This is a genomic window from Halogranum rubrum, from assembly GCF_900114455.1.
Taxonomy (GTDB): Archaea; Halobacteriota; Halobacteria; order Halobacteriales; family Haloferacaceae; genus Halogranum; species Halogranum rubrum.
Genome location: NZ_FOTC01000005.1, coordinates 56782 through 112739, shown reverse-complemented (window position 1 = coordinate 112739; position 55958 = coordinate 56782). Strand labels below are relative to the sequence as shown.

The window sequence follows — 55958 nt, the reverse complement described above, 5'->3', positions numbered from 1 at the left end:
GACTACATCCACGTGACGGGGACGGACGCTACGACGCCCGCCTTCGGCGACACGGGACCGACGCTCGCGGACCTCGCCGTCGAGCACAGCGGCGACGGGACGGCCGTCGTCGACAACGGTGGACTCGGTGACCCCGACGCCGCCCGGCAGGCCATCGAGGCCGGGTCGGACCTCGTGACGCTCGGGACGAGCGCACTCTCGAACCCCGACTGGCCGAAGCAGGTCGCCGCGGGCGAGGACCCTGACCCGTTCGACTTCGAAGAGATTCTCCTGCCGAAAGCGACCATCGGCGACCACGAGGTGCCGGACGCCGACGTCGCGTCGCTCGACGACTGACGACGGTCGATTACGTATCCGGCGAGAGACGGTATCGAACCGTCCGCTCACCCTCGAACATCGGCCCGCTTCCACGTTTTTCGAACCCCACCGCTTCCACTGCAGTTCGCATCGAGTCGTCGCTCGCGGTGACGACTATCTCTACCTCCATCCCTTCGTTCTCGGCGAACCGAACCGGTTCCTCGAGGAGTCGCTCGCAGGCCTCCGGCGACCCGCCGAACTGGGTGACGTGGACGACGTCGTCGCGGGCATCGAAACTTACGAACCCCGCTAACTCGCTGTCTCTGCCGTTCTCGGCTTCTTCGCCCTCGGGGGGTCGCTCGGCGACGCTGACCGCTCGGTCGTGGATACTGTCGCGAACGACGTCCGCCGGGAGGTTTGCGAGCGTGGCGAGCCCGTCGGCGTCACTCTCGACGGCGTCTCGGACGTGCAAGCTACTCATGTCCCATATCCACGGGAAACAGGCGTAAAACTCCACGGGAACCGAGGGTCTCCCGACGACCGTGTCACTATCTGTCCAATCGGCAACCGTTGAGTAAGTGGACACAGTTATGCGGCTCCCCACGCTACGCTGTCGCATGTTTACGCACCAGTCCGCAGTGTCGACCGTCTTGGAGGGAGTCGCATGCGCGTAGTCGCGAAGTTCGGCGGGACGTCTCTCGGAAGCGGGAACCGAATCAACCGCGCGGCCGACTCTATCGCTGCTGCCGTCGAACACGGCCACGAGATCGCCGTCGTCGCGAGCGCGATGGGCAGTACGACCGACGACCTGCTCGACGACATCAAGTTCGACGCCTCGGATTCCGACCGCGCCGAAATCGTCAGTATGGGCGAACGGACGAGCGTCCGGATGCTCAAGGCCGCCCTCTCTGCTCGGGGCGTCAACGCACTCTTTCTCGAACCCGGTAGTGAACAGTGGCCGGTCATCACCAACGACCTCGGCGAAGTCGACGTTGAGGAGACGTCGAAGCGCGCCGCCAAGTTGGCCGAAGAACTCGACGGGGTCGTCCCCGTCATCACTGGCTTCCTCGCCCAGAATCTCGAAGGCGAAGTGACGACGCTCGGCCGCGGTGGCTCAGACACGAGTGCCGTGATGCTCGGCAAGTACATGGACGCCGACGAAGTCGTCATCGTCACCGACGTCGAAGGCGTCATGACCGGCGACCCACACGTCGTCGAAGGCGCGCGAAACGTCGGGCGTATCACCGTCGACGAACTCCGAAACCTCTCGTTCCGCGGCGCGGAAGTGGTCGCACCCTCTGCGCTCTCGTACAAGGACGACACCCTCGACGTCCGCGTCGTCCACTACCAGCACGGTGACCTCCTGACCGGCGGTACTCGCATCGAGGGGAAGTTCACGAACCTCATCGACATGCAGGAGAACAAACTCGCCTGCCTCACCGTCGCCGGGCGAGCGATTCGGAACCGACCGGGTATCCTCGCGGACCTCTCGCAGGCACTCCGCGGGTCGGAGATAAACGTCGAAGCCGTCGCGAGCGGGATGGACTCTATCACCTTCTACGTCGACATCGACCTCGCCGAAGAGGCCGAGAACGTCCTCCACGGCGAAGTCGTCAAAGACGACCTGCTCTCCTCGGTCACCGTCGACGACGAAATCGCCGTCGTCCGTGTGACGGGTGGCGAACTCCCGAACCGACCAGGCGTACTCCAGAACATCGTCACGCCGCTGGCCGAGGCCGGAATCAACCTCCACGACGTCATCACGAGCGCCACCTCAGTCGCCATCTTCGTCGCGTGGGACGACCGCGAAGAGACGCTCAAAATCGTCCAAGACAAGTTCTGAGCTAGCTCTTCTTTTCGCTGCCTCACTTCCCGTCTAACAACCGCGTCCCGATTCGTTCTGGCAACCCGGCCTCCCGAACCGCGTCGACGACGGACCGAATCGAGTAGTCGACGCGGCGTTCTTCGACTTCCATCGCATCGAGGTCGAGAACCGCGTAGGCGGCGCGCTCGTCGCCATCACGTGGTTGGCCGACGCTACCGGGGTTCAGTACGATTCCTTCGTCGTACACTTCGTGATGTTGGACGTGGGTGTGGCCCATGACCAGGACGTCCTCCTCACCCAGTAAGTCGGGGGCGAACTCGTGTGGGCGGGTGTAGTGGTCCGGGTCGTCGGGGTGGCCGTGCACGACTTTGACTCGGCCGTCGGCGACGGTTCGTTCCGTCGGTAACGTCCCGAGCCACTCGATGCTCTCGGCGTCGAGTTGCTCGCGGGTGTAGTCGACGCCGGCGCGAGCCATGCTGTTGAAGCCGAACGCCGACCCCGTCGAGGCGGCCCGGTCGTGGTTTCCCTGCACCGTCGGTATCGCTCGCTCGCGGACTTCGGCGACGCACTCTGCGGGCCACGGGTTGTAGCCGACGACGTCGCCGGCACAGACGAGTCCGTCGACTCGTGGCATATCCTCGAAGACGGCGTCGAGTGCGACGCGGTTCGCGTGGATGTCGGAGAGTACGCCTAGTCGCATAGCTACCTGTGCGTGAGCGAACGTGTTAGAACTCGTGGCCGGGTGCGACGCTACTCGCCGTTCTCGATGGCCGTCTCGACACCCGAGTCGGTCACGCGGACGCCGGCGGCGCAGACGGCGTGCTCGAACTCTTGGTCGTAGGCCTCAGTTGCCGCTGTACTCGCCGTCTCGGCGTCGAACTGGAACGACCGCGGGGTGTCCTCTTCGTAGGTCGCGACGAGTGTCGGTTCGTCGACTTCCTTCACGAGTAGAGCGTCCTTACGGACGATGCCGATGTAGGCTTCGTCGGCACCGACGACGCCGGCGATGCGCGGCGTGTCGTAGTCGTCTTTCTCGTAGTCGAGTGCCAACAGCGTCTCGGCGAGAGCGTCGCGAGCGGGGTAGCCGAGACCGAGTTTCTCCGTGATGGGGTCGACCTGTGACCCGTTGCCGACGACAGCCTTTCCGTCGACTTCACGGACGCAGTTGTAGGAGATGTACGGGTTGTCCGTCTCCGGTGCGTCCGGCGTCGGCGCGACCGTGAGCGTGCCGTCTCGGTCGACGACCTGCCGGTTCGGGAACGAGCGCGACGAGACGCGATACGCGCCGACTTCGGGACCGATGACGATGAAACGTCCGATATACATACATGACTCTGCACAACTAGACCCAAAAAACGTGGCGGTTTATGCACAGTCGGCCAGTCTGACAGGAATCCGCACAGTCCAACAATCACGCAATACTTAAGAAGGATGCAGCAGTAGATGTGGGTGCGAACGAAGTTCCATGGGGTAGTGGCCAATCCTGTTGCCTTCTGGGGGCAACGACCCAGGTTCGAATCCTGGTGGAACTATTCTCTCACATTCGTCTTCTCCAGCGACGTCGTTCGCCGACGAGGCGGTAACACCGTCGACCACTCCAAATATACACTGGTGCTATCACTCGTTCCGTGGCTTTTAGTGAGCTATGTCGACGCAGTCTGTCGGTCTCCAGTCGAAACAAAGGGGTTAGACGAAACCGAAACTTACTTCTCTACGTCGAGGAGCGCGATCCGCTCTAAGACGAGATCTTCGACGCTCCCGGCCGTCGCTGTGAGTTCTGTCTCTTGTATCTCGAAGTAGTCACGAACCAGTTCGTCGTCGTAGTCGCCGAGCGTCTCCGCAGGGTCGAGTAACTCACGGAGTGCTGTCTCGGCGTCGGCCTCGTCGCTCTCGTCGTCGCCATCGACTAGGGCCACCACTGGTGTCCGTCCCTCGTCGACACCGAGCGTCAGCGCCCGGTCGATTTGGCGACGTCCCGCGACGTAGCAGAGAATCTCGACGGCTCTGTCGCGAGCGACGTTCTCGCCCCGTTCGATGGCTCTGTCGGCCAACTCGACGGCCCGTTCGAGGTGGCGTCGGGAGACGACGTACCGGGCGTCGAACACCTGTACCGTCACACCTGCTTCGTCGGCGATGTCGCCGATACGGGCGACGAACGCGCCGACGTCGTCGACTTCGACCACTCCTTCGACGAGTCTCATCCGAAATCACCCAGACTGGCCTGTCCGTCGTCGTCTTCGCTCGCCCCCGCGGCGACGCGAGTCGAGGTGTCTTCTTCGATTTCGTCCATCGAGGGGTCGCGCCGCCCGACGGCTTCGAGTATGTTCTCGGCCGTCTTCTGACGGCCGCGGAGGGCGGCGAGCACGACCGACTTGTCCGCGTCGCGGAGGTCCGCGCGGGAGACGATACCGGCTTCGTAGAGTCTCCGGGCGCGCTTCCGACCGACGCCGCGGACACCGGCGAGGTTGAGTAGTTCCTCGCGAACGCCGTACTCGACGCGCTTTTTCGCCTCGCGGACGGCGACGTTGTTGCCCAAATCGAGGTCGCCCGCGAGTTGTTCGGCCGCGCCGAGCAACCACTGGGCGGTGTCGACCTTCCCGCGGATGTCGCCGGGGCCGACGCCGTAGCGGTCGGTGATGCGGTCCTCGTCCGTCTCGCTGGCCCAGTCTTCGAGGAGTCTCGCCGTCTTCAACGCCGCGAGCCAGTCCTCGAAGGCGACGTCCTCGTACTCCGACGGTGTCCGCCCGAGGAACTCCGCCTCGCGCTCGTAGCAGAGTTCGGTGTACGTCTCTCGGTCGCCGGATTTGAGGTAGAGTTCGTACATGTCCGGCGTGCGTGAGACGAGGTGGTAGAGGCCGAGCGGCGTCGGATAGGTCGTCTCGAAGTCGTCGGCGTCGAGATTCTCGTCGTCTCCGTCCTCCACGTCGTCGTCTTCACCGTCCCGTTCGGCCTGCAATTCACTCGCCGTCGTGAACCCGGCAGTCTCGTCCGGTTCGTTCTTCGATTTCGACGGCCTCGACGATTTCGACGACTTCGACGCCGACCCGCCTCCTTCGATGACTCGGAGTTTCTCGACGCGTTTGTCGGCCGCGTAGCGCAGGCCGTCGATTATCTCGGCGGCGCTCATCGGGTCCAGATAGAGCCGCGAGACGGTGTGGCCGATGTTGGTCGCGCGGATGGTTCCCTCCTCTCTCTCGATGAACTCGTTCGCTTCCAGATACGCGAGGACGGTGTCGGTCACCGTTTCGAGTCGACCCGACTCCGTCGTCTGCGTCGCGTAGAGCGTCTGGTCGAGGAAGTCCAAGAGCCCCTGTCGCGTGTTGGCGAACCCGGAGGCGACGGTGGCGAGCAGATGCGTTCGGAGGGCGGGTTCGGCGGCGAGTTTCGAGCGCACGTCTTCGGCCTCGGCCCACACGTAGCGCTCGAACAGTTCGTCCATCGTCTCCGAATCTTTCGCGAGCAAGACGGCTTCGCCGTAGGGGTCGAGTCCCGGCCGACCCGCACGGCCACACATCTGGTGGACTTCGAGCACGTCGAGCGGTTTCATGCCGCCGAACTCGCCGTCGTAGCGCCGCCAGTCGCGGACGATGACGCGCCGACTCGGTGTGTTGACTCCGGCGGCCAGCGTCGGCGTCGCGCAGACGACTTTGATGAGTCGGTCGCGGAACGCCTCCTCGACGAGTGCGCGGTGTTCGCTGGCGAGACCGGCGTGGTGGAACGCCGCGCCCTTGGCGACGGCGTCGGCCAAGTCGTCGCTCGTGTCGGTGTCGGAGACGTCTCGGAGTTCCTTCGCCAACTCGCGGAGGTCGTCTCGCTCCTGTCCGGTGAGTCGCGCCTTCGTCACGTCGGCTAGTCGTCGCGCCTCGGATTCGGCGTTTCGACGGGAGTTGACGAAGACGAGCGAGGAGCCACCCTCTTTCAGCGTGTCGTCGACGAGTGCGGCCGTCTTCTTTTGGCCGCGTTCGACCGGCACCTCGCGTTGGCTCCCGTCGTCGAAATTTATCGCACTTCCGTAGTGGACGCCCATCTTCAGGTCGATTGGTCGCCAGTCGGACTGGACGAGCGTGGCGTCGAGCCAGTCGGCCACTTCGTCGGCGTTGCCGACGGTTGCGGAGAGGGCGACGGTCTGGAGTCCGGGGTTGATCTTGCGCAACTTCGCGAGCGTCACTTCGAGTGTCGGCCCGCGGTGTCTGTCGTCGACGAGGTGGACTTCGTCGGCGACGACACAAGAGAGGTCGTCGACCCACGGCGCGCCGTTGCGGACGAGCGAGTCGACCTTCTCCGACGTCGCGACGATGATGTCACGCGAACCGAGCCACTCACCCGACGACTGATAGTTGCCGGTGGAGACGCCGACGGTGACGCCGTACTCGGCCCACCGCTCGAACTCGGCTTTCTTCTCGCTGGCGAGCGCACGGAGGGGGACGATGTAGAGCGCCTTCCCGCCGCGCTGGACTGCAGAGAGCATGGCGAGTTCGGCGATGAGCGTCTTCCCACTCGCCGTCGGAATACTGGCGACGACGCTCTCGCCGTCTAAGATACCGGCGTCGACGGCGTCGCCCTGCGGGGGGTAGAGCTCCTCGATTCCCTCCGACTGGAGGTGCTCGGGGACCCCCGGCGGGAGGCCGTGTAGGTCCGCTGTGTTCATTGCACCGAGGTTGGACCGTGCTTCGGTTTAAACTGTCGGACGGGGAGTCACCAGCCCATCTTCGTCTCCGTCTCTTCTTTCGACTCGTACGGATACCGGAGCGTCACTTCCCATTCGCTCCCGTCGAGTGTCTCGACAGTGTGCTCTTCGACGTGGATTCTCCCGCTGGGTCGAGGGCGTCTCCGGCCGCCGTCCTGCACCGGCCGTGTCCGTTTCGTCGGTCGCATTCCCACGTAGCGGCCGGTGACGTCCTCACGGAGCACTGCGAGGTACGGGGCGGCGTCGTCGGTTGTGAGGTCCCGTTCTGTCTCGGCCGTCGACGACATCCCTGTGCGTCGGTCGACGAGGTTGCCAGCGTTCCCCGTCAGCACGGCGTTGACGATGGCACCGAGAAGCAGGACGATGCCACTGAAGTAGAGCCACGTGACGACGAGAATGAGCGTTCCGAGGAGTGCGGCGTCGGACCCGCCTTTGACGATGGTGTACACCTGAAAGACCCCTTGGAGAATCGCCCACCCGACCGCCGCGACGACGACGCCCGGCAGCACCTCGTGCGGTTCGAGGTCGACGTCGGGAAAGACGTAGAACAAGGGGAAGAACGCGACGCAGAGTCCCACGAAGAGAGATACGGGACTGAGGAGACCGACGTACGGAACCCACTCGAAGTACGAGAAGGCGGCAGTCGCGAACACCATCCCGACGACACCGACGAGCAGCGCGAACAGCACGACGAGACCGTCTCGAAGTTGGTCGGTGAACGAGTTCTGTACGTCGGACTCGAAGATTTCAGAGAACGCCGTGTCGAGATTGCGGAATATCTTGAGCGACCCCCACAACGACACGACGAGACCGATGACCGAGGCGCTCGTCGTACTGCTGTCGCCGTCGACCACTCGTTCGACGAGTCTGCTGACGCTCGGCGTCAGATACTGGTTCGCGAGCGTGAGGACTTGACTCTCCAGGTCACTGTTCAGAACGTTCACCGCGAGGAGGAGCACGACGAGTAACGGGGCGAGTGAGACGAACGCGTTGTACGCGATACTGCCGGCCATGAACGTGACGTTCTTCTCGCTGAACTCCGCCCCGATTGCTCTCACTGCGGCGACGACCCGAGACCCGGTTAGCATGTGTAACACTGTTCGCTTCGCCCCACAATCAACGCGGTGGCCCTTTTAGACCTCTTTGGCCCGATCGAATCCCGAAATCGTCGCCACGAGCGAACCGTTCGTCATCGCTTTGTAACCCACGACCGAACGGAGTGACATGAAAATCGAGTACGACCGCGAGACCTGTATCGGCATCTTCCAGTGCGTCGACGAGTGGGACGCCTTCGAGAAGAACCTCGACGCGGGGAAAGCCGATTTGGTAGACGCCGAAGAAGTCGACGAACAGGTGTTCGTCCGTGAAGTCCCCGAAGATGCGGAGTTCGATGCGGAGTTCGCCGCCCGCGTCTGTCCCGTCGACGCCATCACCCTCTACGACGACGACGGCGAACAGCTCGTCCCCTGATAATGACTGCTGTAACTGTGTACCGATCCGACCGCACGACGGCATGCGGTCGGATCGGTACCGACTTACAGCAGTCATTATGAGTCGCCTCCGCTCGCCGCGTCAGCCGCCTGTCGGACACAGCGGGTTCGAGACGAACAGTTTGTTTCTTCGCCGACACAACCGTTATATATCTTGATTGAGATACACCTTTCGAGGGCGAGAGCATGAGTCAACAGACACGCAACCGAATCGCGGAGTGGGCGGACCTCGTCGGCGCGGAGGTCCCCGAGGGCCTCGACGACGGCGCCGTCCTCACCCGCGACCGACGGCTGAACCGACCCAACTGACCCCCTATCCCGCCGCCGCGCTGACACCCCGGGGCGACGGCACGATGACACGACGGTGTCGTCGACCAGTTCGACTCCGTCCCCTCTCTTTACTTTCACTGCGGTTCACCAACGCTTATTCACGACGACGACGAACGAGGCCCAATGGCCGCTACGGACGACGTCGCGTACGTCGAGCATCCTCTCCTCGCCCCGACGTTCATCGAGCGACGACTGTACCAGATTCGCTTGGCCGGGGCCGCCCGCGACGACCACACGCTCGTCTGTCTCCCGACTGGTCTCGGTAAGACCACCGTGAGTCTCCTCTTGACCGCCGAACGCCTCCACGAAGTCGGCGGCAAGTCGCTCTTTCTCGCGCCGACGAAACCCCTCGTCCAGCAGCACGCCGACTTCTACCGCGAAGCCCTCCAACTTCCCGACGAGGACATCGTCGTCTTCACCGGCGAGGTTCGCCCCGACGACCGCGCCGAACTCTGGGAGAGCGCGAAGATCGTCATCGCCACGCCCCAAGTCGTCGAGAACGACCTCGTCGGCAACCGCATCAGCCTGCGGGACGTCACGCATCTCACCTTCGACGAGTGCCACCGCGGCACCGGCGACTACGCGTACGTCTACATCGCCGAACGCTACCACGCCGACGCCGCCGACCCGCTCGTCACCGGGATGAGTGCCTCGCCCGGCGGCGACGAGGAGTCCATCCTCGAAGTGTGTGAGAACCTCGGACTCACCGAAGTCGCGGTGATGACCGAGGACGACGCCGACGTGGGCGAACACACCTACGACACCGAGGTCCGGTGGGAGAAGATTCAGCTTCCCGAGGAGATTCTGGCGATTCGCGACGCGCTCAACGAGGTCATCGTCGACCGCCTGGAGCAGTTGAAGGAACTCGGCGTCAGCGGCACGACGAGTCCGGACCTCTCACAGAAGAAACTCAACGCGATGCGCGGGCAGTTGCGAAAAATGATGGACAACGACCAGTCGAAAGGCTACAAGGGAATGTCCGTCCACGCCGAGGTGATGAAACTTCGGCGTGCCGTCGAACTGGTCGAGACGCAGAGCGTCGAATCCGTCCGGAGATACTTCGAACGCCAGCGCAACGCCGCCCGCTCGTCGGGTGCCTCGAAGGCCAGTCAGCGACTCGTCTCCGAACCGAAGGTCAGAGAGGCGATGCGGAAAGCCGAGTCGTTCGATGCGCTCCACCCGAAGTTCTCGAAGACGCGCATCCTGCTCGCCGAGACGCTCGGCATCAACGACGGCGAACGCGTCATCGTCTTCACCGAATCCCGTGACACCGCCGAAGCCCTCACCGACTTCCTCTCGCAGTCGTTCTCGACGCGGCGGTTCGTCGGGCAGGGGAACAAAGAGGGTTCCGACGGGATGAGTCAGAAGGAGCAACAGGAGACGCTCGACGCCTTCCGCAACGGCGAGTTCGAGGTGCTCGTTTCGACGTCTGTCGCCGAGGAGGGACTGGACGTTCCCGAAGTCGACCTCGTGCTGTTCTACGAACCGGTCCCCACCGCGATTCGCTCTATCCAGCGAAAGGGTCGAACCGGCCGCCAGACAGAGGGGAAGGTCATCGTGCTGATGGCCGAGGACACCCGCGACGAGGTGTACTTCTGGATCTCTCGCCGCCGCGAGTCGAAGATGGAGAACGAACTCCAGAAGCTGAAGACGGCCGCCGACGAGCTAGAGCAGCAACTCGACAAGAGCCAGCGGTCGCTCGGCGAGTTCAGTAGCGAAAACGGCGAGAGTCGCGAGAACCGTCTCGGACCCGGACTAGCAGACTTCGACGAGAGTGAGGTCGACGAAGACCACGCAGACGACGCTGAACAGACGACGGCGCAGGCGACGACGGCCGACTCGACCGAGCCAGCCGACTCGGGAGCCACGAGAGAAGACGAAGATGCCGAGGCAGACGAAAACGTCGAAACAGACGAGGCGGAAGACGAGAGCGTCGTCGCCACCGCCGAGAGCGACCCCGAAGCGGAGGTGGTCGAAATCGTCGTCGACCAGCGAGAACTCGACTCGAACATCGCCCGCACCCTCTCACAGCGCGACGGCGTCCACACGCGCCTCGAAACCCTCGCCGTCGGTGACTACATCCTCTCGGACCGCGTCGCCGTCGAACGCAAGTCCGTCTCTGACTTCCTCGACACGCTGACCGGCGGCGACCGCTCGATGTTCGAGCAGGTCCGAGACATGTCGCGACACTACTCGCGGCCCGTGGTCATCGTCGAAGGTGAGAACCTCTACGGCGAGCGCAACGTCCACCCGAACGCCATCCGCGGTGCACTCGCCTCCTTGGCTGTGGACTACGGGGCGAGTGTCCTCAGAACCGAAGACGAGGGCGACACGGCCGACTTGCTCGAAGTCATCGCCTCGCGCGAACAGACGAAGCGTAAGCGCACCGTGAGCGCTCACGGCGAGAAGAGCGCGAAGACGCTCTCGGAGCAACAGGAGTACGTCGTCGAGTCCATCGCCGACATCGGTCCGGTGACGGCACAGGCGCTCCTCGACCACTTCGGGAGCGTCGAAGCCGTGATGATTGCGCCGAAAGACGACCTGCTGGAAGTGTCGGGCGTCGGCGAGGTCACGGCCGAGCGGATTCGCGAGATTATCGGCAGCGACTACTGACCCAGTGCCGGAGTCGGGGAACGCCTGTCACCGGCACTACCTCCACCTGTGGGGCTTTCACCAACTGCGAGCGAGCGATAAGGAGTCGGATCAGCGGCGAAGCGCGGCGAGCGTCTCGGCGGCCTCGTGGGCGGCAGCGAGCAGTTCGCGGGCGCGCCGAGGGTCGTCGGTTCGCTCGGCCTCCTCGGCGTAGCGTGTCACCGTCCGGCGGAGGGCGGCGCGGGCGGTGTCGAGGTTCGCGTCGTCGCCGGTCGAACTCGTCTTCGTCTCTGCCGCCCCTCTCGTCTCCGGCGACGTCGCCGCCGTCTTCGATTCGTCGGCCGCTTCGCTCGTCGGCACCGGCGGTTGCGTCGGTTCGACAGCGGGGCCTGCTGTCTCGCCGTCACGGGCCTGCGGGGTCTCTTGTGCTTGTTGCGCCTGTTGCGCTTGCTGTGCTTGTTTCGTCTGCTGCGCTTGCTGTGTCTCGGACGCTACCGTCGCCTCACGCTCCGACGAGTCGGTCTGCGTCTGTGCCGCCTGCTGTCCGCTCGGGTTCCGAAGTCGAATCTGCCCGCCGGACACTTCTGCATCTTGGCACGACGGACAGAACTCCTGTCCGTCGAAGCGGAAGACGGGGTCACCGCAGGTGTTGCAGTGACTGTTCGTCATCGTCGCACCCTTCAACAGGAGTTCGCTCATTCGTTTCGTACTCTGTCGTTTCTCGTCGTCCTTCGCGAACTTCTCGCGGAGTTTCTCTCGTTCGGCCTCTTTGTCGAACTCGCTCATGGCTCTACTCTCGTTCCTCGCATCGAAAAAGACAACGGGACGCCGTCGTCTTCGACGATTGTCGTATGTCAACAACGTCGGAACCGTGGGTTTCCGCCCGTTCCGAAGCGTTTAATCGGAATCCGCGGGCAGGTTTACGTGGTATGACGAAAGTTAGCGTGGTCGGCGCCGCAGGGACGGTCGGTGCCGCCGCAGGATACAATCTCGCACTCCGTGACGTGGTCGACGAACTCGTCTTCGTGGACATCCCGGACATGGAGGACAAGACGATCGGACAGGCGGCCGATACGAACCACGGCATCGCCTACGACTCGAACACGACGGTTCGACAGGGCGACTACTCGGCCACCGAGGGGTCGGACGTCGTCGTCGTCACGGCCGGCATTCCGCGGAAGGAAGGCCAGACGCGTATCGACCTCGCGGGCGACAACGCGCCCATCATGGCCGACATCGGGTCGTCCATCGCCGAGTACAACGACGACTTCGTCTCCGTGACGACGTCGAACCCGGTCGACCTGCTCAACCGCCACCTCTACGAGGCGGGCGACCGCGACCGACACAAGGTCGTCGGCTTCGGTGGCCGACTCGACTCCGCGCGCTTCCGCTACGTCCTCTCGGAGCGCTTCGACGTCCCCGTCAAGAACGTCGAGGCGACGATTCTCGGCGAACACGGCGACGCACAGGTGCCCGTGTTCTCGAAGGTCCGCGTCGACGGCAAGGACCCCGAGTTCAGCGAGAGTGAGAGAGAGGAGATTCTCGGCGACCTGCAGGAGTCGGCGATGGACGTCATCAGCCGAAAAGGTGCGACGCAGTGGGGCCCGGCGACGGGCGTCGCCCACATGGTCGAAGCCATCCTGCGCGACACCGGCGAGGTGCTGCCCGGGTCGCTCGTCCTCGACGGCGAGTACGGCTACGAGGACACTGCTTTCGGCGTCCCCGTCAAACTCGGCTCGAACGGTATCGAGGAAGTCGTCGAGTGGGACCTCGACGACTACGAGCAGAATCTGATGGACGAGGCCGCCGAGAAACTGAGCGACCAGTACGACAAGATTTCGTAAGCGGCGTCGCCGCAGAAACCCGTCTTCTTCACCATTTTGGCAGTCCGCTCAACTCCTTCAGTTACTTCTGTCACTGCTATCACCTCCGTTACTCCCGTCAGCCCGAAACGAGGGTGACCTGGCGAATTCTACCAGACCCGACGCTTTTTGCTCGCTGCCAGCATCTGTAGCCGCATGTCCCTCCAGCAATCAGACAGTCATTCCATCGAGACACGTCGTGTCGCCATCTTCCTGGTCGTCGCCTACGGCGTCGCGTGGGCGACGGCGGCGGCGCTCTTTCTGACCGGTGGACTCACCGACAGTCCCGAACTCCTCCCCGGTCTCGGTATCACGCTCGCGACGGTACTTCTCCCGACGGCGTACATGTTCGCTCCCGCTCTCGGCAACGTCGCTGCCCGACTCCTCACTGGCGAAGGGCGAAAGGACCTCCAGATTCGCCCGCACCTCAGGGGCTCACTCCGTGTCTACGCCGTGGCGTGGTTCGCTCCGGTCTTGTTGACGCTCGTCGGTGCAGGCGTCTACTTCGCCGTCTTCTCGGCCTCGTTCGACCCGGAACTCACGACGTACACCGAGGCGCTTCGGCAGGCCGCAGGCGGCGACATCGGTATCGACCCGTGGACGCTCGTCGCCATCCAACTCGTCGCAGCGGTCACCATCGCACCACTCATCAACATGCTGTTCGCCTTCGGCGAGGAGTTCGGGTGGCGCGCCTACCTGCTCCCGAAACTGCTCCCACTCGGAACGCGACAGGCGACGCTCCTTGTTGGACTCGTCTGGGGGGCGTGGCACTGGCCGCTCATCGCGATGGGCTACAACTACGGCTTCGAGTATCCCGGTGTGCCGTGGACCGGTTTCCTCGCGATGTGTTGGTTCACCCTCACGACAGGTGTCTTCCTCGCGTGGGTGACGCTCCGAAGCGAGAGCGTCTGGCCCGCCGCCATCGGCCACGGCGCCATCAACGCCGTCGCCGGTCTCAGCGTGCTGTTCGTCGCCGGGCAGCCGAACCCACTGGTCGGCCCGACGCCGCTCGGACTGGTCGGTGGTCTCGGATGGACCGTCGCGGCGGCGTGGTTACTGTGGCGCAGCGAGGTGTTCACCGGGACGCCGCCGGTAGACGACGCCTCGTCGAGTGACACCGCCGACGCTACCACAGCAGAAGCGCGGTGAACCCGACGAGCGCGACGACGACTACCGCGACGACAGCGAGATTTCCCGAAGACGCCGCCATGAAGAGCAGTGGGAGGCCGAGAAAGCCTACCACGAGACCGACCACGCCGTAAGCGTACCCTCTCAGTTCCGACCGAATTGCCTTTCTCGTCTCTTCACGGGCGATTTCGCGGACTTCGTCGGCGGAGAGCTCTGTGGAGGGCATCAGCTTCGACGACGGAACCGCCCGTCAAAAATGTCACTGTCGAGCAGGGTCGCCCCACGCCGTCACTCTCTGTTAGTGCCAAAGAGACTCGTCGCCCCCAAACCGGCGACGAGGAGTAGGAGTACGCCGACGACGACGAGGATAGCGGTCAAGATACCGCCCGCCTCTATCGACTGCCCGAGAATAACGAAGCCGAACAATCCAGCGATGATGCTCCCGAAGAGGCTCCGCGTCCGTCGTATCTCCTCGCGGACGACGTCGCGTGCCTCCGTTCGTATCAGCTCTCTGAGTTCGTCGTGTGAGAGTTCGACCGGGTCGTCGTCGGCCCCCGCTGACTCGTCATCGGCCATCGCACGGTAGTCGTTCGGTGTCTAAGAAGAAAGTTCGGAATCGCGATACGTATGTCGGAGAGTCGACGCTCTCCTGTCGAGTTCTGAGAGCAGAGACGAATCAGTTACACCAGTTACTCACCTTACAGCCGCGACTGGAGGGCGTTCGCCGTCTTCTCACCGACACCGTCGACGTCCAACAAGTCGTCGATGGAGGCGTTTCTAATCCCTTCGACGCTCCCGAACCGCCGCAGGAGTCGCTTCCGCGTCTCGGGGCCGATACCGGGAACGTCGTCGAGCACCGTCTTCACGTCGTCGCGGAGGGTCTGGTGGTACTGGACGGCGAAGCGGTGGGCCTCGTCACGGACGCGCTGGAGCACGTGGAGATGCGCCGCGTCCTTCGGCCAGTCGTAAACCTGCGTGTCGGTGATGACCAACTCTCGGTCCTTCGCGAGGGCGACGACGGGAACGTCCCACCCGACTTCCTGCAGTGCGTCCTGTGCCGCCCCGAGTTGGCCGTCGCCGCCGTCGATGAGCAGCAGGTCGGGGTCCGGTCTGTCGTCGCGGCCCGAGACGGCCCGCTCGGCCCGCCACTTCACGAGTTCGCGCATGTTGGCGTAGTCGTCGTTGCGGTCGGTGAGTTTCTTTCTTCGATAATCCGCTTTCTCTGCTGACCCCCCCACGAAACAGACGTCGCTGCCGACGACAGACCGCCCCTGCGCGTGACTCACGTCGAACCCTTCGATGCGCTCGATTCGCGGGAGGCCGAGCGCCTCGGAGAGTGCGCCCAACTCGTCGCCCTGTCCGGGGCCGCGCCGGGCGTTCTTGAGCGCGAGTTCGACCAACTTGGCTTCGCGGCCTGCGCCCGGAACGCGGACGGCGACACCCTCCGCGTCCAGCCACGCCAGCAACTCCTCGTCGTCGGGTCGCTCCGAGAGCAAGAGCGCGTCCGGCAACTCGCGTTCGGCGTAGTACTGCGCGACGAACGCGGCGAGCACCTCGGCGACGCCCTCCTCGCTGTCCTCGGGTGCGTCGAGGCGGTGTCGCGACCGGTCGACGAGTTGGCCGCGTTCGCTGTGGAGACGGGCTACGATGGCGCGTTCGCCTTCGAGGGCCGCCCCGAGGACGTCGACGGCGCGCTCTCCGGACTGGGAGGCGACTGCCTCGCCGCCGCCGCCGTGGAACGACTCGACGACGTCGAGCCTATCTCGCAGGTTCGCGGCGCGTTCGAACTCCTGGTCTTGCGACGCCTGCTCCATCTCTCGGCGGAGCGGGTCGGCGAGCACACCCGTCTCGCCCTCGAAGAACCGAACCGCGCTCTCGACGTCCTCCCGATACCTCGCCTCGCTAATCTCACCCGTACAGGGGGCGGTGCAGAGCCCCATCTCGTAGTCGAGACAGGGTCGTTCGCGGTTCGAGTACTTGTGGTCCGAACAGCCCCGAATTCCGTACGTCTCGCGAATCGCCTTGACGACGACGTCGACCCGTCCCTTGTCGGTGAAGGGGCCGAACACCGTCGCGGCCTCGTCGGGGTCGCGCGTGACCTCGATTCGCGGAACCGGATGAGCCGTCAACTGGACCAGCGGGTAGGACTTGTCGTCTTTCAACCGGACGTTGTACCGTGGTTGGTGGCGTTTGATGAGGTTAGCTTCGAGCAGCAGCGCCTGCGTCTCCGTGTCCGTGACGGCGAACTCGAGTCGGTTCGCGCGAGCGACCATCCGTCGAATGCGGTCGCTGCGCGGGTCGGCGTAGGACCGGACTCGACTCCGGAGGTCGACCGCTTTGCCGACGTAGAGCACCGTCTCTCCGTCGTGGAACTGGTAGACGCCGGGGTCCCGTGGGAGGTCGTTCGCGCGCTCGCGGACCTCGGTCACATCCATCTCTCCACGCTTGCATCCGAACGGGCTTGAGACTGACGTCCTCGCTACATCGGTTCCAATTATCAACCTTGAAATTTACTGGGGAAGATTAAGGAACCGGACGTGAGGATACGGCAGTATGCTCCGCAATTCGGTCCGAACACTACTCTCTCGACTCGCGGGCGACGAGTCGAGCAAGACGTCGATGACTGACGGTGGTGTCACCGTCACCGACCAGAGCGAGGGGTCTCCGGGAACCGACTCGTCGCTCCCCGACGCCTCCGGCGGCGAGTTCGAGTTTCAAGACGAAACCGACCTCGCCGCCGACGAGTTGAACATCGACGACGACGTGCTGCTCGACGGTGTGGGGATGCCCGTCTTCATGCTCCGTACCGACGGCGAAGTCGTCGCGTGGAACCACAGTTTCGAACAACTCACCGGCGTCTCGGCCGACCAAGCACTCGGCAGTCGGGCCGTGAGTACGGTCTTCTACTCCGACGCGCAGCGCCGACAGACGCTCGCGGAGAAAGTGCTCGACGCCCCCGAGACGGCGGACCGAACCTACGGTCTCGCACTCGAAGACGAGACGCTCTCACTCTACGCGGAGGAGGAGACGCTGACCGACCGCTACGGCGACGAGCGCCACTTCCGATACACGTCGATGCCGATCTACGAAGACGGCGACCTCGTCGCCGTCGTCCAGACCGTCCGCGACCGAACGGACGAAGTTCGACGCCACAGCGACATCGAGGACCTCGTCGACGAGGTCCAACAGACGCTCCACGCGCTCGTCGACGGCCATCTCGAAGCACGGGCCTCTTTCGACCGAGAGGGGCGCGTCGTCGAAGACAGACTCCTCACGGTCGTCGACGAACTCAACGGGATGGCGGAAGGGTTCGAAGACGTCGCGATGCGCGTCGACACCGAGACACAGTCGTTGGCGCACGCGGTCGAACGGACGGCGACGGCGGCGAATCAAATCGCTCGGAACGTCGAAGAGCAGAACGACCTGCTCTCGGAAGGGGCGAGCGAGATGCAGCGGTTCAGTGCGAGCATGGAGGAGGTCGCCGCCACCGCAGACCAAGTCGACGTCGCGGCGACGCAGGCCCGTGACGCGGCAGCGCAGGGTCTCGACGCCAGCGAAGACGCCCGGACGGCGACGAACGAAGTCGTCGACATCGGCGACGACGTGGTTCGGAGCGTCACCGACCTCGGCGAACGGATGGACGACATCGAGGCGGTCGTCGAGGTCATCTCCGACGTGGCCGACCAGACGAACCTCCTCGCGCTCAACGCCAACATCGAGGCGGCCCGCGCGGGCGAAGACGGCGACGGGTTCGCCGTCGTCGCCGAGGAGGTCAAGACGCTCGCCGACGAGACGCGGACCCACACCGAGCAGATTACGACGAGCATCGAAGAGATTCAAGCGCAGACGGACTCCACCGTGGACGCCGCCGAGGAGTCACACGAACGCATCAACCACGCGGGCGAGCAGATTTCGGACGTGCTGGAGGCGTTCGAGGAGATTGCCGACGCTATCGACGAGGCCGCCGACGGCATCACCGAGGTGTCGCGAGCGACGGACGACCAGGCGACGACGGTCGAAGAACTCACGGCGACCATCGAGAACGTCCAAGAACGCGCCGAGGAGACCGAAGAAGCCGCCGCACACATCGTCGACGCCACCGACGAAGGGACCGACGCCATCGACGAACTCGCGGGCGCGGTCGGCGAACTGCGCGGCGAACGGTCGCACTGAATCACCGCACGAACTCGTTCGCTTCGGCTTCGGCGCTGTAGCGTCTCTGACCGACCAACGGAGCACTTTTCGGACCCGATTCGACACTCGACATTCGAAACGTCAGCGTCCCGAACAGTTATTCGGTCCCCGCTCTTCGTCGTCGCACGATGCTCAGACCCCGAGCGACCGCACGGAAGACGCCGACGTGGCCGACACCGACGCCCGAACAGGTCGACGTCGTCCTCCTCGGTACGTACCACATGAACGAACCCGGTCTCGACACGGTGAACATCAGTACCGACGACGTTCTCGTCGACACCCGACAGCGAGAACTGGAGACACTCGTCTCGAACCTCGAACGTGCGGACCCCGACCACGTCGCTGTCGAACATCCCGCTTCGCAGACTGACGACGTGAACGAGGTGTATGCACGCTACCGAGACGGCGACGTCGCTTACGACGAGGAGCGGACGTTCGACCCGCAGCATGTCCACCACGACGCCGACCTGCTCTCTTGTCGGGGAGAGTCCGTCCAAGTCGGCTTCCGTCTCGCCGACCGACTCAAGCACGAACGCGTCGTCCCCGTCGACGTCCCCGAGAGACTCGGTTCCGGGCCGGACTTCGACGCGCTGGAAGAGAGAGACGTAGACACGACGCCGAAACTCGACGTGCCTCGAATCGACCACGACGAACTCCAGACTTCACTCGACGAACGCCTCGCCGCGTCGTCGATTCCGGCGTATCACCGTTTTCTGAACGAGGAGGCCGCTCTCCACTACAACGACGGCATGTTCGACAGATTCCTGCGGCACGGGGAGGGCGACAACTACGCCGGGCCGGACGCCCTCGCCAACTGGTACCGGCGAAACCTCCGGATGGTTCACAACCTCTGGCGGGTCGTCGACGACGACACCGACCGCGTCCTCTTCGTCGTCGGTGCCGGCCACGTTCACGTGCTCCGACACCTACTCACTCAGTTTTCGCAGTTCTGCCCCCTCAGCGCGCTTCCGTACCTCCCGGACGACGAGTGAGCGGCGACGACGCTCGGTCACAGAGTACAAGGACCGCTCGTGCGAACACAGCCTAATGACCGACAGTTCGGAGTCCACTGACGCCACAGAGACCGTCCAACTCTGGTTAGTCGAACGGACCTACGACGACCGAAATCTCATTACGCTCGTCTACGCGACGCCCGACGGCGAGCAGATGCTCCAGAAGGAGATTGCGGCGACCCTGATGCAACAGCGTGGCACCGGTGCTACCGCCGCCATCGACGTCGAACCCGACCGACTGAACGACACGCCCGACGAAGAGACGCGCGAACGCTACGCGACGGAGGCCGAGCGGACGGCCGAGCAGTACGACCCCGACGAGGAACTGTAACCCCGTCGGTCGAGTCGTCGCGAGACCGGCCGACGACGGCGTCTCGGACGCTGTTCGTCGCTGCGACGATTGTCAATCTGTCGGCTCTGGAGAGACCTAAACCCTTTATGCGGTGGTCGTACAAGCCGCAACCATGGCCGCTATCGAACTGACCGGCGTGACGAAACGCTACGACGACGTCACCGCCGTCGACGGTCTCGACCTCACGGTCCCCGAGGGCGAGGTGTTCGGCTTTCTCGGCCCGAACGGTGCGGGAAAGTCGACGACCATCAACATGATTCTCGACTTCGTCCGACCGACGACGGGCGACGTCAGCGTTCTCGGCTACGACGCCCAACGTGACAGCGTGGCCGTCCGACAACGCACCGGTGTCCTCCCCGAGGGGTTCGACATCTACGACCGCCTCACCGGTCGTAAACACGTCGAGTTCGCCATCCGCTCGAAGGACGCGACCGACCACCCCGACGAGATTCTCGAACGGGTCGGCATCGCCGACGCCGCCGACCGAAAGGCTGGTGGCTACTCCAAAGGGATGCGTCAGCGTCTCGCACTCGGAATGGCGCTCGTCGGGCAACCGGACCTCCTCATCCTCGACGAACCCTCCTCCGGACTCGACCCCGCTGGAGCGAAAGAGATGCGCGAAATCGTCCGCACGGAGGCCGACCGCGGCGCGACGGTGTTCTTCTCGTCGCACGTGCTCGGCCAGGTCGAGGCGGTCTGTGACCGCGTCGGCATCATGCGCGAAGGAACCCTCGTCGCCGAGGACAGCATCGAAGGCCTGCGCGACGCCGCTGGCGGCGAAGAACGCCTCGAACTCACCGTCGACAGCGCGTCGAGCGACGACCTCGACGCCGTTCGCGCCCTCGACGGCGTGGAGTCCGTGTCGGGCGACGGCGGCACCGTCGTCGTCTCCTGTGAGAGCAGCGTGAAGACGAAGGTGCTCTCGACGCTCGAAGCGCGCGGCGTGACGGTGAAGGACTTCGAGACGACCGAAGCGTCGCTGGAAGACCTCTTTCTCTCGTACACCGAAGGGCAGAAACAGGAGGTGTCGGCATGAGTTGGGAAGCAATCGCCCGCAAGGACTTCGAGGACGCCGTCCGCTCGTGGTGGCTCATCGGCCTGACGGCGCTGTTCGTCCTGCTCACGTCGGGTATCGCCTACTTCGTCCGTCCGCCCGCGGGGCAGACGGCGAGTTCGAACGACATCCTCAACATCCTGAGCGGGACGCTCGTCACGACGCTCATCCCGCTCATCGCGCTCATCATGGCCTACAGCGCAATCGTCGGCGAGCGTGAGACGGGTAGTCTGAAACTGCTGCTCTCGTTGCCGCACTCCCGCGCCGACGTGGTGTTCGGGAAGGTGCTCGGCCGCTCGGCGGCCATCGCCACACCCATCGTCGTCGGGTTTATTCTACCGGCGCTCGCGCTCGCCATCGGCCCCTTCACCTTCGACGCCGGGTCGTACATCGGCTACATCCTCCTGACGGCGCTCCTCGGCACCGTCTTCGTCGCCATCGCCGTCGGCTTCTCGGCGGCAGTGCGCTCACAGCAACTCGCCACCGCGGGCGCGATGGGACTGTATCTCGTCTTCGTCCCGCTGTGGGGTGCCGCGCAGTTCCCGCTGCAGATTTACCTGCAACTCAGCGGCGGCGTCCCCGGATGGGTACCGCTGACGGGTCAGCAACTCTTCCGGATGATTCGACTCCTCAACCCGACGGGGTCGTTCAAAATCGTCTCGGGTGCGTTCCTCAACGGTGAACTGTTCTCCGGCGGTGACGTGACCCTCCAGGTGGCCGCGATTGCGATGCTGCTCGGCTGGTTGTCGCTACCGCCACTCTTGGGTCTGTGGCGGTTCGAACAGGCCGACCTCTGAACGGTTGTGCGTTCTCGTCGATGTGATTTTCCAATCGCATCGCTCGGCAGTGTCGGCGTCTGACAAGAAAATCATTCGAACTGGCGACAATCTATAATTATTGACTAACTGGTAAGCAGAGCATTACCATCTCCTCTCTTCGCTATCGCTCGGATAATGAACCGTCGGAATGCAACGGAGAGCGAGCACGTCATTCTCCAGAAACTCCCTTGCCGACTCGACTCTTCGTTCGGTGGAAGAACTCTTCGGACGAGCCTCACACTATGTCTGCTGTTGCTCGTTCTGTCGTCGGCAGTCGTCACCCCAGTGGGTGCAGTATCGCAGTCAGAAGCACAACCCAGTTCGGACGGAGAGTGGAAGCACCATCAGTCGATTGTTATTTTCAGAAACGACGACATTCAGCCATACTATCGCCAACCGGAGATGCGTGCGGTCGACCAGGTGTTCGTCGATGAAGGTGTTCCAGTCACTCAGGGAGTAATTCCGACGACTGCAGATGGCGCAATCCTGTCTGAGGGACAACTGTGCCAGTACATCCGAACACAATCGACCACCCATCCCGACACCTTCGAGTACGTACTCCACGGCTACACGCACAACGCGACGACGACGTTCTATGGTGGGAGCGAGTTCGGAGACGTTGCCTACGCGACTCAGTATCAACAAATCAGTGATGGCACTGACATACTCGAGTCGTGTACGGGTGAGCGCTCGACGACGTTCATCCCTCCGTTCGATACGTACGACAACAACACGGTTCGTGCCCTTACTCGACAGAATTATACAGCCATTTCCGGTGGCGGTTGGTTTACTATTCAGTACTACAACGAGTCAGAACCGTTCGAAACCGGAGGTATGCTCCACGTGCCGAACTCACATTCTTTCGTCAAGGACTGGTCGGCAGACGAACTCTACACCGAGGAAGAACTCGAAGAAGCGTTCGACGCCACGCATCAGAACAACGGCGTCTACGTGCAGATGCTCCACTACCCGACGTTTACCGACGAATCGCGACTCCAGACGCTTCGCGGACTCATTCACCACATGAAGTCCAGAGAGGGGGTACGGTTCATGACGCTCGGCGAGTTCGCCGAACGGTCGCAGCAGGGTAAACTCGAGCGAGTCGACGACGGCTGGCTCGTCTGGGAGTCGAACACACTGACGGAGACGAGCGAACCGGAACTGGCCGAGGACTCGCCCGCGGAGCGACCCGAACAGGAACAAGTTACCGAACCGCTCGCCGAGACGAGCGAAGAGGCCCCACCGAAGTCGGGCTTCGAGCGACTCTACGCTGTCGTCCTCGACTTCGTCAAGCAGTTCGTCGGATAACCCACTCTGCCAGTTGGTACGTCACTCTTCCTCGCTCGGCGGATAGTCGATACCCTTTTCGGCCAACAACGCCGCGAACGCTTCCTCGTCCAGAACCGGCACGTCGTTTGCTTCCGCGTCGTCGCGTTTCGACTGCCCAGGGTCGTCGCCAGCGACGAGGTAGTTCGTGTTGCCCGAGACGCTCCCCGTCGCGTTCGCGCCGTAGCGTTGGACGAGTGCCTGCGCGTCGCCGCGCGTGACCGACAGCGACCCGGTGAAGACGAAGGTCAGGCCGTCGAGTGCGTCGAGGTCTTCTTTCTCCATCTCGACTTCCTGGGGCGTCACGAACTGGAGTAAGTCGTCGATGACGGCGGCGTTCTCCTCGTTTTCGAAGAACTCCCGAATCTTCTCGGCGACTTTCGGTCCGACGTCCGGCACGTCCTGTAGGTCTTCTTCGCCCGCTTTCCTGACTCTCTCGAACGTCCCGAACGCACGGGCGAGGTTGCGCGCCGTCGCGCCGCCGACGTCCGGGATGCCGAGTGCGGCGAGGAAGTTCGCTAACTCGGGTTCGCGGGCCGCCTCGATTTCGTTCACGAGATTGTCCGCGCTCGTCTCGCCCCAGCCTTCTAACTCGGCTACTTCCTCTCGGTCGAGACGGTAGAGGTCCGGCAGCGTCTCGACCAGTCCGGCCTCCCGCAACTGTTCGACGCGTTCGCCGCCGAGACCCTCGATGTCCAGTCCGCCGCGACTGGCGTAGTGGTCGATGGCGCGTTCGAGTTGGGCTTCGCAGGCCAGTCCGCCGGTACAGAACGCGATGGGCCCGTCGCGTTCGACGTCGCTGCCGCAGACGGGACACGTCTCGGGGAACTGGTAGTGACCTTCGCTGTTCTTCTCGACGACCTCTGCAACCTGCGGGATGACGTCGCCCGCGCGTTTCACGCGGACGGTGTCGCCGACGTTCACGCCCAGACTCTCGATCTCGTCGGGGTTGTGGAGCGTCGCCCGCGAGACGGTCACGCCGCCCACGTCGACGGGGTCGAGCAGGGCGACCGGTGTGAGTCGGCCGGTTCGGCCGACCTGCACGACGACGTCCTGTATCGTCGTCACCTCCGCGCGGGCCGGGAACTTGTAGGCGAACGCCCAACGAATCGCCCGCGACGTCTCTCCGAGTGCATCGCACTGCTCGCGGTCGTTCACCTTGATGACCGTCCCGTCTATCTCGTAGTTCAGGTCTTCTCGGCGCTCTTGCATCCCGTCGCGGTAGTCGATTGCGTCCTCAATGTCGTCGACGAGTTCGACGTCGTCGGTGGTTCGTAACCCCCAGTCCGCCAACTTCTCGTACTCGACCCAGTTGGTGTCGGGGCGCTCTGTCGCATCCATCACGTCGTAGAAGAAGCACTCTAAGGGCCTGTCGGCGACGACGGCGGGGTCGAGTTGGCGCAGACTCCCCGCCGCGGCGTTTCGCGGGTTGGCGAAGGGGTCCTCGCCCGCCTCGACGCGCTCACGGTTGTACTGGGTAAACTCGTCGCGCGGCATGTATATCTCGCCGCGGACGGCGAGAGAGTCGGGGTAGTCGCCGCGAAGCCTCTGCGGAATCGAGCGAATCGTCCGGACTTGGGCGGTCACGTCGTCGCCCTCCTCGCCGTTCCCTCGCGTGGCGGCACGGGTGTACTCTCCCTCCTCGTAGACGACTTCGACCGAGAGGCCGTCGAACTTCGGTTCGCAGACGTACTCGATATCTCCCATCTCACCGACTTCCTTTCGGACCCGTTCGTCGAACGCGCGGACGTCTTCGGCTTCGCCGCTCTGCTCGATAGAGAGCATCCGGATGACGTGTTCGACAGTGTCGAGTTCGTCGATAGGTTCGCCGCCGACCCGTCGAGTGGGACTGTCTTCGGTCTGGAGGCCGAAGACGTCCTCTATCTCTTGGAGTCGGGAGAACAGCGCGTCGTAGGTCCGGTCGGCGACGAGCGGCTCGCCCTCCACGTAGTACCGGTGGTCGTGTTCGCGAATGGCCTCGCGGAGCGACTCGGCTTGGTCTCGCGCCGCGTCTTTGTCTAGTGCTTCGACCGGGTCGAACTCGGTCGGCGGGTCGCGCAGGTAGGGGTTCTCACTCGACGCCTGCTCGGTCATTGGTGGAGGTTCGAAGACGGACGACAAAAAACACAGCCAGACAGGTGTACAGGAGACATGTTTCGACCACGTAGTCCGGAGTAGTTCTCTGGAGAGAACAGCGCTGCAACCGAGCGGGACAGTACGGCACTCCTCGTCGCGGCCACGACGAGCAGTACCGCTGGAGAGACGCACGCTCACGGCTGACGAGCGTTCCTCGTCTTAAACGAAAACCGACATTAATGCGCATCTAATAATCTCTCTTCGCTGTGAACCCTCTACCGGGGTATGAAGGGAGTCAACTCGCGGCACCGTCTCGTCTGGGCCGGCATCTGCTGTTACCTACTTGTCACACTGGCACTCGTCGGGCCCGCTCACGTTGCCTCGGCGACGCAGACCGAAGAGCAGATAGACGCGACACCGAACGTCAAATTCGTCAACGTCTACATCAACGGTACTACGAAGCTCTGGCCTTACACCAGCAGAGAGAAGGATTTCAGTACACTGACGCTCCCTATCAACGTCGTGTTTCACGAAGACGCGGACACCGTCCGCCGACTCTTCGTAGCCAGTAACGAGGACTCGGACTCTCAGTGGACGACCAAGACTCCCTCGAACGAGACGGTCATCCTCAACGGGACGAGCACGCGGTGGAGCGAATCGGACGGCGCGACGCGCTACACCTACGTCGAGACGGAGTCGGGCGGCGTCTGGAAAGACGAGACGTACCAACTACACGACGGGTCGTACTTCGGGACGCGGTATCATCTCCGACTGTACGAAGGCGGAACGCCGACCAAGCGGTGGACGGCCGTCCAGGCACACCACGAACACTGGGACTGGTTCAGACTCAGACACACAGTCAACAGCCTCGCAGAGGCCCAGCGTCACGTCGAACGGGATTTCTACGGGACGCGCTACCTCGGCGCTATCGAGCGGCAACGCTACGGAAACGGCGGTATCATGGACACCGACGGCTGGGTGACGGTCATCGACCTAGTCGACTGGACGGTCGGTGGTCCACAGTTCTTCGTCCTCCCCGTACTCGGACTCCTCGCGGCCGTCACCGACCGTTTGGGTAGCGTCAGAGACGTCCTCGAAGACTCGGAACTCTCGCACCGTCTCTCCAGCAGCCACGTTACGCTGTTTCTAACGATGGCTAGTCTCCCGTTCACCGTTCGTCTGGTCAGTATCGCCCTCGAACAACAGACGCCGCTCGGGGACTCGCCGAAGGTCATCGCAGCTATCTGCTTTCCCATCCTCGCGTTCGGATTGCCGATTCTCGCCTCGTATCTCGGCTACACGCTCCGGGCCGACGACGGGTTCGTCGTCGCCGCCATCGGCCTGGGAGTCGGATTCCTCCTCGACTACTCGGCGCTCCAGATTACGACGCTCCCTATCGCGGTAGTCGTCCACCGGGTCACGCTCCTCCTCGCCATCGGTCTCATCGCCGCTGGCGGTGTCCGCTGGAGCGACGACGTGGTCACTCGCCACGGGTACACCCTCGCCGGCGCGACGCTCTGGGTCGGTGCCCTCTGCTGGTCGTTGCTTGGATTCTGAGACCCCCACCGGCCGTACCGCTCCTCGTCGCAGGACGGAGATGCTTGCCGTAACTTAGGGTTATAAGTTGGTGGGGAAATATGCGCCACATACATGACTCGTGGTTTCCACACCCGGAGCCTCCACGCCGGACAGGAACCGGACCCCGCGACAGGGGCGCGCGCCCCACCAATCTACCAGACGACGTCGTACGTCTTCGACGACGCCGACCACGCCGCGGCGCTGTACGCGTTGGACGAGGAGGGCGACGTCTACTCGCGCATCTCGAATCCAACTGTCAGGATGCTCGAAAAGCGCCTCGCTTCGCTGGAAGGCGGCGTCGACGCCGTCGCCACTGCCGCCGGGATGGGCGCGTTCGACGCCGCGACGAGCATTCTCGCCTCCGTCGGCGACAACGTCGTCGCCTCCGCCGACATGTACGGCGGTACCTCTACCTACCTCACGAAGATGGCCTCCCGACGAGGTATCGAGACGCGCGTCGTGGAGACGCTCGACTACGACGCCTACGAGGACGCTATCGACGACGACACCGCGTTCGTCCACGTCGAGACTATCGCCAACCCGTCGCTCGTGACGCCGGACTTCGAACGTGTCGCGGAGATTGCGCACGACCACGCCGTCCCCCTCGTCGTCGACAACACCTTCGCGACGCCGTACCTCTGCAACCCGCTGGAACACGGCGCGGACATCGTCTGGGAGTCGACGACGAAGTGGATTCACGGGTCGGGAACCACACTCGGCGGCATCCTCGTCGACGGCGGTACCTTCCCGTGGGACCACCCCGACGCCGACTATCCTGAAATCTCGGGCGAGAACCCGGCGTTCGGTATCGACTTCACCGAACGGTTCGGCAAGCGTGCCTTCGCGATGGCCGCCCGTCAGCGGGCGGTTCGCTCGCTCGGCAACCAACAGTCGCCGTTCGACGCCTGGGTCACCCTCCAGGGCCTCGAAACCCTCCCGCTTCGCATGAAGCAACACTGTGCGAACGCGAGAGCGGTCGCCGAGTTCCTCCGCGACCACGACGAGGTCGGGTGGGTGCTCTACCCCGGATTCGAGGACCATCAGACCCACGACAACGCGACTAAGTATCTGGCAGGTGGTGCCGCGAGCGACGCGAGTGGCACCTCGACGGGCGGCACGTCCGTCGGTGGGTACGGCGGCATGATTACGTTCGGTCTCGCCGACGGGTTCGAGGCGTCGAAGACGCTCTGCGAGGAGGTCGAACTCGCCTCTTTCCTCGCCAACATCGGCGACTCGAAGACGCTCATCATCCACCCGGCGTCCACGACGCACGCCCAGTTGTCCGAGGAGGAACAGCGCGCCGGCGGCGTCCGACCGGACATGCTTCGTCTCTCGGTCGGTATCGAAGACGCCGACGACATCGTCGCCGACCTGCAACAGGGTATCGAACGGGCGACGTCGGGGCGCTGACCATGCCGGTCGAAACTGACGCCGACGTCGCCGAGTTGGGGGAGTTCCGCTTCGAGTGCGGCGAGTCAATCGAGAACCTCGAAATCGCCTACGAAGCCTACGGCGAGTTCACCGGCGACAACGCGGTGCTCGTCTGTCACGCGCTCACCGGGAGCCAGAACGTCGCGAGCCACCGCACGCAGGGTACTGCGGGCCAGGCCCGCGCGTGGTGGTCCGACATCGTCGGCCCCGGGAAGGCCATCGACACCACCGAGTACTACGTCGTCTGTGCGAACGTTCCCGGGTCGTGCTACGGGAGTTCCGGCCCGGCCAGCGACGCGCCCGACGGCGAACCCTACGGGACGCGCTTCCCGCCCGTCTCTATCGGCGACTGGACGCGCGCCCAGCGAGCGCTGCTCGACCACCTCGGTGTGGGTCGTCTCCACGCCGTCGTCGGCGGCAGCGTCGGCGGGATGAACGCCCTCGACTGGGCCGTCCGCTACCCCGACGACGTCCAGCGAGTCGTCGCCGTCGCCGCCGCGGCCCGCCTCGACCCGCAGTGTCTCGCGCTCGACGGCATCGCTCGCCGCGCCATCACCACCGACCCGAACTGGAACGGTGGTGACTACTACGACGCGGCGGAGAAGCCGAAAGACGGTCTGGCGCTCGCCCGCCAAATCGGTCACGTGATGTATCTCTCGAAGGCGTCGATGGACCAGAAGTTCGGCCGCCGCGCCGCCGGACGCGACATGGTCCGCGACACCTTCCCGAGCGACCCCGCGGCGGACTTCTTCCCCTACCGCGACGTGGAGTCGTACCTCGACTACCAAGCCGAGAAGTTCGTCGACCGCTTCGACGCCAACTCGTATCTCTACTTGACGCGAGCGATGGACGACTTCGACCTCTCGGAGGGGTACGAGTCCGACGCCGCCGCACTCGCCGCGTTCGAGGGTGAGGCGTTACTCATGTCCTTTACCGGCGACTGGCACTTCACGACGGCCCAATCGGAGTCCGTCGCCGAAGCGTTCCGTGCCGACGACGTCCCCGTCGCCCACCACGTCGTCGACTCCGACCACGGCCACGACGCCTTCCTCGTCGAACCCGAGAACGTCGGCCCGCCGCTGCGAGACTTCTTCCACGACGGCGTTCGCGGGCGAGCGGTCACAGACACCGTCGACGACGACGACGGCGGCGAACCCGAGTTCGCGCCCGTCCATACGAGTCTGTTCTCGGGGTAGCGCGAGCCGCTCGAACGTCGCCGTGGCGTCGCGTCACAGACGGTGGCAGCACCTGTGACTGTCGTACGGTTTTACGCATCTGCACCTCTACTCGTGGACCACCATGTCACAGGACGACCCCACAGAGAACCGTGGCTTTGCGACGCGGAGTCTCCACGCCGGTCAAGAGACGCCCGACCCGGCCACGAACGCCCGCGCCCCACCCATCTACCAGACGACGTCGTACGTGTTCGACGACGCCGACCACGCCGCGCGACTGTTCGCGCTCGAAGAACCGGGTAACATCTACTCGCGGCTGATGAACCCCACGTCGTCGATGCTGCAGGAACGACTCGCGTCGCTCGAAGGCGGTGTCGGGGCGCTCACCACCGCCTCGGGGATGGCGTCGCTGGACCTCCTCACCTTCCTCCTCGCCTCTGTCGGCGACAACATCGTCTCGGCATCCTCACTGTACGGCGGGACGTACACCTACCTCACCCACACCGTCGAACGCCGGGGCGTCCACACGCGCTTCGTCGACACACTCGACTACGACGCCTACGAGGAGGCCATCGACGACGACACCGCGTACGTCCACCTCGAAACCATCGGCAACCCGGCGCTCGTGACGCCGGACATCCAGCGCATCGCCGACATCGCCCACGACCACGGGACGCCGCTCGTCGTCGACAACACCTTCGCGACGCCGTACCTCTGCAAGCCGCTGGAGCACGGCGCGGACCTCGTCTGGGAGTCGACGACGAAGTGGATTCACGGGTCGGGGACGACGGTGGGCGGCGTCGTCGTCGACGGCGGCGAGTTCCCGTGGGACGAGTACGCCGACGACTACCCCGAAATCGCGAAACCGAACCCCGCCTACCACGGCGTCAACTTCTCGGAACGCTTCGGCGACGCGGCGTTCACCTACGCCGCCCTCGCCCGCGGCCTGCGTGACCTCGGCAACCAGCAGTCGCCGTTCGACGCGTGGCTGACGATGCAGAAACTGGAGACGTTGCCGATGCGGATGCGCCAGCACTGCGAGAACGCCCAGACCGTCGCGGAGTTCCTCGACGACCACGAGGCCGTCTCGTGGGTCAACTACCCCGGCCTCGACTCCCACGAGACGCACGAGGAGGCCAGCGAGTATCTCGACGGCGGCTACGGCGGGATGATTACCTTCGGCCTCGCTGACGGTTACGAGGCGGCGAAGGGGACGGTGAACAACGTCGAACTCGCCTCGCTGCTCGCCAACGTCGGCGACGCGAAGACGCTCGTCATCCACCCGGCGTCGACGACCCACCAGCAACTCTCAGACGAGGAACTGGCCGCCGCGGGCGTCACGAGCGACATGGTCCGACTCTCCGTCGGCGTCGAGGACGCCGACGACATCGTCGCCGACTTAGAACAGGCCATCGACGCCGCGACCCAGTAGGCCGACGCTGCCACGACTCGACGGCGGTGCCGCCGAACCTCGGTGACGGCGACGCTGCCGCAACCGGTTTCCTTTACTCGCGCTCGTACACAGTCGTAGCCATGACCCGAAGTCACTTCCCCGAGTTCGAAGTCGTCCCCGCCGTCGACATGCAGGACGGCGAAGTCGTCCAACTCGTCCAAGGCGAGCGTGGCACCGAGAAGACGTATGGCGACCCCGTCGAAGCGGCCGAGCGGTGGGTCGACGAGGGTGCGGAGACGCTCCATCTCGTCGATCTCGACGGCGCGTTCGAGGGCGAACGGGAGAACGCCCCGGCCGTCGACGCCATCCTCGACGCCGTCGACGTGGACGTCCAGTTGGGCGGCGGAATTCGCACGGCCGAGGACGCCGTCGACCTGCTGGACCGCGGCGTCGACCGCGTGATTCTGGGCACGGCGGCCATCGAGAACCCCGAAATCGTCGAAGAGATTTCGGACGAACACCCCGACAGTGTGATGGTGAGTCTCGACGCGAAGGATGGCGAAGTACTCGTCTCGGGGTGGACCGAGGGGACCGGTCTCGACCCAGCAGAGGCCGCAGTGCGCTACGAAAAATTGGGTGCAGGTGCGATTCTGTTCACCGACGTCGACGTGGAGGGCCAGTTAGACGGCGTTCAGACCGACGTGGTACAGGGCGTCGTCGACGCCGTCGATATCCCCGTCGTCGCCTCGGGTGGGGTCGCGACGCTCGACGATATCGAGACACTTCGGGAGGCAGGAGCGGCGGCAGTCGTCGTCGGGACGGCGCTCTACGAGGGGCGCTTCACGCTCCGTGAGGCGATGGACGTCTGAACTTCACGCCGTCCGCCACACGACGTCCCAGAGCGTCTGTGAGAGGCTCTTGACGCTCACGACGACCGACAGCAAGACGAGCGGCAGGCCGAACACGACGCCTTCGGCCGTCAGCGAACTCACGAGGAGAACGCCGATGCAGAACGTCACTGCGGTCAGTACGAGCCGTTTCATTGCACGCGTTTCGAACTCTTGATATATCAATTGAAGGCAGACGCGCGTCAGACGACGGGCACACGAGGGCTGCACACGCCGAGCGCAACCGTATTAGGCCTCCCACCCCGAGGTTCCGATATGTCAGAGACGACCGACCGAACCGCCTCGGTGACTCGCGAGACGGCCGAGACGACCATCGAGGTCACGCTCGCCGTCGACGGATCCGGCGACGCCGACGTCGACACCGGCGTCGGCTTCTTCGACCACATGCTGGAAGCGTTCGCCAAACACGGCCTGTTCGACCTCGCCGTCTCCTGCGACGGTGACCTCCACATCGACGACCACCACACCGTCGAAGACGTCGCCATCGTCCTCGGCGAAGCTTTCGAGCAAGCACTCGGCGAGAAGAAGGGCATCGTCCGCTACGCCGACCGGAAAGTTCCCCTCGACGAGGCTGTCGCCTCGGTCGTCGTCGACATCTCCGGCCGTCCGTTCTTCGACTTCGAGGGCGACTTCTCCCAGGAGTCTATCGGCGACTTCACCAGCCACATGGCCGAACACTTCGCGATGTCGCTTTCGATGAACGCCGGTCTGACGCTCCACGTCGGCGTCGAGGGCGACAACGCCCACCACGAGGTGGAGGCGATGTTCAAGGCACTCGCCCGGAGTCTCGACGACGCGACCAGAATCGACGAGCGACGTGCAGGGGATACGCCGAGTACGAAAGGCGCGCTCTGAACGCGTCCGTACTGGTCGTTCTCGAATCGCGGAAAATCACTGCTATCACGGTCCCTACTATCTTTATGACTCTTTCTCGCCTTCTGAGAGAGTGATTCACATGGCATCGACAAGTCGGTTGGCGGTCGAACCGGAGACTCGAGCCCGGACCTTCGGCGTGGGTGGATTACACCGAGCAGGCGGTATCGCGGCACTCGTCGAAGCGGCACTGTATCTCACCGCAATCGTGTACTTCCTCGTGGTGTTGGACTTCGCGAGCGTCACCGACCCGGCGCAGATGGCGAGACTACTCGTCGACAACCAGACTGGACTGTACGTGATGAACTTGCTCTCCTACGTCGTCTTCGGCGCCGTTCTCGTCGTCTTAGCGCTCGCGCTCTACGACCGGTTGAAGGCGGACGCGCCGGTGACGATGCAGGTGGCGACGGCGTTTGGACTCATCTGGGCCGGACTGGTCATCGCAAGCGGGATGATTGCGAACATCGGTGTGTCTGCCGTCGTCGGTCTCTACGGCACGGACCCGGCGCAGGCCGCGACGCTCTGGCAGACGCTCACGCCCGTCGTCGACGGACTCGGCGGCGGCAACGAAGTCGTCGGCGGTGTCTGGACGCTCCTCGTCAGTGTCGCCGCGTTACGCGCTTCGGCCTTCCACCGCGCGGTGAACTACCTCGGCATCGTCGTCGGCGCGGCGGGTATCCTCTCGGCGATCCCAGCGCTCGGTGAAGTCGGTGGCGGCGTCTTCGGACTGACACAACTCGTCTGGTTCGCTGCGTTGGGGGTGCTCATGCTCCGCGAATCGCCGAGGACCTAGTTCTTCCGCAACGTCCCGTCGTCGTCTACGAGAACACCGCGCTCCACAGCGTGGTCGATGATTCGGGCGACGTGGTCGTCTTCCATCTCGTAGGCTCCGGCGGTCAACTCGGCGAACTCCGCTCTGTCGACGGGGAACTCGCGGTTGCTCAGGAGACGCATCACCTTCCGGAACTGGTCGGGTTCGTCGCCGACGTCGTTCGTCTGTTCGGCGTCGTCGCCGAGTGTCACACCTTCGTCGTCGGCTTCGTCCACGTCGGATTCGTCAGCCATCTCCGAACGTCCGATAGCGATTCCCTCGGCACGGGCCGTACTGTCGACGGCGGCGCTGGTCGGCGACTGGTCGCTGTCGTCTCGGGAGGAGTCGTTCTCGACAGTCGCCGCCGTCTTCGCAACTGCCTCGGCGTCGCTTTGGTCGCTCTGTTCGCTCGTCTCTCCCCGAAGAAACGGTTCCAGTACGTCTTCGAGCGTCGTCCGGCAGCCCTCACAGAGGGCGATTCGTCGCTGGTCGGCGGCGGTCTGGAGGAACTCGTCGGGGACCACTTCGAACGTTCCCGCGGCGTCGTCGCCGCAGAAGTCACACGAACTGAGTGCGCGCATGGCCGGGAGAAAGAGAGAGGAGACGAAAAGTGTGGGTGGTCGCCGTGGACCAACACCCGCACGATTAAAGCACCCACTGGCCAACCTTCACGGAAAGGATGTTCGACGAAATCATGGGTAAGTTCGAGGGGAGTCCGAGCCAACAGGCCGTGATTCGCCTCCTCCTCGAACGTGGGTTCTCCGTCAACGACGAGGGTCGTGTCGTCTCCGGCGGCATCGAGATTCCGAACACCGGCATCGCCCGCGAGATAGGTGTCGACCGCCGCGTCGTCGACTCGACGACGAACGCCATCCTCGCCGACCCGGAACTGAAGCGCATCTTCCAGAACATCTCGTCGATTCCGAGTCTGATGGATTTGGCTCCTGTTCTCGACTTGACCGTCCTCACCGTCGAAGTCGAGGACGCCGACGAACCGGGTATCGTCGCGAAGGTGACGACGATGCTCGCCGACGCGGGCATCAGCATCCGCCAGACCATCAGCGAAGACCCCGAGTTCACCGACGACCCGAAACTCTACGTCGTCACCGACGACCCGATTCCCGGCGACCTGCTCGTCGAGATTCGCAACCTCCCGTTCGTCCGTAAGGTCGAGTTCTGAGGCTCCGCTTTCGAGGCGCGTACCACTCGATTTCGACAGATAGACACGCTCTTGTCCTTCCACCCTCCAGCGCACGTATGAACGAGACGACCGAATCGGTACTGCACTTCCTCGGCGTGCAAGGGACGCTCGTCTCTGCTCTCGTCCACCTCTGGATGGGCGTCCCCATGCTCGTCGTGTACCTCCCGCTCTGGGAGTTCTACGACCCACGCGGCTACCTGTTCGTCCCCTCGGCACTCTTGCTCCTCGTCGTCCTCGCGGGCCTCTACTTCGACCGAGCGGTTCGCCCACTCCTCGCACTCGGCGTCGTCATCTTACTCGGCTACGTCGTGGGCTACGTCTGGTGGCATCTCGGTGACCACGGCGGCACGGTCCCCGGCGGTCACACCCACGAATCACCGCTCTCGCTCGTCGTCGAGCACTTCGTCGACGACCCGGTGGCGTTCTTCTCCATCGTCGTCGAACTCGTCGGCGCGGGGTCGCTCCTCGGTCTCTTGGCCGGCGGCTACGGCACGGAGTGACCGACCGCTGAGCGACGGAGAAAACACTTACCACGGACGCTCTTCTCGCTCACTGTGAACTATCGACGAACCGCCCTCGCCCTCCTCGTCGTCGGCGTCCTCCTCACACCCAGCGTCGGTTACGTCTTCGCTCTCGACGACGTCACCGGCCCGGACCGCTATCGGTCGTCGTCTGGTTACGTAGCGACCCCAGTCGACGCCTCGAACGACACGTTCCTCGCTGACCGCTACGCCAGTCGTGTCACCTTCCGTGCGGACTCCCTGCGGTACCGCCACGTCGCCACCGACTACGACGCGCCCAACGCGACTCGCCGTGTCCTCGCCGACGCCGTCGACACGGGACGAGCGACCACGCGGAACGACTCGGTTCGTGCCGACCTCGCCGCCATTGACGACGAGTATCCGTTCGTCACGAACGACAGCACCCGCGACGGCGTGTACGACCTCCGTCTCTCGACTGAGGCTGAGACGACTGTCGTCCGGACGACTCGTGCGAACGACTCGGTCATCGCCGACGTCGTCCGCCGTGACCTCTCGGTGTCCTACGAGTCACTCCCCCCGGCCGAACAGGCCACGTTCGACGCGATTCGGAACGCGACCGAACACGGTGAGTTCGGCTATCGCCTGTGGTCCGACGAGCCAGTACCCGACGCACCGCTCGTCGAGAAGCAGGGAACCACCTACGCCGTCTGGGTGAACCTCCACGTCGACGACTTCAACTTCCCCGACGGCCTTCTCTTCGGTCTCGTCGCGTCGGCGCTCGGCGTCGTCTCACTCGTCGCCGCTGGTCTCGTCGCTGTCGTGGGCTACGTCCGCAGTCTACCTGTGGAAACGGCGACGGAGTAGCTACGTCTGCCGTCCGAGTGTGCGAATTCTTTTGCCGTCTCCCGGGCCAGTCAGTGACATGACAGAGGCCTACCGCACCGTCGCCGACCGCGCCGAGGCATCGTTCGAGGTGCAAGGCTCGGAGTTCATCGGCTACGTCGCCCCCGCCGACACCGTCGCGGAGGCGGAGGCGTTCGTCGACGAGATTCGCGCACTTCACCCCGACGCGACGCACAACGTCCCCGCCTATCGCGTCCCCGCCGGAGAAGCGTCGAGTAAGCGCGCGCCCGGCGACGTGATGCTCCGAGAGTACCAGAGCGACGACGGCGAACCGACTGGCTCCTCCGGTAAACCCGCGCTGAACGTGCTCGTCCAACAGGACATTCGCAACGTCGTCGTCGTCGTCACGCGCTACTACGGCGGGACGAACCTCGGCGTCGGCGGGTTGGCGAGAGCCTACAGTCGAGCGGTGAAAGAGGCAGTCGAGGCGGCGGGCGTCGTCGAGGAGGTACCGCACGAGCGGTTCGGCGTGGTCGCCGAGTACGACGACTCCGGCACGGTGCGCGGCATTCTGGAGAGCACCGGCGTCGAGTTCGACGCCGCCTACGAGTCCGACGTGCGCTTCGAGGTGCGAGTGCCGCTCGACGAGGCCGAGGCGTTACGCGACCGACTCAGAAGTGCGACCAGCGGCCGCGTCGAAATCGAGTAAAAATCGAGTGAATCGAGTGAAAAGGAAGTGACTATTCTGCGGGCGACTCCGAGCCAGTGCCGACCGAACTCGGTTGCTCGCCGCGCTTGCTGCTCTCGCGGTTCTTGAACGTCAGTGCGCCGAACAGGAGTCCACCGACGACGCGCAGTGCGAGGTCGAGTGTCAGCACGCCGGCGGTCGCGCCGATACCTGGGAACAACGTGAACACCGGGTCGAGAAGCATCTGCGGCGCCATGAGCAGAATCGACGAGACGGCGAACAGGGCGCGTTCGACACCGCTCACCGGCGAGTAGAAGTAGCCGATGATGGTCGGCCCGAGTGCGAGGACGCCGAGGAACAACCCGACGATGGGGACGACCACCTCCGGGATGAAGTAGCCTAAGTCGGCCACGTCGGCGAACGTGAGGATGTGGTAGTTCTCGGTGCTCTCACCGCGGATGAGCAGGATGCCGGGCGAGAACACGAAGGCGAACGGGACGATTGCCTTGTTGAGCGAGAGCGAGAACGCCTCGATACCCGTCTTGAACGGGTCGGACTTCGCCACCCCGGACGCGGCGTAGGCCGCCACGGCCACCGGTGGCGTGATGTCGGCGATGACACCGAAGTAGAGGATGAACAGGTGCGCCGCCAACAGCGGGATGTTTGCGAGCTCCGCGATTGCGCCGCCGAGGAGTGCGACGAGGATGATGTACGTCACCGTCGTCGGCATCCCCATCCCGAGGATGATAGAGGAGATGGCGGTGATGAGGAGCAGTAAGATGAGCGACCCACCGGAGACGGCCTCGATGAGTGCGACGAGGTTCGGTCCGAGACCGGAGACGCTGATGACGCCGGGGATGACGCCCGCGGCGGCGACGGCGATGACGACCACTGTCGCGGTCCGCGCACCGGACTCCATCGCCTTCAGGACGAACGTCCCGAAGCGGTAAGCGTTGTTGCTGGCGAGCGACTGGCGGCCGAACGCGTCGGCCGTCGTCTCGGCGGCGGTGTCGACGGCACCGTCGTACTCCAAGAGCGGTGCCGGAAGGCGTGGCCGTGCGACGAGGAACGCCGCACTCACGAGGATGATGATGATACCGAGTTGGCCGGCCGCGGCGTCGAGCGCGGCACGGGCCGAGACGCCACCGGTACCAGCGCCGGTTATCGCGCCGACGAGTCCTGCGCCAGTGAGGAAGTTCGCTACTGCTTCGAGCGCGAACAGCGCACCGATAGTGCCCAACAGCGGGAGACGGTTCTGTTCGTTGTAGGCGGCGACGAGTGCGATGAGCGCGACGATGGCGACGATGGTGTACCACGCCGAGCGCGACACCGAGTATCGGATACCGATGAGGTAGACGAGCAGCAGTCCGATGGGTGCGAGGTAGAACCACCCGCTACGCAGGTGTTTCGTGATGCTGATGAGTTCGGATGGGTCGACGCCACCGATACCCGCGCGTGACGCTTCGAGGTGGACCATCACCCAGACGCCGAAGAAGAACACGATGGCGGGAATCACCGCCGCGATGATGACGGTGTCGTAGGAGACACCCACGAACTCGACGATGAGGAACGCCGCCGCTCCCATCACTGGTGGGAGAATCTGTCCCCCGGAGGAGGCGGAGGCTTCCACACCCCCGGCGAACTCGGGACGGTAGCCCGAGCGTTTCATCAGTGGGATGGTGAACGCACCGGTGGTGACGGTGTTCGCAATCGAGGAACCGCTGATGGTCCCCATGAACCCCGACGAGAGGATACTCGCCTTCGCTGGGCCGCCTTTCCGCGACCCGGTCATCGAGTACGCGAGGTCGATGAACCACTGCCCGGCACCGCTCATCTCCAGGAACGCTCCGAAGAGGACGAAGATGTAGATGTACCGGACGCTCACTTCGACGGGAACGCCGAAGACACCGTTGGCGGTGTTGTACCAGAGGTTCTGGATGACGGAGTCCCACGACGCCGACGGCGTCGACAGGATGCCGAGATACGGCAGGTCCTGCGGGATGTTACTCGCGTAGCGCGCATAGAGGATGAACACCGAGACGATGCTCATGAGCAGCGTTCCGAGTGTCCGCCGCGTGGCTTCGAGCACGAGGAGGACGCCGATTGCACCCAGCACCGTCGCGTACGACGTCTGGTCGAGCGGGATGCCGAGCGCCGAGACGACGTCGACGACGGGGGCGAGGAAGGGATAGATTTCGGCGATGGTGCGACCTGACCCGAGACCGAGCGCACGCATCCGTTGAATCTCGTCGTAGTCGGTTATCATGTACGCCGCCGTCAGCATCGACAGCAGCGCGAAGAGGATGTCGACGGGCGTCACTCGCCGGCGGTGCGGGTCGGCGACGACCCAGCGAACCCCCGAGCGGACGCGCGTCGCCGCTCGCGTCATCGGGTGCGAGGCGCCGAAACGGCTGTCGAGGTTCGGGACGACCGGCGAGAGTCGTCGCGAGAAGAAACCGTCGCTCGACGTCGCCGGATAGAGCATGAACGCGAGGATGAGCGCGAAGACGACGTGAATCGCGCGAATCTGCAGCGGTTGGAGTGCGGCGAGACGGAACGTCCCGACGACGGGCAGCGTCACCTCGAAGATGAACCCGCGTGCAGCGAGCCACATCTGGAACGCCGAGAAGAGAATCCCGACGACTGCGACGACGACGGCGGCGACACCGCGGAGGCTCCGTTTCCGCTCTAGTTCGTCGATGAGTTCCTGTTGCTCCTCTTGGGAGAGTTCTTCGTCTTCCGGTGGTTGGTCGTCGGTGGTCATGGCATCATGCGTTGTAGTATACTGCGGTGTTCGATGTGAATTCGAACGGCTTCACCGTTCGAGCGCTCGACGAGGTCGTACGTCTTCTCGCCGACGTAGAGTTCGTGTCCAGCGACGTAGCCCGGCGAGACGTACAGTTCGGTGAGTCGAACGTCGTCCGGGTGCGAGACGAACGTGCCGTTGACTCGGGTGACGTTCGCCTGCGCCGGGAACCCCCAGCCGTACGACGCGAACTCCATGCGCGTCATCACGAGTCGGTCGCCGTGAACGGCGTAGACGTCTCGGACGGGACTTCCCTCGACGCTGTGGTTGTACGCGAGTGTCACCGTGGTTCCGTTCTCGATCGGTTCGACGAGGAGTCGCTCGCCGGTGTCGGCGTCCTCGACGACGAGCGCCCGCTCGGGCGACATCGCTGCCGCTCCGCCGGCGAGCACTGCTGCGAGAACGAGTACCGACGCGAACACGACGCTCGCTGTCCGTCGGCTGAATGCGTCGCTCATGGGCAGCACAGGAAACAGGTGGTTGGTCGAAAGTGCATCTGTACAGGTCAGTGAACGGCGAGTCGAGAGGCGACTGTCCGAGTCGCGTTAGCTCGACTCGTTGCCGGTCGTCTCGTTACCCATCGTCTCGTTACCCGTGGACTCGTTGCCGCTACTGCCGCCCATTCCGGCGGAGTCGAAGTACGCTTGTGCGCCGGGGTGGAGTTCGATGGACATCCCGTCTTGGGCGCTCTCGGCGTTGATGAAGTCCTGCTTGATGTTGAGTTCGTCCGTGTTCTCGAAGATGGCCTCGGTGACCGACTGGACGACCTCTTCGGACTGCTCTTCGTTCGTCGCAATCATCGCCTGCACGGCGACGGTCTGGACCGGTTCGTCGATACCGCTGTAGGTGCCCGCCGGAATCTCGTCGTCGGCGAAGTACGACCCTGCCTCTTTGACCTGCTGGCGTGCGTCGCCGGAGATTTCGACGATACGGATGTTGCTGTTGTTCGCGAGGTCTTCGATGGCACCGACCGGCCATCCGCCGACGACGAACGCCGCGTCGACGTCGCCGTTCTGAATCTGCTCTGCGGCCTGCGAGAAGTCGGTGTTCTGCTCGGTGTAGTCTTCGATGCCGACTGCCTGCAGAATCTGGCGTGCGTCGACCTGCGTCCCACTGCCGAGGTCACCGGTGTTGATGACCGCGCCGCTGAGGTCTTCGACCGACTGGATGTCGGAGTTCGCGGGCGTCACCACGTGGATGGTCTCCGGGTAGAGCGTCGCGACACCTTTGATGTTCGGGATGGCGTTCCCTTGGAACGCTTCGATACCCTCGCCGTTGACCGCGAAGTAGGCGACGTCGTTCTGGAGGAGCGCGAAGTCGGCGCTACCGTTGCCGAGACTGCCAGCGTTCTCGACGCTGGCTCCCGTCGACTGCACCTGCAGCGTGTAGTCGGTGTTGGCCTCGACGATGCTCTTGAACTGGTTCGACAGCGGGTAGTACGTGCCGCCGGTTCCGCCGGCGTGCCACGTCAGCTGGTTGTTTCCACCGCTGCCGCCGTCGCCACCGTCACCGCCACTGGTTTCGGTATCCGTCATCTCACTGCCGCCGTCTCCACCGTCGCCACCATCGCCACCGTCTCCACCGTCGCCGCCACTGGCACAGCCAGCCAATCCGACGACACCTGTGAGACCTGCCGCTGCGATAAACTCACGACGGTTGATATCTTTATCCATGCCTCTATATACTGATAGTCAGTACTTATGCTTGTCCATGCTTTTCGAGACGCGCTAGCCGATTCCTTGACGATATTCACTTATCGAGCAACTTTGACCTTGTTTGCACACTATACGTCGAGAAATCTTCAGGGAGCTATCCTTTCTGATGGTGTCTTCGGGACGTTCGGACCCAATGTGAACAGTTCTCTATGGAGCTATCAGCGGTTCGCTTCGTTCCCACTCTCGTACCGTATACCGCGGCGCAGTCTGTCGATTTCGACCGGAAATAGAGGGGTTCGACTGCCTCGCCGGACGCTTCCGCTTTCCGAAGACTATTCGACTCACGCCCGAGAGGCGTGTCATGCACCCCGTTACCACGGCAGACTACTACGATTTCGCCAAGCCCAGCGACCCACAACTCGCTCCGGACGGTGAGAGAGTCGCCTTCGTCCGGTCGGTTCCCGACGGCGACGAGCAGTACGAAGCGACGGTCTACGTCGTTTCTGTCGGCGGTGACGACCCACGACAGTTCACCGTCAGCGAGGGCGTCGACAGCCAGCCACGATGGAGTCCGAGCGGCGACCGACTCGCGTTCGTCAGCACCCGCGGGGCCGACGACGACCGACCGCAGTTGTGGGTGCTGCCGACCGACGGGGGCGAGGCACGACAGGTGACAGACGTCCCCGGCGGCGTCGTCGGTGCGGTCTGGAGTCCCGACGGGACACGACTCGCGTTCGTCCAGTCGACGACGGCGACAGAACGCGAGGCGGGTCTCGACTGCGACGTCGGTAGCGAGGAAGACGGAGACGAGTACGAACGCGAGACGCCGGACCCCCGAGTCATCGACCGACTCGTCTACCGGCGAGGGACCACGTACACCGACGGTGCACAGAGTCACGTCTACCTCGCCGACCTCGCAGACGACACCGTCTCCCGCGTCACCGACGCCGAGTACGACCACTACGCGGTCGAGTGGGGCGACGAGACGACGCTCTACTACGCGAGTAGCAGGACGGAACCACTCGACGACTCCGCCGTCATCGACGTGCTCTCCTTCGACACCGACGCCGAGACGGAGACGCTCGTCACGCAGACGACTGGCTGGGGGGCGTTGCTCGCCGCCACCGAAGACGGTCGCGTCGTCTACCCTCGAACACCCGAAGAAGGGCTGTCGATGCGACAGACCGACCTCGAACTGTACGACTGCGAGACGGGAGAGTCGACACTGTTGACGACCGACCTCGACCGGACGGTCGACCTCGACGTTGGGTTCTCGTGGGACCCGGACGAAGAGCGCGTGTTCTTCGCTACCCCCGACGAAGGCCACGTGGTCGTTCGCTCCGTCGCCGGCGACGGGAGCGAGTCACCGGTGAACGCGACGACGACGGGTCACACGACCGGATTCAGCGTCGCCGAGGAGAACGTCGCCGTCGTTCGTTCCGAGTGGGACCATCCGGGCGACGTGTTTCTCACCACGCGCGAGGGGAGCGATGGCGGTGATGGCGGCGACGGTGACGATGACGACACCACTCGCCTGACCACCCTCAACGCCGACTATCTCGCCGACCGGGCGATTGGGGAACCGGAGGAACTCCGCTTCGAGTCGGACGGTCACGAGATTCAGGGGTGGCTCTTGACGCCGCCGGAGTTCGAGGAGACGGAGACGTACCCACTCGCCGTCGAGATTCACGGCGGTCCACACGCGATGTGGAGTACGACGGACACGATGTGGCACGAGTTCCAGACGCTCGCGGCGCGCGGGTACGTCGTCTTCTGGTCGAACCCGCGTGGGTCGACCGGATACGGCGAGTCCCACGCGATGGCCATCGAGCGAGACTGGGGGGCCGTGACGATGCGCGACGTGATGGCGGGCGTCGAACTCGTCTGCGAACGCGACTACGTCGACGGCGACGACGCCTTCGTCACGGGCGGGAGTTTCGGCGGGTTCATGACCGGATGGCTCGTCGGCCACACCGACTTCTTTACCGGCGCCGTCGCCCAACGCGGCGTCTACGACCTCTCGTCGTTCTACGGGTCGACGGACGCGTTCAAACTCGTCGAGTGGGACTTCGGAACGACGCCGTGGGAGGAGAGCGAGTTCCTCTGGCAGCAGTCGCCCGTCGCGCACGTCGAGAACGTGACGACGCCGACGCTCGTGATGCACGCGGACGACGACTTCCGCGTTCCCGTCAACAACGGCGAGATGTTCTATCTGTTCTTGAAGAAACTCGGCGTCGACACGCGACTCGTCCGCTACCCCCGAGAGGGACACGAACTCTCGCGCTCGGGCGAACCCAGCCACGTCGTCGACCGATTGGACAGAACGATTCGCTGGTTCGACGGCTACTCCAGTCACCACGACGTACCGCGCGCGTTGGACCGCGGCGACGACGGCCTCTCTGCAACAGAAGACGGCGAGGACGACACAGATAACACGGACAACGAGGCCGAACGGACCGAGTAACACGTCTCTGCCGGTACGACTACGTTTGACAAAGAGACGGTCAGGTGGACGGTTTCGAGTCGGTCGGGTCGAACGAAGAGCGCCCGACGGGGACGGGGGTTCGACCCGAAGCGAGGGGGTTCGGGTCACACCCTACTCACGTTCCGTACCGCTCAGAACGCGCCACGGAACTCGCGTTCCGTCAGTCGTCGTCGGTCCGTCGGATGCGCACCGAGGACGGACGGTCGATTCAGCACTTCACGGTAGGCGTCGTAGACGAACACCGTCTCGGCACCGCTCGTCCACGTCTCCGTGCCGCGGGGGCCGCCGAAGACACCCCAGTCCGTCTCCTTCGTGTGGTTGAACCAGCACACCATCTTGATACCCTCGGCCACCGCGTAGTCGTAGAACTCACGAATCCACACGGCCTTCCGCGCTGTGTCGTTCCCGTCTTCGACGTCGCTCGAACAGCCGACTTCGGTAATCGCTATCGGCGCGTCCGTGACGCTCCGTATCTGTTCGAGTGCTTTGCCGTAAATCTCTGCAGGTGTGTTCCACCCGCCCCAGCGATGCCAGTTGTACCCGTTGACGCCCGCCCAGTCGACCACGTCGTCGCCGGGGAAGTAGTGTTGAATCGCGATGCCACCGCGACCCTTGGCGTTCGGACCCCACACCCACTGTACCTCCGACTGGGTGAGTCCCTTCGACATCAGTCGGGCGTGCGCACGGCGAAACATCGCCACGTAGTCGTCCGGTGTCGACCCACCGGCCGGGGCACCCCACGGTACCCAGTCGCCGTTCATCTCCGGTGCAAACTCCAGATAGAGGCGTCGGTTCGCGCGACCCAACCCTCGCTGAAGCCACCCGGTGAGTGTATCACGCCACGCGTCCAGTTCGGCGTCGTAGTCTCCGGCGGCGACGTCGGTGGCAATCGTCGTCGGCGTCGACTCGATGGACCCTATCGTCGGTTCTAACACCAACATCGGGACGTGACCGTGCGCCCACGTCGCTTCGAGTCGCTCGACCGTCTCTCGCCGTTCTGGTCCAGACTGCCCGAGTGTCGCGTAGTAGACGACGACGGCGTGTGGCGTCCCCGTCCAGCGGTCGAACCCGTCGAGCGTTCGAAGCATCGGCTCTTGTACCGAGACACCGGCGAGTAGGTCACCTGCTCGCGTCGTACCTGTGCTCGCTACGCTTCGCGACATCCCCATCGCTCCGACGAGGGTGCCCCCCGTCGCAGCGCTCAACCCCAGAAACCGGCGTCGATTCATGCGAGACAGATTGCTCTACACGGACGTGAGTACGCGACGCCTGCCGACGTTTTTCGACGGGTAGGAGACGCCATCCCGGTTGGGTAAGCAGTCTCGTCCAACCGGCCCGGTCCTCGTTCTCTCTGGCCAGCAAAACATACCGATATACTGAGATGTTCTTCTCTCCACCAACGATGGAACGTACAGAACTAGCCTCGAACTCGACGAGAGAGAGAACTGAGGCCACGGAGAGAGCCAGACGAGTCGCGCAGGCCGACTGCCCGTCCTGTCGTTCGGGCCACGTTCGCCGCGTCGGCGTGTTCGAACACACCACGTGTGGGTTCGTCGACGTCGCCGCCCGGTTCGGCGGCATCGAGACACGTATAGACTGCCCGAAGTGTGAGACGACGCTCTCTGTGACCAACGACCACCTTCGATGTGTCGCGTTTCTCTTCTGCTGTTCGGGGTGCAACCGTCGGTTCGACGGTGTCCCGCTCACGACATCTGCACTACAGGCTGGCGAGTGTGACTGATGCCCGCTGAACGACCACACGACCACGCTGCTGAGTGGGCTGTCCGTGCGCCTGCCCAACTGGCCGTCTTGCTCTTCGTCCTCCTCGCGGGCGTCGCCTTGTTCCCACTCGCGCTCGTCCTCGCACCGCTCGGTTTCGCCGCCGTCCTCGCTGGACTCCTCTTCGGTGCCGTTCGCTGGCCCCGCCTGTTCGACACGTTGTTCGGCGTCGGACTCCCGTTGCGTGGGTGGGTCGTCGCGTCGGCGTTCGTCGCGTCTGCGCTCGTCGGGACGCTCGTCTTCGTCGAGCGATACACCGTCGAAGCCGCGGCGTTCGCGCTGGTCGTCGCCGTCTGCCTGCCGTGGGTCGTCGTGCTCGTAATCGACGGGCGCCTTCGAGCGGCAGCCACGAGACCGATGCGTCTCTCCGTCTGGCCCGTCGTCGTCTTCACGTTGCTCGTGGTTACCGGGGGGTTGGTGTTCGGCTGGCGAACGCCCGAACCGTTCGACTTCGCCATCTTCGGCGGATTCATCGTCGTCGCTTGTCTCGTCCTCGTCGTCTTTCCGATGACTATCGCACAGGCTCACAGTCGTCGTGAGTCGGATGAAGATACGTTGGCCGATACGCCGTTCGTGAGTGTCCTCACCCCCGCGTACAACGAGTCGAGTTACATCGGTGACTGTATCCAGTCCGTTCTCGCTTCCGACTATCCGACAGACAGACTGGAGGTCATCGTCGTCGACGACGGGAGCACCGACGACACCTATACGGAAGCCGCCAGTCACCGGAACGAACGCGTCTCGGTCTTCACCCGCGCCAACGGCGGCAAACACGCTGCACTCAACTTTGGCCTCTCGTGTGCCCGTGGAGAGGTCATCGTCGGGGTCGACGCTGACAGCACGCTCCACCCGACAGCCCTCCAGCGAGCAGTCGCCCGACTTCAATCTGATTCGCGCATCGGTGCCGTCGCGGGCACCGTCGTCATCGACAATCCGCAGGGTATCGTCGGTGGCGTGCAGGCGTTAGAGTACGTCCTCGGTATCAATACGCTCCGTCGGGCGTTCTCCTACCTCGGAACGGTGATGGTGGTACCCGGCTGTCTCGGTGTATTCCGTCGAGAGGCATTGGAAGGTGTCGGTGGCTACGACGCCGACACGGTCACCGAGGACTTCGATCTGACCGTCCGGCTCATCAAAGCTGGATGGCGCGTCGAGTTGACGGAGAGTATCGTCTACACAGAGGCTCCGTTCTCCCTCGGCGACCTGCTGAACCAGCGACTCCGCTGGACGCGCGGGAACATACAGACGCTCCTCAAACACCGCGACGTGTTCACGAGCCCGCAGTACGGGTTCCTCCACCGCTTCGCGTTCCCGCTGTCTGCACTCTCACTGCTGTTCGTCCCGTTCGCGAGTCTCCTCGTCACGGTGACGCTTGTCTCAGCAATTTTCGGTGGGAGCCTGTTCGATGTCATCCTCGCTGCGGGGTACTTCCTGCTCGTGCTCGCAGTCGTCTCGGCGATGGCACTGGACCTCTCCAATCACGACTTCCGACTCCTCGCGTACGTACCGTTCCACATCTTCGGCTACCGGCAGTTCCTCGACTTCGTCATCCTCCGAACGATGGCGAGTCTCCTCCAGGGGACGGGAATGCGCTGGGAGTCGGTCACGCGGGCGCGTCAACAGGAATCGTCGACGTCGACCACCTCACAGCCACAGGCCGTCGTCGACGACTGACCGACCGACAGACTACAGAACACGCGGCAGAACGAGGAGAGAACAATCGACGTCGAACAGTTGTTCGGTGTTACTTCGTGCGGAACGCGCGGTCACCGGCGTCGCCGAGGCCGGGGACGATGAACCCCTCGTCGTTGAGGTAGTCGTCGATGGCGACGGTCAGCAGGTCGGCCTGTGGGAACTGCTCACCGACGCGAAGGAGGCCGTCGGGGGCGCTGACCGCCGAGAGGACGAACAGGTTCTCGTAGGCGGGTGCCTCGTCGAGGACGTGCTGGAGGACGGTACACATCGTACTGCCCGTCGCGAGCATCGGGTCGGCCACGATGACGGTGTCCTTCTCGGTGATTTCGGGGAGTTTCACGTAGTCGATGGTGATGGGGAACTCGCCATCCTCGTTCATGCCGGCCTCTTCGTTGCGCCCGGCGCTGATGACGCCCTGCTTCGCGCGGGGGAACGCCTTCAGGAGTCCTTCGACGAACGGCGTCGCGGCCCGAAGGACGTTGATGATGACCACGTTGTCGAGGCCCTTCACGCGCTCGCCTGTCGTCTCTTGGAGCGGCGTCTCGATGGTGACGTACTCGGTGTCCATCGCGCCGTCGATTACTTCGTAGCCGCAGATACGGCCGAGTTTGACGAGGCCCTTCCGGAAGGCGACCTGCTCGGTTTCGACGTCTCGGAGCCTCGAGAGGGTGTCTTTGGCGAGGGCGTGTGTGATGAGATGCGCGTCGTCTCGGTCTTCGATAGGCATTGTGTGAAACGCGGTACGCCGAGCGACATAAGTTGCATCCTTCGCCCGCTGAATCCTGTTCGCCAGCTATCGTATCACGAGGTAGGTGAGAACCATCAACACCGCGGTGGCGGCGACGACTAGTTCGACGGTGAACGACAGGATACCGATGTAGTCGAGTCCCCAGACGACGGCGGACGCGAACAGCGCCGACAACACGAGGTTCATCACGAACAGCACGCGGGGGTCCCCCTGCGAGTTGGCCATGCGTCCTGTGGTGAACCTCGGAACTTATAGTCACTCGTGCATCGCTCCCGTCGACCCCGCCGCTTTTTCTCCCCCGAGTCGAGACGGAGAGCCATGCACGAAGTCGAGGTGTCGCGGTTCGTCCGCGCGACGCCCGCCGAGGTTCAGCGGGCGTTGACGCCCGCCGCACTCGTCGAGTACGAGGGGAGCTTTTCGGTCGTCGACGTCGACGAACAGGACGACGGCACCACCGTCGTCACCGCCGGGTCGCGGGGGCTGAGTCTCGCGCTTCGGTTCCAGGAACTCGCGGACGGTCTCTCCTACACGCAGGAGGGCGAGGCGGGACCGTTCGACGAGATGGAGACACGCGTCTCGGTCACCGCCGAAGACGACGGTGCTCGCGTGACGATGTGGTCGGCGGTGAGTCTCGGGTTGCCGCTCTCTAGCCTCACCGACCGCCTCGCCGCGTGGAAGCGGAAAGGCGAGTTGAAACGAGCACTCGACGCGCTGGCGACGGACCTCCGCTGAGTCGAGAGAGACGACTGGCGACTCAGACGGTCGGTTCCGCGACGACGACGGACTCGCCTTGCTCCTGCGGGAAGGGGTCCTCGAACGTCCACTCGCCGTCCATCTCGGCGTCGGTCAACAGACAGTCGTCGAGTGCGGCGACCAGTCTCTCTTCGTCCATCCGCTGTCCGATGAACACCAACTCCGTCTTTCGGTCGCCCCACTCGTCGTCCCACTCCAGATTCTTCCGGTTCGAGCGGTAGAGCTTCTGGTCGAGTTCGGGGAGGCTGGCGACCCACGGTGCGCCCGCCTCGACGCGAACCGAGGGGCCGGCCTGTCCCATCACCTGCTGGTGGTCGTTGCCGGCGACCCAGCAGGTCCCCTTCGAGCGGACGACCGAGTCGGGAAGTGACGAGAGGAACGCGTCGAGTCGCTGTGGATGGAACGGTCGGCGGCGACGGTAGACGAACGAGGTGACGCCGTACATCTCGTCAGGGTGGGAGTGACCGGTGTGGTCGTGACCATCGTGGCTGTCGCCGTGGCTATGGTCGTCGTGTGTGTGGCCGTCGCCGTGTGCATCCTCCCGTTCGTCTGCGTCGTCCTCGTTCAGTGCTTGCTTCCATCCGGCGGCGTCCGCCGCAGTCGCGGGGTCGTAGAGACCACGACCGAGCAACTCCCCTGCGGCTACCTGTCCGAACTCGCTTCGGAGTATCACCGCGTCGGGTCGGAGCGTTCGCACCAACTCCTCGACGGTGTCGAGTTCGTCTTCGGAGAGCAGATCTCGCTTGTTCAGGAGAACCACGTTCGAGAACTCTACCTGTTCGACCAAGAGGTCCGAGAGCGGGCGAGTGTCGTCGTCCGCGGTGCCGCGGCGCTCCACCCGCTCATCGCCGCCGAAGGTGTCGTAGAAGAGACGAGCGTCGACGACGGTGACGAGCGAATCCACCTCGTACAGCGCCGCCGCCCGCGACCCGGTGGTGAAGAGGCGAGCGACGGGTTCGGGTTCGCTGATGCCCGACGACTCCACGACGAGGTGGTCGAAGTCGCGCTCTCTCGCCAGTCGGACGACGGCGGTGTTCAGGTCGTCCTGTAGCTCACAGCAGATACAGCCGTTCGACAACTCCGTCACGCCGTCGTCGACGTCGAGTTCGGAACTGTCGCTCACGAGGGCGGCGTCGATGTTGACCTCGCCCATGTCGTTGACGAGGACGGCGATGTCCCGGTCGGCGGTGTGCAGGAGGTGGTTGAGCAGCGTCGTCTTGCCTGCGCCGAGACTCCCGCTCAGAATCGTCACCGGAATCGCGTCACGAGCCATACCCCGTGTTCGTCGAGGTGTGCTAATAAATCTCGCCGGTCGTGTACGCCAACCGCTGACCGATTCCCGACACCCTTTTGCCCGCGAGACGGGGAGGTTGTCACCACATGACACCCGCAGACCGCATCGAGGAGTTCCGCCGACTCCTTGACGAGTGGCTCCGTGGCCTCTATCACGGCCTCATCTCCCATCCGGCCTACGAGAAGATAGAGAAGGAGGCCGAGGACATCGAGGACACGTTTATGCTCGCGTGTTTCCCCGACGCCTTCGGCATCCCGAGTCCCGTCTCGTACTACACCGCCGAACTCCTGCCCTACCTCGAAGACGAGTTCGAAGCGTGGGAGCGGCGGATGTGGGACCGCGGGTCGGTCCTCGAACGCAAAGGGCAGCAGTACCACTTCTGATGCGTAAGTTCGTCTTCTTCGGCGGGAAAGGTGGCGTCGGCAAGACCACCGTCTCCAGCGCCTACGCGCTCAAGTGCGCGAACGCCGGCCTCGACACGCTCGTCGTCTCCACCGACCCGGCCCACAGCACCTCCGACGTGTTCGACCAGCAGTTCAGCGACACGCCCCAACCCGTCGACGGCGTCGGGGGTCTCGACGCGATGGAGATAGACCCCGACGACGAGGTGGAGCGTCACCTGATGGAGACCAAGCGCGCACTCGGCGACCAGGTGAGCGCCGGGATGGTCAACGAGATAGACAGACAGATAGAGATGGCCCACCAGACGCCCGGTGCGTACGAGTCGGCGCTGTTCGACCGCTTCATCGAGGTGATGCGAGAGAGCGACGAGTACGACCGCGTCGTCTTCGACACGTCGCCGACGGGCGGGACGCTTCGACTCCTCTCGCTTCCGGAGTTCCTCGAAGGCTGGATAGAACGCCTCCTGATGAAGCGGAAACAGAGCGTCAAACTGTTCGAGCGCGCCGCCATCGGCAACAACGAACCACGGCGGATGATGGACGGCGACCCCATCATCGCCCGACTGGAGGCGCGAAAGGAGCAGTTCGAGTTCGCAGGTCGGGTGCTGCGAGACGAGGCGGCGTTCTTCCTCGTCGTCAACCCCGACGAACTCTCTATCCGCGAGACGCGCCGCGCCGTCGAGAGGTTGCACGACTACGGCCTCGACGTGCAGGGACTCGTCGTCAACAAACTCTCACCCGAACCGGGCGAGGACGAGGAAGGTATCGGCGCACAGTTCTTGCGCCAGCGCGTCGCAACCGAGCGCGAGCGCCTTCGAGAACTGCACGACACGTTCGACGTTCCGGTCGTCGCCGAAATCGGGCTTCGCGTCGCCGAAGTCAAAGGGGACCTGCTGACGACGGTTGCCGCAGAGATAGACGTCGACGTCGAACCAGAATCATAGAGATGACTATATCGAGGGTAAATATTAATCGATATTGCATACATCTTTGCTCCCGAGTCGAGGGTATCTCTCGAAATCGTGTAGAAGACCACGTCTGTCCCTTGTAGACACACGGCGCTGGAAGCTAATGTTTATATGTGGTATACACACATGCACGATGTGGTAACGTAACATGGTCCAGATCATCTGGCTGGTGGCGGCGGTACTCGTACTGTTCAGCCTGGGGTATTTCGGCTACTCCCGGTACCTGGCGCAGTTCGTCGAACTCGACGATGCAAACACGACACCGGCGCACAAGTACGAAGACGGACAGGAGTACGTTCCGGCGAAGAAACCGGTGCTCTTGGGGCATCACTATTCGAGTATCGCGGGCGGCGCACCCATCGTCGGCCCGATTACGGCCGGCGTCGTGTGGGGATGGCTTCCCGCACTCCTGTGGATTGCCATCGGTAACCCACTTCTGGGCGCGACCCACGACTTCGTCTCGCTGTCGGCGAGTCTCCGACACGAGGGGAAGTCCATCGGCTACATCATCGGCCAGTACGTCGGCGAGCGAGGCAAGAACATGCTCTTGTGGTTCGCCTTTCTCACCATCGTCCTCGTCGTCGCCGTGTTCGCGCTCGTCGTGGCCATCGTGTTCAACGCGTACCCGGAGGCCGCGACGGCCAGCCTCATCTACATCGGCCTCGCCGTCCTGTTCGGCGGGTATCTCTACCAACTGAATCTCCCCTTCATCCCCGGTACCGTGGCGTTCGTCGTCGCGATGTTCGTCGGCGTCTACCTCGGGATTCTGTACCCGCTCGCACTGTTCGAACCGGCGGCGCGCGCACCTGCCGAGACGTTCGTGCTGTTGGAGGGTATGAGTGGGTCGTGGCTCCCCGGTGCGGCGTCGCTCGGAGCCAACACCGCCGCGTGGGTGCCAATCATCATCCTCTACGGGGCGCTCGCGAGCGCCCTCCCGGTGTGGGTGCTCTTGCAACCGCGTGACTACCTCTCGTCGTTCCTGCTGTACACCGGTGTCGGTGGCGCGCTACTCGCCATCATCGTCGGCACCGTTCTCGGGACGTCGAGCCAACCGCTCGTGACCAACCTCGAACCGTTCTACGGGTTCATCGGCCGCTCCGGCGCGCCGCTGTTCCCGCTCTTGTTCATCACCATCGCCTGCGGGACCATCAGCGGGTTCCACTCGCTCGTCTCCTCGGGGACGACGTCGAAACAGCTCAACAAGGAGTCCGACGCCCGAGTCATCGGCTACGGGGGTATGCTCGGCGAGGGGCTCTTGGCTATCGTCGCGCTCTCGACGGTCGCCATCGTCTCGCCCGACGTGGGCGGCGGTATCGGCCTCGCGCTCCCGACGTTCGCACAGGGTGGCGGTATCATCCTGACGAGTTTCGGTATCCCGACGACCTTCGGCGGCCCGTTCATGGCGCTCGTGCTCGTGAGTTTCCTGCTCACGTCGACTGACACGGCCGTCCGTCTCGGTCGTTACATGATGGAGGAGATCGTCGGCACGCCCGAGACGTCGATACAGAAGGCGGCGACGAACCGCTACAGCAACGCCGCGGTTCAGGGGATTCCGGCGTACATCCTCATCACCAGCGGGTCGTGGCTGACGCTCTGGCAACTGTTCGGCGGTGCGAACCAGCTGCTGGCGGCCCTTGCACTGCTCACCGCGACGGTGTGGCTCGCCAACTGGGACGAGAGCAAACAGCTCATCAGCACCGGTGTGCCGATGGCGCTGATGGTCTTCATCACCGTCCTCGGTCTCGGCTGGCTGGCGTTCCACGACAACCTCTACGTGAAGTTCATCCAGGGCGAGTGGGGTGGTGCACCGACCCTGTTCGCACAGCTCTCGGCTGTCGTCCAGATCGTGTTGGCACTCACGCTCATCGGACTGGCGCTCGCGCTCGTCGTCATCGGCTATCAGAGCATCAGTAGTGCTCGCGGTCGTGGTAGCGGAACCACCGTCGCAGACGGCGGGTCGCCCAGAGACGACTGACCGTCGCTCTTCGTCCGACTCTTTTCGTCGTTTTTTCACTCGTTAGCGGCTGTCCGCTGCACATCTCACGGCGACTCGTCTCCGAGTGTCGACTGTGGAACTCGTGAGACTGAGGCGACTAGTGATAGCCCGTGATAGCTCGTGAGAACTCGGAGAACTCGTGATGACTCGTGACGACTCGTGGTCGTCTCAGCGGAGTCGACCGAAGAGTCGAGAGAGAAAGCCACCGCGTTCGTCGGTCGACGGCGCACCCCACAGCGTGAACGCGCGGACGACGTCGGCGTTCTCACTTACGACCACCGTCTCGTCGTCGGGTGCGACCACCGCGAGGTTCACCTCGTAGTGTCCGTAGTAGCCGTACTTGAGGAGGTTTCGGTCACTGTAGCCGTCGACGAACTCGCGGACGTCGTCGGGAATCGACGGCACGACGAGGACGAAGGTGAAGTCCGTGCCGTAGTGCTCTTCGTCGGCGACGAGCCACTCCGGGTGGTCGGTGAGTTCGTGTGCGAATTCGACGAGCGCTTCGAGGTCGGCGACGGTCACGGCGGTGCGACGCTGCGCGAAGAGATACTCCTCGGAGGTGTGGTTCGCGTAGTTCAACGCCGGATGGAAGAAGTGCTTCTCGCTCTCGACGCGCATCGTCCCGAACATCTCGAACGTCCGGCCGCGGACGGTTCGGTCCCGTTCGAGGTCGTAGTTGAACGCGAGGTTCGCACCGACCCGGTCGAAGTACTCGTCGTCCCACTCGGGGACGTCGTCGGGGAGTTCGACGTCGACACGGTTGCTCTCCCGTTCGGGCGCTCCCTCTTCACGCCGCTCGTCGGCGCTCATTGCTCGGGTTCGTAGGCGTGGGCGTCGCCCTCGCTTGGCGGTGCGCCGACGGCGACGACGTCGACGGCGCTGTCGGCGTCTTCGGGGTTGAACGCTCGCTGTGGGCTGCCCGGTTCGACCGTGAACAGGTGGTTCGGGCCGACTTCGTAGGTCTCGTCTGGCGTCTCGACGTGGAGCGTTCCTGAGAGGACGTAGAACGCCTCCTCTTGGTCGTCGTGATAGTGGTAGGCCAGCGGAATCTGCTCGCCCGGTTCGGCGACGAAGCGGTTGACGGCCATCTGTGTCAACCCGCCTTCCTCGGACAGCGCACGTTGTTCACACGGACGGTCGGGTGCCGGTTCGACCGCGTCTGTGTCGACGACTCGGTATCCCATATGTGGTGAGACAGCAGTAAACACACAAAAGTCCGTCGGGGTTCGACTCTCGGCGTCGTCTCCCGGTTGCGTCTCTCAGTCGCGTATCGAGCGGCCAAACGGACGGCGCTGCACGGTCACAACGCTTACCAGTGTGGTTCTCCAACGACTGTGTGAGAACGACCCATGGGTAAACAGACCGAACAGTGTGGCCGGTGTGCGATGTCTTCCGTCGTCGACTTCACGGAGAACGGCGGCGACGAGGACGAAGAGGCTTCCACCCGCGCCGCCCGCGCCGACCGTAACCCGTTCGGTGGTGACCGAATCGAAGTCGACGACGACGAACTGCGAGCGACGTCACCGGCGGCGTGGTTCGGGGGGCTCACGTCTCGCCTCGACGACGTGGCGACGCGGGTCATCTACGGCAGATAGACGCAGAGAGACGCTAGCATACCACAGTCTCGGCCGGTTACGCTTTATAGGCCGCGAACACGTAGTCAGTGCAACGGATGGAAGAGAGCATCTCCGGCTTCAAACAGCGCGGATCGTGGGGCGACATCGTCGAGCACGGCGAGCGTATCACTCGCGCGCTCCACGACGCGGGAGCAGATGGCGCCGCGTTCGACAACTGGAACGAGTGGCGACCCAAGGCGCACGAACGGCTGAACGAGGACGTCAACGACAAGACGGCCGAACAGGCCGCCGTCGGTGAGGGTGAAGGTGAGAAAGCGGGCAAAGCACCGGACGAGGACCTCCAGACGGCGGGTGAGAAGATTTCCGAGTCGTACGAGAAGGTCGGCGAGGGCGACAACGAAGGTGCGCTCGAATCGTGGCAGGACTCAATCAACCACGTCGCGCGCGCCGCCGACTCCGCCGGGCGCAAGGCGCTTCGCGCCGTCGAGGGAACCGTCTACCGCAAGGTGATGACCCAACTCGCGCCCTACTACTTCGACAACGAACTCGTCAGCGCCAACATCCAGAAGACGACGCGCGGCGAGGGCGAAGACACGTTCATCTTCGAGGTGAACGTCAACGACGACTACCTGAAAGACGAAGTGAGCAAGCGCCTCGGCGAGTACGAGAACGAAATCGACCGCTGGCACGTCGACACCGAGAAGGAGACGGCGACGGTGGAAGCCGTCGAAGGGGTCGAACCACCGGAGTCGAAGTTGGACTCGAAATCCACTCGAAACTGAAGCGCTCTTGGCGCTCGTACTTTGGAGTGGATTTCGAAGAAGTCGACTCGAAACTGAGAGGGCTCCCGGCGCTGGTACAGATTCACTGAACTATTCTCCGCCGTCTCTGACCCGGTCTGACACCGCGAGCGACCCGAGGACGACAGCCAGTATCGACACCATCCACACCCATATCGGAACGAGTGGGCCGCCACTGGTCTCGACGAGTCCACCGACTGCACCGACGGCGACGAATCCGACAATCATCAGTCCGGCCGCGACTGCGGCCTGCGGGTTTCCCGTCCGATATGAGTAGACGCCGGCGATGGCGACGGCGGCTCCGACGACGCCTGCGACGACTTGCACCGCACTGATCAGGAACGCCATCGGTCCACTGGATTCGGGGAGCGAAACGAGCGGGAGCACGGCGACAAGTACCCCGAGAGCGACGACGAGGGCGGCAATCACGCGGTAGCGGTGCTGACGGGCGTGGTCCGACACCGTCACAGCCATCACACCGACGCGGTCAGTTCGCGGAGGTTCTCGATTCGCTCTGCCGTCGACGGATGCGAACGCGCCGAGACGCGGAACTCCGTCTCGCCACCCGCCTCGA

At 63.9% G+C, this 55958-nt stretch carries 57 protein-coding genes and 1 tRNA gene (2 of these 58 only partly in view); 34 read left to right on the top strand and 24 right to left on the bottom strand.

The window, feature by feature from the left end; all coding sequences use genetic code 11:
* Positions 1-336, top strand: the final stretch of a protein-coding gene (locus tag BM083_RS17620; RefSeq protein ID WP_089871159.1) for an oxidoreductase. Its footprint begins 795 nt before the window's first position; 336 of the gene's 1131 nt are visible here — the last part of the coding sequence; its start codon lies beyond the left edge, outside the window; its stop codon occupies positions 334-336.
* Positions 337-346: 10 nt separating this feature from the next.
* On the opposite strand, the gene BM083_RS17615 is transcribed toward BM083_RS17620, so the two are convergent.
* Entirely contained in the window at positions 347-778 is a 432-nt protein-coding gene (locus BM083_RS17615) for a hypothetical protein (RefSeq protein ID WP_218148983.1), read from the bottom strand.
* A 183-nt stretch (positions 779-961) separates the two neighbouring features.
* On the opposite strand from BM083_RS17615, the gene BM083_RS17610 reads away from it, so the two are divergent.
* Entirely contained in the window at positions 962-2140 is a 1179-nt protein-coding gene (locus BM083_RS17610) for an aspartate kinase (RefSeq protein WP_089871157.1), read from the top strand.
* 22 nt (positions 2141-2162) lie between these two features.
* Here BM083_RS17610 and BM083_RS17605 read toward each other — a convergent pair whose 3' ends face one another.
* Both BM083_RS17605 and BM083_RS17600 read right to left on the bottom strand, forming a co-directional pair.
* A complete protein-coding gene (locus tag BM083_RS17605) occupies positions 2163-2822 on the bottom strand; it encodes a metallophosphoesterase family protein (RefSeq protein ID WP_089871155.1) in 660 nt (219 codons plus the stop codon).
* Positions 2823-2872: 50 nt separating this feature from the next.
* Positions 2873-3448, bottom strand: a complete 576-nt coding sequence (locus BM083_RS17600) for an IMP cyclohydrolase (protein ID WP_089871153.1) — start codon at positions 3446-3448, stop codon at positions 2873-2875.
* Between the two features lie 133 nt (positions 3449-3581).
* Between BM083_RS17600 and BM083_RS17595 the strand changes: the two genes are divergently transcribed.
* Positions 3582-3654, top strand: a tRNA-Gln gene (locus BM083_RS17595).
* A gap of 171 nt (positions 3655-3825) precedes the next feature.
* Here BM083_RS17595 and cgi121 read toward each other — a convergent pair.
* From cgi121 to BM083_RS17580, 3 genes are read right to left on the bottom strand one after another with little or no spacing between them, the layout of a single operon-like run.
* A complete protein-coding gene (cgi121, locus tag BM083_RS17590; protein WP_089871151.1) occupies positions 3826-4323 on the bottom strand; it encodes a KEOPS complex subunit Cgi121 in 498 nt (165 codons plus the stop codon).
* Positions 4320-6770 (bottom strand): ATP-dependent DNA helicase, encoded by a 2451-nt coding sequence (locus BM083_RS17585; protein ID WP_089871148.1) that lies wholly within the window; start codon positions 6768-6770, stop codon positions 4320-4322. The genes cgi121 and BM083_RS17585 overlap by 4 nt, the downstream gene beginning before the upstream one ends.
* A 47-nt stretch (positions 6771-6817) precedes the next feature.
* Entirely contained in the window at positions 6818-7897 is a 1080-nt protein-coding gene (locus tag BM083_RS17580) for a YihY/virulence factor BrkB family protein (protein WP_089871146.1), read from the bottom strand.
* A gap of 136 nt (positions 7898-8033) precedes the next feature.
* On the opposite strand from BM083_RS17580, the gene BM083_RS17575 reads away from it, so the two are divergent.
* From BM083_RS17575 to BM083_RS17570, 3 genes are all read left to right on the top strand, one after another.
* Positions 8034-8279 carry a ferredoxin gene (locus BM083_RS17575; RefSeq protein ID WP_089871144.1) on the top strand — a complete coding sequence of 82 codons (246 nt, stop codon included), beginning with the start codon at positions 8034-8036 and terminating at the stop codon, positions 8277-8279.
* 206 nt (positions 8280-8485) lie between these two features.
* Complete coding sequence (locus BM083_RS24005; protein WP_009367203.1) at positions 8486-8608, top strand: hypothetical protein; 123 nt, start codon at positions 8486-8488, stop codon at positions 8606-8608.
* 144 nt (positions 8609-8752) lie between these two features.
* Complete coding sequence (locus tag BM083_RS17570) at positions 8753-11242, top strand: DEAD/DEAH box helicase (RefSeq protein WP_089871142.1); 2490 nt, start codon at positions 8753-8755, stop codon at positions 11240-11242.
* 90 nt (positions 11243-11332) lie between these two features.
* Here BM083_RS17570 and BM083_RS17565 read toward each other — a convergent pair whose 3' ends face one another.
* Positions 11333-12007, bottom strand: coding sequence for an Sjogren's syndrome/scleroderma autoantigen 1 family protein (locus BM083_RS17565; protein WP_089871139.1), 675 nt, complete (start codon positions 12005-12007; stop codon positions 11333-11335).
* Positions 12008-12150: 143 nt separating this feature from the next.
* On the opposite strand from BM083_RS17565, the gene mdh reads away from it, so the two are divergent.
* Entirely contained in the window at positions 12151-13065 is a 915-nt protein-coding gene (gene mdh / locus BM083_RS17560) for a malate dehydrogenase (RefSeq protein WP_089871137.1), read from the top strand.
* A 174-nt stretch (positions 13066-13239) separates the two neighbouring features.
* A complete protein-coding gene (locus tag BM083_RS17555) occupies positions 13240-14232 on the top strand; it encodes a CPBP family intramembrane glutamic endopeptidase (RefSeq protein WP_089871135.1) in 993 nt (330 codons plus the stop codon).
* On the opposite strand, the gene BM083_RS17550 is transcribed toward BM083_RS17555, so the two are convergent.
* The 3 genes from BM083_RS17550 to BM083_RS17540 all read right to left on the bottom strand — a co-directional run bounded on the left by BM083_RS17550 (position 14210) and on the right by BM083_RS17540 (position 16646).
* Positions 14210-14437, bottom strand: a complete 228-nt coding sequence (locus tag BM083_RS17550) for a hypothetical protein (RefSeq protein WP_089871133.1) — start codon at positions 14435-14437, stop codon at positions 14210-14212. The two genes, BM083_RS17555 and BM083_RS17550, sit on opposite strands and share 23 nt — an antisense overlap.
* 62 nt (positions 14438-14499) lie before the next feature.
* Complete coding sequence (locus BM083_RS17545; RefSeq protein ID WP_089871130.1) at positions 14500-14787, bottom strand: hypothetical protein; 288 nt, start codon at positions 14785-14787, stop codon at positions 14500-14502.
* A gap of 122 nt (positions 14788-14909) precedes the next feature.
* A complete protein-coding gene (locus BM083_RS17540) occupies positions 14910-16646 on the bottom strand; it encodes an excinuclease ABC subunit C (protein WP_089871128.1) in 1737 nt (578 codons plus the stop codon).
* A 118-nt stretch (positions 16647-16764) separates the two neighbouring features.
* On the opposite strand from BM083_RS17540, the gene BM083_RS17535 reads away from it, so the two are divergent.
* The 6 genes from BM083_RS17535 (at position 16765) to BM083_RS17510 (ending at position 22950) form a co-directional block, all read left to right on the top strand.
* On the top strand, positions 16765-18384 hold the full coding sequence (locus BM083_RS17535) for a methyl-accepting chemotaxis protein (protein WP_177197687.1): 1620 nt from the start codon (positions 16765-16767) through the stop codon (positions 18382-18384).
* A 149-nt stretch (positions 18385-18533) separates the two neighbouring features.
* Entirely contained in the window at positions 18534-19397 is an 864-nt protein-coding gene (locus BM083_RS17530) for a DUF5694 domain-containing protein (RefSeq protein WP_089871126.1), read from the top strand.
* Between the two features lie 55 nt (positions 19398-19452).
* The gene (locus BM083_RS17525; RefSeq protein WP_089871124.1) at positions 19453-19749 is read left to right on the top strand and encodes a DUF7967 family protein; all 297 of its coding nucleotides are present in this window, start codon (positions 19453-19455) and stop codon (positions 19747-19749) included.
* Positions 19750-19882: 133 nt separating this feature from the next.
* Positions 19883-20806, top strand: a complete 924-nt coding sequence (locus tag BM083_RS17520; RefSeq protein ID WP_089871122.1) for an ABC transporter ATP-binding protein — start codon at positions 19883-19885, stop codon at positions 20804-20806.
* Positions 20803-21621, top strand: coding sequence for an ABC transporter permease (locus BM083_RS17515; protein ID WP_089871120.1), 819 nt, complete (start codon positions 20803-20805; stop codon positions 21619-21621). The genes BM083_RS17520 and BM083_RS17515 overlap by 4 nt, the downstream gene beginning before the upstream one ends.
* A 156-nt stretch (positions 21622-21777) precedes the next feature.
* A complete protein-coding gene (locus BM083_RS17510; RefSeq protein ID WP_089871118.1) occupies positions 21778-22950 on the top strand; it encodes a DUF2334 domain-containing protein in 1173 nt (390 codons plus the stop codon).
* Between the two features lie 21 nt (positions 22951-22971).
* On the opposite strand, the gene ligA is transcribed toward BM083_RS17510, so the two are convergent.
* On the bottom strand, positions 22972-25062 hold the full coding sequence (gene ligA / locus BM083_RS17505; RefSeq protein WP_089871116.1) for an NAD-dependent DNA ligase LigA: 2091 nt from the start codon (positions 25060-25062) through the stop codon (positions 22972-22974).
* Positions 25063-25329: 267 nt separating this feature from the next.
* Here ligA and BM083_RS17500 point away from each other — a divergent pair, with 267 nt between their 5' ends.
* The 5 genes from BM083_RS17500 (at position 25330) to hisA (ending at position 31490) form a co-directional block, all read left to right on the top strand.
* Positions 25330-26601 carry a hypothetical protein gene (locus tag BM083_RS17500; RefSeq protein WP_089871114.1) on the top strand — a complete coding sequence of 424 codons (1272 nt, stop codon included), beginning with the start codon at positions 25330-25332 and terminating at the stop codon, positions 26599-26601.
* A 93-nt stretch (positions 26602-26694) separates the two neighbouring features.
* On the top strand, positions 26695-28032 hold the full coding sequence (locus BM083_RS17495; RefSeq protein ID WP_009367219.1) for an O-acetylhomoserine aminocarboxypropyltransferase/cysteine synthase family protein: 1338 nt from the start codon (positions 26695-26697) through the stop codon (positions 28030-28032).
* Positions 28033-28034: 2 nt separating this feature from the next.
* Positions 28035-29249 carry a homoserine O-acetyltransferase MetX gene (gene metX / locus BM083_RS17490; RefSeq protein WP_089871112.1) on the top strand — a complete coding sequence of 405 codons (1215 nt, stop codon included), beginning with the start codon at positions 28035-28037 and terminating at the stop codon, positions 29247-29249.
* A 103-nt stretch (positions 29250-29352) separates the two neighbouring features.
* On the top strand, positions 29353-30660 hold the full coding sequence (locus BM083_RS17485; RefSeq protein ID WP_089871109.1) for an O-acetylhomoserine aminocarboxypropyltransferase/cysteine synthase family protein: 1308 nt from the start codon (positions 29353-29355) through the stop codon (positions 30658-30660).
* Between the two features lie 101 nt (positions 30661-30761).
* Positions 30762-31490 carry a 1-(5-phosphoribosyl)-5-[(5-phosphoribosylamino)methylideneamino]imidazole-4-carboxamide isomerase gene (gene hisA, locus BM083_RS17480; RefSeq protein ID WP_089871107.1) on the top strand — a complete coding sequence of 243 codons (729 nt, stop codon included), beginning with the start codon at positions 30762-30764 and terminating at the stop codon, positions 31488-31490.
* Positions 31491-31493: 3 nt separating this feature from the next.
* On the opposite strand, the gene BM083_RS23490 is transcribed toward hisA, so the two are convergent.
* Positions 31494-31664 carry a hypothetical protein gene (locus BM083_RS23490; protein WP_009367223.1) on the bottom strand — a complete coding sequence of 57 codons (171 nt, stop codon included), beginning with the start codon at positions 31662-31664 and terminating at the stop codon, positions 31494-31496.
* A 120-nt stretch (positions 31665-31784) separates the two neighbouring features.
* Here BM083_RS23490 and hisB point away from each other — a divergent pair, with 120 nt between their 5' ends.
* Together hisB and BM083_RS17470 are read left to right on the top strand one after the other, a co-directional pair.
* Positions 31785-32384, top strand: coding sequence for an imidazoleglycerol-phosphate dehydratase HisB (gene hisB, locus BM083_RS17475; protein ID WP_009367224.1), 600 nt, complete (start codon positions 31785-31787; stop codon positions 32382-32384).
* A gap of 100 nt (positions 32385-32484) precedes the next feature.
* A complete protein-coding gene (locus BM083_RS17470) occupies positions 32485-33195 on the top strand; it encodes a DUF4386 family protein (RefSeq protein ID WP_089871105.1) in 711 nt (236 codons plus the stop codon).
* On the opposite strand, the gene BM083_RS17465 is transcribed toward BM083_RS17470, so the two are convergent.
* Positions 33192-33794, bottom strand: coding sequence for a hypothetical protein (locus BM083_RS17465; protein ID WP_089871102.1), 603 nt, complete (start codon positions 33792-33794; stop codon positions 33192-33194). The genes BM083_RS17470 and BM083_RS17465 overlap by 4 nt on opposite strands.
* Positions 33795-33892: 98 nt before the next feature.
* On the opposite strand from BM083_RS17465, the gene BM083_RS17460 reads away from it, so the two are divergent.
* The 4 genes from BM083_RS17460 (at position 33893) to BM083_RS17445 (ending at position 36448) form a co-directional block, all read left to right on the top strand.
* Positions 33893-34393 carry a TrpY family transcription regulator gene (locus tag BM083_RS17460; RefSeq protein ID WP_009367228.1) on the top strand — a complete coding sequence of 167 codons (501 nt, stop codon included), beginning with the start codon at positions 33893-33895 and terminating at the stop codon, positions 34391-34393.
* 77 nt (positions 34394-34470) lie between these two features.
* Positions 34471-34914 (top strand): hypothetical protein, encoded by a 444-nt coding sequence (locus BM083_RS17455; RefSeq protein ID WP_089871099.1) that lies wholly within the window; start codon positions 34471-34473, stop codon positions 34912-34914.
* A 54-nt stretch (positions 34915-34968) separates the two neighbouring features.
* Positions 34969-35760, top strand: coding sequence for a DUF7979 domain-containing protein (locus tag BM083_RS17450; protein ID WP_089871097.1), 792 nt, complete (start codon positions 34969-34971; stop codon positions 35758-35760).
* A 58-nt stretch (positions 35761-35818) separates the two neighbouring features.
* On the top strand, positions 35819-36448 hold the full coding sequence (locus BM083_RS17445) for an IMPACT family protein (RefSeq protein ID WP_089871095.1): 630 nt from the start codon (positions 35819-35821) through the stop codon (positions 36446-36448).
* A 31-nt stretch (positions 36449-36479) separates the two neighbouring features.
* Here BM083_RS17445 and BM083_RS17440 read toward each other — a convergent pair whose 3' ends face one another.
* From BM083_RS17440 to BM083_RS17430, 3 genes are all read right to left on the bottom strand, one after another.
* Positions 36480-39191 (bottom strand): TRAP transporter permease, encoded by a 2712-nt coding sequence (locus tag BM083_RS17440; RefSeq protein WP_089871093.1) that lies wholly within the window; start codon positions 39189-39191, stop codon positions 36480-36482.
* Positions 39188-39691, bottom strand: a complete 504-nt coding sequence (locus BM083_RS17435) for a DUF1850 domain-containing protein (protein WP_089871091.1) — start codon at positions 39689-39691, stop codon at positions 39188-39190. Before BM083_RS17435 ends, BM083_RS17440 begins: the two co-directional genes overlap by 4 nt.
* An 87-nt stretch (positions 39692-39778) precedes the next feature.
* On the bottom strand, positions 39779-40906 hold the full coding sequence (locus tag BM083_RS17430) for a TAXI family TRAP transporter solute-binding subunit (RefSeq protein ID WP_089871089.1): 1128 nt from the start codon (positions 40904-40906) through the stop codon (positions 39779-39781).
* A gap of 343 nt (positions 40907-41249) precedes the next feature.
* Between BM083_RS17430 and BM083_RS17425 the strand changes: the two genes are divergently transcribed.
* Positions 41250-43352 (top strand): S9 family peptidase, encoded by a 2103-nt coding sequence (locus tag BM083_RS17425; protein WP_089871087.1) that lies wholly within the window; start codon positions 41250-41252, stop codon positions 43350-43352.
* Between the two features lie 152 nt (positions 43353-43504).
* Here BM083_RS17425 and BM083_RS17420 read toward each other — a convergent pair whose 3' ends face one another.
* A complete protein-coding gene (locus tag BM083_RS17420) occupies positions 43505-44602 on the bottom strand; it encodes a glycoside hydrolase family 26 protein (protein WP_089871084.1) in 1098 nt (365 codons plus the stop codon).
* A 173-nt stretch (positions 44603-44775) separates the two neighbouring features.
* Here BM083_RS17420 and BM083_RS23845 point away from each other — a divergent pair, with 173 nt between their 5' ends.
* Both BM083_RS23845 and BM083_RS17410 read left to right on the top strand, forming a co-directional pair.
* Positions 44776-45114, top strand: a complete 339-nt coding sequence (locus tag BM083_RS23845; protein WP_245756930.1) for a TackOD1 domain-containing metal-binding protein — start codon at positions 44776-44778, stop codon at positions 45112-45114.
* Positions 45114-46826, top strand: coding sequence for a glycosyltransferase family 2 protein (locus tag BM083_RS17410; RefSeq protein ID WP_089871081.1), 1713 nt, complete (start codon positions 45114-45116; stop codon positions 46824-46826). Before BM083_RS23845 ends, BM083_RS17410 begins: the two co-directional genes overlap by 1 nt.
* 70 nt (positions 46827-46896) lie before the next feature.
* On the opposite strand, the gene upp is transcribed toward BM083_RS17410, so the two are convergent.
* Positions 46897-47574, bottom strand: coding sequence for a uracil phosphoribosyltransferase (gene upp, locus BM083_RS17405; protein WP_089871079.1), 678 nt, complete (start codon positions 47572-47574; stop codon positions 46897-46899).
* A 66-nt stretch (positions 47575-47640) separates the two neighbouring features.
* Positions 47641-47820 (bottom strand): DUF8107 family protein, encoded by a 180-nt coding sequence (locus BM083_RS17400; RefSeq protein WP_049893752.1) that lies wholly within the window; start codon positions 47818-47820, stop codon positions 47641-47643.
* A gap of 93 nt (positions 47821-47913) precedes the next feature.
* Between BM083_RS17400 and BM083_RS17395 the strand changes: the two genes are divergently transcribed.
* Entirely contained in the window at positions 47914-48327 is a 414-nt protein-coding gene (locus BM083_RS17395; RefSeq protein WP_009367244.1) for an SRPBCC family protein, read from the top strand.
* A gap of 22 nt (positions 48328-48349) precedes the next feature.
* Here the strand turns inward: BM083_RS17395 and BM083_RS17390 are convergent, their stop codons facing one another.
* Positions 48350-49621, bottom strand: coding sequence for a CobW family GTP-binding protein (locus tag BM083_RS17390; RefSeq protein WP_089871077.1), 1272 nt, complete (start codon positions 49619-49621; stop codon positions 48350-48352).
* Between the two features lie 107 nt (positions 49622-49728).
* On the opposite strand from BM083_RS17390, the gene BM083_RS17385 reads away from it, so the two are divergent.
* From BM083_RS17385 to BM083_RS17375, 3 genes are all read left to right on the top strand, one after another.
* Positions 49729-50025, top strand: a complete 297-nt coding sequence (locus tag BM083_RS17385) for a DUF7990 family protein (RefSeq protein ID WP_089871075.1) — start codon at positions 49729-49731, stop codon at positions 50023-50025.
* Positions 50025-50987, top strand: coding sequence for an ArsA family ATPase (locus tag BM083_RS17380; protein ID WP_089871073.1), 963 nt, complete (start codon positions 50025-50027; stop codon positions 50985-50987). Before BM083_RS17385 ends, BM083_RS17380 begins: the two co-directional genes overlap by 1 nt.
* A 172-nt stretch (positions 50988-51159) precedes the next feature.
* On the top strand, positions 51160-52986 hold the full coding sequence (locus BM083_RS17375) for a carbon starvation CstA family protein (RefSeq protein WP_089871071.1): 1827 nt from the start codon (positions 51160-51162) through the stop codon (positions 52984-52986).
* 189 nt (positions 52987-53175) lie between these two features.
* Here BM083_RS17375 and BM083_RS17370 read toward each other — a convergent pair whose 3' ends face one another.
* Positions 53176-53817: a DUF8052 family protein gene (locus BM083_RS17370; protein WP_089871069.1), complete on the bottom strand. Its 642-nt coding sequence runs from the start codon at positions 53815-53817 to the stop codon at positions 53176-53178.
* A complete protein-coding gene (locus tag BM083_RS17365; protein WP_089871066.1) occupies positions 53814-54191 on the bottom strand; it encodes a cupin domain-containing protein in 378 nt (125 codons plus the stop codon). Before BM083_RS17365 ends, BM083_RS17370 begins: the two co-directional genes overlap by 4 nt.
* Positions 54192-54356: 165 nt before the next feature.
* On the opposite strand from BM083_RS17365, the gene BM083_RS17360 reads away from it, so the two are divergent.
* Both BM083_RS17360 and BM083_RS17355 read left to right on the top strand, forming a co-directional pair.
* Positions 54357-54602, top strand: coding sequence for a DUF8007 family protein (locus BM083_RS17360; protein WP_089871065.1), 246 nt, complete (start codon positions 54357-54359; stop codon positions 54600-54602).
* A gap of 77 nt (positions 54603-54679) precedes the next feature.
* Positions 54680-55366: a DUF5828 family protein gene (locus tag BM083_RS17355; RefSeq protein WP_089871064.1), complete on the top strand. Its 687-nt coding sequence runs from the start codon at positions 54680-54682 to the stop codon at positions 55364-55366.
* A gap of 90 nt (positions 55367-55456) precedes the next feature.
* Here the strand turns inward: BM083_RS17355 and BM083_RS17350 are convergent, their stop codons facing one another.
* Both BM083_RS17350 and BM083_RS17345 read right to left on the bottom strand, forming a co-directional pair.
* Positions 55457-55858, bottom strand: coding sequence for a hypothetical protein (locus BM083_RS17350; protein ID WP_245756929.1), 402 nt, complete (start codon positions 55856-55858; stop codon positions 55457-55459).
* Positions 55858-55958: the end of a M48 family metalloprotease gene (locus BM083_RS17345; protein ID WP_089871063.1), read on the bottom strand. The gene runs 946 nt beyond the window's last position; 101 of the gene's 1047 nt are visible here — the last part of the coding sequence; its start codon lies beyond the right edge, outside the window; it ends in the stop codon at positions 55858-55860. The genes BM083_RS17350 and BM083_RS17345 overlap by 1 nt, the downstream gene beginning before the upstream one ends.

Bases quoted from the DNA above. Each gene is read 5' to 3' on its own strand.
- BM083_RS17615 (WP_218148983.1), bottom strand. From the start codon at position 778: ATGAGTAGCTTGCACGTCCGAGACGCCGTCGAGAGTGACGCCGACGGG.
- BM083_RS17610 (WP_089871157.1), top strand. From the start codon at position 962: ATGCGCGTAGTCGCGAAGTTCGGCGGGACGTCTCTCGGAAGCGGGAAC.
- BM083_RS17605 (WP_089871155.1), bottom strand. From the start codon at position 2,822: ATGCGACTAGGCGTACTCTCCGACATCCACGCGAACCGCGTCGCACTC.
- BM083_RS17600 (WP_089871153.1), bottom strand. From the start codon at position 3,448: ATGTATATCGGACGTTTCATCGTCATCGGTCCCGAAGTCGGCGCGTAT.
- cgi121 (WP_089871151.1), bottom strand. From the start codon at position 4,323: ATGAGACTCGTCGAAGGAGTGGTCGAAGTCGACGACGTCGGCGCGTTC.
- BM083_RS17585 (WP_089871148.1), bottom strand. From the start codon at position 6,770: ATGAACACAGCGGACCTACACGGCCTCCCGCCGGGGGTCCCCGAGCAC.
- BM083_RS17580 (WP_089871146.1), bottom strand. From the start codon at position 7,897: ATGCTAACCGGGTCTCGGGTCGTCGCCGCAGTGAGAGCAATCGGGGCG.
- BM083_RS17575 (WP_089871144.1), top strand. From the start codon at position 8,034: ATGAAAATCGAGTACGACCGCGAGACCTGTATCGGCATCTTCCAGTGC.
- BM083_RS24005 (WP_009367203.1), top strand. From the start codon at position 8,486: ATGAGTCAACAGACACGCAACCGAATCGCGGAGTGGGCGGACCTCGTC.
- BM083_RS17570 (WP_089871142.1), top strand. From the start codon at position 8,753: ATGGCCGCTACGGACGACGTCGCGTACGTCGAGCATCCTCTCCTCGCC.
- BM083_RS17565 (WP_089871139.1), bottom strand. From the start codon at position 12,007: ATGAGCGAGTTCGACAAAGAGGCCGAACGAGAGAAACTCCGCGAGAAG.
- mdh (WP_089871137.1), top strand. From the start codon at position 12,151: ATGACGAAAGTTAGCGTGGTCGGCGCCGCAGGGACGGTCGGTGCCGCC.
- BM083_RS17555 (WP_089871135.1), top strand. From the start codon at position 13,240: ATGTCCCTCCAGCAATCAGACAGTCATTCCATCGAGACACGTCGTGTC.
- BM083_RS17550 (WP_089871133.1), bottom strand. From the start codon at position 14,437: ATGCCCTCCACAGAGCTCTCCGCCGACGAAGTCCGCGAAATCGCCCGT.
- BM083_RS17545 (WP_089871130.1), bottom strand. From the start codon at position 14,787: ATGGCCGATGACGAGTCAGCGGGGGCCGACGACGACCCGGTCGAACTC.
- BM083_RS17540 (WP_089871128.1), bottom strand. From the start codon at position 16,646: ATGGATGTGACCGAGGTCCGCGAGCGCGCGAACGACCTCCCACGGGAC.
- BM083_RS17535 (WP_177197687.1), top strand. From the start codon at position 16,765: ATGCTCCGCAATTCGGTCCGAACACTACTCTCTCGACTCGCGGGCGAC.
- BM083_RS17530 (WP_089871126.1), top strand. From the start codon at position 18,534: ATGCTCAGACCCCGAGCGACCGCACGGAAGACGCCGACGTGGCCGACA.
- BM083_RS17525 (WP_089871124.1), top strand. From the start codon at position 19,453: ATGACCGACAGTTCGGAGTCCACTGACGCCACAGAGACCGTCCAACTC.
- BM083_RS17520 (WP_089871122.1), top strand. From the start codon at position 19,883: ATGGCCGCTATCGAACTGACCGGCGTGACGAAACGCTACGACGACGTC.
- BM083_RS17515 (WP_089871120.1), top strand. From the start codon at position 20,803: ATGAGTTGGGAAGCAATCGCCCGCAAGGACTTCGAGGACGCCGTCCGC.
- BM083_RS17510 (WP_089871118.1), top strand. From the start codon at position 21,778: ATGAACCGTCGGAATGCAACGGAGAGCGAGCACGTCATTCTCCAGAAA.
- ligA (WP_089871116.1), bottom strand. From the start codon at position 25,062: ATGACCGAGCAGGCGTCGAGTGAGAACCCCTACCTGCGCGACCCGCCG.
- BM083_RS17500 (WP_089871114.1), top strand. From the start codon at position 25,330: ATGAAGGGAGTCAACTCGCGGCACCGTCTCGTCTGGGCCGGCATCTGC.
- BM083_RS17495 (WP_009367219.1), top strand. From the start codon at position 26,695: ATGACTCGTGGTTTCCACACCCGGAGCCTCCACGCCGGACAGGAACCG.
- metX (WP_089871112.1), top strand. From the start codon at position 28,035: ATGCCGGTCGAAACTGACGCCGACGTCGCCGAGTTGGGGGAGTTCCGC.
- BM083_RS17485 (WP_089871109.1), top strand. From the start codon at position 29,353: ATGTCACAGGACGACCCCACAGAGAACCGTGGCTTTGCGACGCGGAGT.
- hisA (WP_089871107.1), top strand. From the start codon at position 30,762: ATGACCCGAAGTCACTTCCCCGAGTTCGAAGTCGTCCCCGCCGTCGAC.
- BM083_RS23490 (WP_009367223.1), bottom strand. From the start codon at position 31,664: ATGAAACGGCTCGTACTGACCGCAGTGACGTTCTGCATCGGCGTTCTC.
- hisB (WP_009367224.1), top strand. From the start codon at position 31,785: ATGTCAGAGACGACCGACCGAACCGCCTCGGTGACTCGCGAGACGGCC.
- BM083_RS17470 (WP_089871105.1), top strand. From the start codon at position 32,485: ATGGCATCGACAAGTCGGTTGGCGGTCGAACCGGAGACTCGAGCCCGG.
- BM083_RS17465 (WP_089871102.1), bottom strand. From the start codon at position 33,794: ATGCGCGCACTCAGTTCGTGTGACTTCTGCGGCGACGACGCCGCGGGA.
- BM083_RS17460 (WP_009367228.1), top strand. From the start codon at position 33,893: ATGTTCGACGAAATCATGGGTAAGTTCGAGGGGAGTCCGAGCCAACAG.
- BM083_RS17455 (WP_089871099.1), top strand. From the start codon at position 34,471: ATGAACGAGACGACCGAATCGGTACTGCACTTCCTCGGCGTGCAAGGG.
- BM083_RS17445 (WP_089871095.1), top strand. From the start codon at position 35,819: ATGACAGAGGCCTACCGCACCGTCGCCGACCGCGCCGAGGCATCGTTC.
- BM083_RS17440 (WP_089871093.1), bottom strand. From the start codon at position 39,191: ATGACCACCGACGACCAACCACCGGAAGACGAAGAACTCTCCCAAGAG.
- BM083_RS17435 (WP_089871091.1), bottom strand. From the start codon at position 39,691: ATGAGCGACGCATTCAGCCGACGGACAGCGAGCGTCGTGTTCGCGTCG.
- BM083_RS17430 (WP_089871089.1), bottom strand. From the start codon at position 40,906: ATGGATAAAGATATCAACCGTCGTGAGTTTATCGCAGCGGCAGGTCTC.
- BM083_RS17425 (WP_089871087.1), top strand. From the start codon at position 41,250: ATGCACCCCGTTACCACGGCAGACTACTACGATTTCGCCAAGCCCAGC.
- BM083_RS17420 (WP_089871084.1), bottom strand. From the start codon at position 44,602: ATGAATCGACGCCGGTTTCTGGGGTTGAGCGCTGCGACGGGGGGCACC.
- BM083_RS23845 (WP_245756930.1), top strand. From the start codon at position 44,776: ATGGAACGTACAGAACTAGCCTCGAACTCGACGAGAGAGAGAACTGAG.
- BM083_RS17410 (WP_089871081.1), top strand. From the start codon at position 45,114: ATGCCCGCTGAACGACCACACGACCACGCTGCTGAGTGGGCTGTCCGT.
- upp (WP_089871079.1), bottom strand. From the start codon at position 47,574: ATGCCTATCGAAGACCGAGACGACGCGCATCTCATCACACACGCCCTC.
- BM083_RS17400 (WP_049893752.1), bottom strand. From the start codon at position 47,820: ATGGCCAACTCGCAGGGGGACCCCCGCGTGCTGTTCGTGATGAACCTC.
- BM083_RS17395 (WP_009367244.1), top strand. From the start codon at position 47,914: ATGCACGAAGTCGAGGTGTCGCGGTTCGTCCGCGCGACGCCCGCCGAG.
- BM083_RS17390 (WP_089871077.1), bottom strand. From the start codon at position 49,621: ATGGCTCGTGACGCGATTCCGGTGACGATTCTGAGCGGGAGTCTCGGC.
- BM083_RS17385 (WP_089871075.1), top strand. From the start codon at position 49,729: ATGACACCCGCAGACCGCATCGAGGAGTTCCGCCGACTCCTTGACGAG.
- BM083_RS17380 (WP_089871073.1), top strand. From the start codon at position 50,025: ATGCGTAAGTTCGTCTTCTTCGGCGGGAAAGGTGGCGTCGGCAAGACC.
- BM083_RS17375 (WP_089871071.1), top strand. From the start codon at position 51,160: ATGGTCCAGATCATCTGGCTGGTGGCGGCGGTACTCGTACTGTTCAGC.
- BM083_RS17370 (WP_089871069.1), bottom strand. From the start codon at position 53,817: ATGAGCGCCGACGAGCGGCGTGAAGAGGGAGCGCCCGAACGGGAGAGC.
- BM083_RS17365 (WP_089871066.1), bottom strand. From the start codon at position 54,191: ATGGGATACCGAGTCGTCGACACAGACGCGGTCGAACCGGCACCCGAC.
- BM083_RS17360 (WP_089871065.1), top strand. From the start codon at position 54,357: ATGGGTAAACAGACCGAACAGTGTGGCCGGTGTGCGATGTCTTCCGTC.
- BM083_RS17355 (WP_089871064.1), top strand. From the start codon at position 54,680: ATGGAAGAGAGCATCTCCGGCTTCAAACAGCGCGGATCGTGGGGCGAC.
- BM083_RS17350 (WP_245756929.1), bottom strand. From the start codon at position 55,858: ATGGCTGTGACGGTGTCGGACCACGCCCGTCAGCACCGCTACCGCGTG.